We start from the raw sequence: 57,671 nt of genomic DNA, 5'->3' as shown, positions 1-57,671 counted from the left end.
CGGAGGCGTTACAACAGCTGATGATTTAATGAAAATTGCTGAAGTTGCGAAAAAGTACGATGTTCCTCTTGTGAAAATTACAGGTGCAAGCCGAATCGGGTTATATGGTGTTAAGAAGCAAGATTTACCTAACGTATGGGCTGACTTACATATGACTTCGGGATATGCATATTCAAAATCGCTTCGTAATGTAAAATCATGTGTTGGTTCTCGCTTCTGCCGTTTCGGTACGAAAGATTCATTAGGACTTGGTATGTTGCTTGAACAATCATTAGAAATGGTAGATACACCTCATAAAATGAAGATGGGTGTAACGGGCTGTCCGCGTAACTGTGCGGAAGTACTGACGAAAGATTTTGGCGTTGTTTGTGTCGAAAATGGATACCAACTTTATATTGGCGGAAATGGTGGTACGGAAGTACGCGAAGCTGATTTTGTAATGATTGTCCCTACTGAAGATGATGTCCTTCGCATCGCTACAGCTTATATGCAATATTATCGTGAAACTGGTATTTATGGAGAGCGTACTGCCTACTGGACAGAACGTTTAGGCTTCGATCACATAAAAGAAATACTGCAAGATGCAAATATGGTCACTAAGTTAAATGAACGTTTCCAAAAAGCTCGTGGCACATATAAAGAAGCATGGGGACAAGCACTAGAAACGAAATCATTAAAAGCGATGTATGAAGTAGAAACTGTGAAATAAGGAGCTGTGATCTATATGATACAAACGAAAGAAAAAATAAAAGTTATGCGTGCGGAAGACCTTCCTATTCAAATCGGTAAAGAGGTGCAAATGAATGGTATGTCTATCGCCCTATTCCGCCTTTCAAATGGAGATATTCGAGCTGTAGAAAATCGTTGTCCTCATAAAAACGGACCGTTAGCAGAAGGAATTGTATCTGGAGAATTCGTCTTTTGTCCACTGCATGATTGGAAAATTTCATTACTAACAGGTGAAGTGCAAAAACCTGATGACGGCTGTATCCAAACATACGAAGTAGAAGTTATTGATGGTGACATTTATATAAACATGTAATTTACGAAAGGAAGCCTCCTCTGGCTTCCTTTTACATAAAAATAGAAGAGGTGCGATTATGAACGGATATGTATATTTAGTTGGTGCAGGACCAGGTGATGAAGGGCTTATTACAAAGAAAGCGATAGATTGTTTAAAGCGTGCAGATATCGTTTTATATGACCGTTTATTAAACCCTTTCTTTCTTAGTTATACAAAAGAAACATGTGAACTTATGTATTGCGGCAAAATGCCAAAGAATCATATTATGCGACAAGAAATGATTAACGCCCACCTCCTTCAATTCGCACAAGAAGGAAAAATCGTTGTCCGATTAAAGGGCGGAGATCCATCTATTTTTGGCCGCGTTGGTGAAGAAGCAGAAACTTTAGCAGCAGCGAACGTTCCATATGAAATCGTACCAGGTATTACATCTAGCATCGCCGCTAGTAGCTATGCAGGTATCCCCCTCACCCACCGTAACTACAGTAATAGCATCACTTTATTAACTGGGCATGCAAAAGGCCCTTTAACCGATCATGGAAAATATAATTCATCCTATAATAGCGACACGATCGCCTACTACATGGGTATAAAAAACTTACCTACAATTTGTGAAAACTTACTACAAGCAGGAAAGAAAAAAGATACACCAGTAGCCGTCATTGAATGGGGTACAACTGGTAAACAACGTGTAGTCACAGGGACACTGTCCACCATTGTTTCTATCGTCAAAGACGAAAATATTTCTAACCCTTCTATGACAATTGTTGGTGATGTTGTTACTTTACGGAATCAAATTGCTTGGAAAGAACGTAAACCATTGCACGGCAAGAAAGTTTTACTTGCATCTGCAACAAATAAAAAAAGCGCAATAAAGCAAATGTTACAAGAGTCCGGTGCAGAAATATATCAAATTCCAATTTTCCAAAAGAAAGAATACACATTAACCTCTGAACAAATTAATAAGATTTTTAACGTTGATCGTCTTGTATTTTGTTCCGCTGAGAGTGTAGACATCTTAGTGCAATCATGTAGTAAATATCATAAAGATATTCGCTCCTTACAGGCAGAGCTTCAGTATATGAACCTTTCTATTCAAGAAAAGCTTATGCAATATGGATTGTTAAGTAAACCTGCGCAATTTTCTTCGAATTCAACGATTTATTTAGGACGAAACATTAACCGAATTGCTGTTATTCAAGAAAAAATTGGTGCTGGTTCCTATATGATGACTCATGAGTACACAATTGATCATCGCTTCGATGAAATTCATTCCCGTATGCTTTCTGAATTCTCATGGGACAGCATTGTATTTGAAGGTCGTGCTTCTATTGATACGTTTCTAGCAGAAATAAAACGCATAGGCTTTATCAATATTCTTACCCTCCCATTCTCGTATACCGACGTTCCAACTTTACACTATGCGAATAAAGTCGGTTTTCATAATGTAGATGAGCAATTACAAGACATGATTATGAAGAAAGATTTGGTGGTACGATGAAAGGAATTGTATATGTTGGACACGGGAGCCGCTTACAAAAAGGTAACGAACAATTCATTCACTTTATTCAATCTGTTATAAAAGAACGTAACGAACGGATTCAAAAAATAGCTTTCCTAGAACTAACGACACCTACCATTTCGGATGCAGTTACAGAAGCAATACTAGAGGGTGCAACTGCAATAATGATTGTACCTGTTTTATTATTTGCAGCAGCTCACTATAAACGTGATATTCCTTTTGAGATAGAGAAAATACAAAAGCAATATCCACATATAACATTTTCAGTTGTACAACCTTTTAGTACACATCCACATATGGTTGAACTTGTAGTAAAAAGAATACGTGAAACTATGCCAATGCAAGGTAGTAGTGTTTTACTCGTAGGGAGAGGCAGTAGTGATCCACAGCCGTTACATGAATTACAACAAATCGGAGCAGTCGTCGAACGAAAACTCAGTATGCCAGTATCGTGCTCCTTTTTAACGAAAGGAACTCCCTCTTTTACTGCTGAGCTCAAGGCTATAACATCGACTTCATCCCATGTATATGTCATGCCGTACCTTCTCTTTACCGGATTATTACTTCAAAAAATTAAATTGCATGCAAAAAAATACGATCACGTTACAACTTGTAACTGTCTTCAGTTTGATAGATACATGAAGTTAACATTATTAGAACGAATGGAGGAATGCATATATGTATAACATGTACCCTCTTATGTTTAATTTAAATAAAAAAGTGGTCGTTATAGTTGGTGGTGGTAAAATCGCATATCGAAAAGCGTCCGGATTAAAGGATACAGGCGCTTTTGTCACCGTTATCAGCCCAGAAATTTGCGAGGAAATGAAGGAACTTCCTTATATTACTTGGAAGCAAAAAGCTTTTAGTAATAATGATATTAAAGATGCTCATCTTATTTATGCAGCTACAAATCAACATGCTGTAAATATGATGGTCAAACAGGCCGCCCATGATTTCCAGTGGGTTAACGTCGTAAGTGATGGTACAAAATCATCGTTTCACACACCTGGTGTCATCCGACATGATGAATATGTTGTCACTATTTCAACTTCAGGTAAAGATCCATCGTTTACGAAGCATTTGAAGCAGGAACTAACATCTATATTTCCTAAACTTATAAACAAGCTTTCTCGTACTCATAAAATGTAATCTATCACTTAGCTAAAATAGTAATTAACTTTGAACAAACGTTTTTTAGAGGCGTTTGTTCCTTTTGCTTTAGTTTCGCTTTTTAGGATCAGACAAACAATTGGACAAGAATCTGTGAAGAAAAATAGCGGCAACAATTACGGACAAAAAAAGCAGTTGCTTGAGAGCAACTGCTTCAATACAGGTTTTATATTGGATATTCATTCAACCAAATTAGCGCTTGTTCATAATCATCAAAAAATCTCACAGATTCTTTCGTATTAGATTGTTGTAAATAATCCATTATCTCCCCCTCTTCAAGGAGAAATGCAATTGCCTTACTGTTATTCAAAATGATTTCATTGAAGAACTTCTCTTTCCATACTTTTTGAACAGAAAAATGATTTGGCGTGTATCCTTTTCTATCCACCAACAATTTGTATTTCCGCCCTTCAGAAATGAATTGCTGACAAACCTGCTCAAAACCATTAAACCATTCATACACATCATCTGTTTTTATATTTCCAACTAGATGGGTAACAATTATATCTCCTGAAACTGTTGTGCTGATATTCTGTTTACTCAACTTGGAATCCCTCCTTAGTTACAATTTTGCGGAAAAACCGCATAAAATCAATAAAGAAAAAATTCTTACTTGACACTCCCACCCCATCGCTATCAAACTAAGCTCATGTAACGTCAATTATAAGCGAAATTGTGTCTTTTTTCGCAAGTCTATATGTAGATGCTTTAAAGATTTGCATCCGAAATAACCCCTAATGCGTTTCCTTTTTTTGAATTAAACTGCTTGATTATCAGACATGGTACAATTGTAAACGACACCCAATATATCTAAGACTGTTTTCTTCTCATATCGATGGGATTTCCGTCCATCATTTATCGCCTCAAATCTATTCGTTTTTGCACGTATATTCAAAACAAAATATATGACAAATAAATAACGACAGTTACTGTAACAATGCTGAAAAGTGTTGAAAATAAAACGATTTGCGCATGTAGTTCAGGCTCTATTTGATACTCCATAGCAATGGTTGATGTATTTCTTGAAGTAGGAAAAGAACTTGCAATAAATAATGATTGTGCAACAATACCATCAATGTTTAGTAGATAGATCATGGCAAGTGCTAATAATGGTCCTATCAGTAACCTTCCAATTAAAGCCCATGTTATGACTCGATGGAAAAAATTAAGCTTAATGTTAGATAATTGCGCTCCTAGCAATATGATTGCTATTGCAACAAAACTATTCGCAAGCTGATTAAGAGGTAGAAAGATAGAATTAGGTATTTGAATTTTAAAAGATTGAAAGAGAACCCCTAATACAAGCGCATGAAGTACAGGCAGTCTTAGAAATGATTGAATAATACTTCCGATTGTTTTTGTTGCTGATAGTAAGTTATATATCCCATATGAATAAGTTAAAAGATTCTGGAAAATCACAATAAAAATTTGAATGGAAACCCCCACTGGATTGTGACTGAAAATCAATTGACTTACTGGTAATCCATAATTACCGGAATTCATTAACGAAATACTATTTTTTAGAGCTGCACTTTCTCCTTTTTCTAACTTTAATGTTTTTGAAATGAAATGACTTACTATGATCAGACTCAAACTATAAAGCATTAAATAGTATATTATCTGGAGCAACAAACCTGTCTCTATACTAATATCATATATATTCATAAATACAGCCGCTGGCATCAAGCAATAAGTAATAAGTGTAGATAGCTGCTTTAAGTTAAATTGGAACTTCCTTTGTAAAATTGCACCAATTAGCAGCAATATTAATATTGGTAATATTACGTCTAATATAATAAAAATAATCATTTAAAACCTCATTCTACATATATTTTAGTTGGATTAAACGCTCTCTTTTCTTTAACATATCAAATATGACTCATAAATAAAATTATAGATTATTTATACAAATTCATAACTTTATCTTATTGAACTAAACTGTATTCTTTAGTTTAAGTGTACTTTTTTCACAATATCCGTTAGCCTTACCAAAAAATCTTGCCCTAAAAAAATCTGATACTGCAGTTACTATGCGAAGAATACTTACATCAATTCCATACTTGTCGCTTGAGTCACCTAACACACCTGATACTTGTTTATCTTGAGTGGACTTATATTTTTTTCATCTAAACATCCCGATTCAATTAAATATTTGCATTCTAAAAATGAGTTCGATCTTTAGAATAGATTTAAGATTTCCTTAACTAATCTGCCCTTTAATTAAATAACTTTTGACATCTATATTTTAAAATAAAATTCCATCAACCTTCTGTTTTTCATTTTAAAAGCACATTCTTATAGAAAACAAGCGTTTGTTGAGATAGCAATAAAAACATGTTGAAGCCTATTACTAAAAGAACCATCCCAAAATACTTTGGGATGGTTCTTTTTCCTTATTAATGATTCTTTAACATCACTAACAATTTCTCTTGGCTATACATCCATACTGTAATGATTAAACAAGCAAGTGCGACTTCTGATAACGCCATAAATCCAATTGCATAATGACCTGTTAATTGGAATAGTAATGTTAAAATTAGTGGCGGGAAGAATCCTCCTAGTCCGCCTAAAGCTGAAACGAGCCCATTTACAATACCGGCTTGTTCTGAGAAGTACATTGGAACGAGTTTGAAGATTGTACCATTTCCAATCCCTGCACAAAATGCGACTAGTAGGCAACCAAATGTATACACGTTCATACTAGGCATTAATGATAAAATAATACCTGAAAGTGTTAAACCGATAAATACGAAGATTAATATTTTAAATGGATTAAACTTATCACCGAGCCAACCACCAATCGGGCGCATAATTGTTGCGAGTACAATGAATCCGGCTGTCCGCATACCTGCATCTACTTTTTCTAATCCGAAGTGAGATACTAAAAAGTTTGGTAAGTATACTGTAAATGCGACAAATGATCCGAATGTTAAAAAGTAAAAGATACATAAAAACCAAAGTTTTTCATTTTTATATACACCTTTTATTTGTTCCATTAATGGTGTATTCACCTTTTTCTCCTTACGATCACCTAATAAAAAGTTCATAAGTGCAAATGCTGCAAGTAAAACTAAATAACATTGTACTGTCGTTCTCCAACCAACTGAAGTTGCGATAACAGGTGCTAAAAACGAAGTGATTGCTGTTCCGGCGTTACCGACACCGTAAATACCATTTACAAAACCGTGGCTCTCTTTCGGAAAGTATTTTGGTAAAGAAGTTACCCCTACTGAGAATACAGCTCCACCAATTCCTACAAATAATCCACCAATAATTAAATCCATCATAGAATTGGCAACACTAATATAAAAGACAGGAAATAATAATAGAATAAAACTAATAAAGAATAATTTTCTTGCTCCGAAACGATTTGTCCAATAGCCAATTGGAATACGAAGAACAGAACCTAAAATAACCGGTACTGCTGTTACCATAGAAATTTGTCCCGCAGTTAATGGAATATCCGCTTTAATATAAGGCATTAATGATGATAAAATAACCCATACCATAAAACCGATAACTAGATTAGAAGTTTGTAAACTTAATTGAAAATTAGGACCTTTCATCCTGTTCCCTCCTATGTATGCATAGTTATATTCATTCCCTCCAGCCTAATCACGTCCTAACATGATTAGGCTGAAAAGAATCAACCACCACTTACTGGCGGAATCATTGCTATGACATCGCCAGTTTGAATGATATCATCCTCATTTGCATACTCTTCATTTATAGCGACCATTATCTCACTTGAAATTGCTACGTTGTATTTCGTAATAAGGACTTCCTTTAGTTCAGCAACCGTAATATTTTCACAACCTATGTGTAATGCTGACTTACTTACTTCTTCTTGTAAATGTGCAAATAATAGTACTTCAATCATATTCTCATCTCCTTTCCAGGCTCACCATTTGCATACGCTACCTTCTCTAACTGATCACCTATCCATGACTCACCATCTTTCCAAAACTCTTTCTTCCATATTGGAACAATTTGTTTTATACGCTCCATAATATATTCGTTCGCCTCATAGGCAGCTTTCCGGTGTGGTGTAGAAACAGCGACGACAACAGCAAGATCAGAAATTTGTAATGTACCAATGCGATGTGTAATGGCGACATTTGTCCCAGGCCACATCTCTCCTACTTCGGTGCCAATTCTCTTAAGCTGTTTCTCCGCCATTGACTTATATGCTACATACTCTAAATATAGCGTACGACGGCCTTTCGTAAATTCTCTAACAGTACCAATGAAAGTCGCAACTGCGCCACATTCACGACGAATTACTTTGTTTGTAACTTCTTCAATTGAAATAGGTGTATCAATTACTTCATAATACGTATGTGCCATCTTGCACCTCTTATCTTTGTATAAGTTAGCAATCTATTTTTCTATTATTTGTATGATCGAAGTGGTTCTTCCCACGGCCACTCACTTCCGGCGCTTGATTCTAATAACAGTACCGAGACAGTTATTCCTGCTTTAAATCCTCTCGTTCCTCCCGGCAGGACGATACATGCATTCGCCCCTGCAAGTGAAGAAATTGCACTAGATTTGTCTAAACCAACTGGTGTAGCTTGCAATGTTCCATCTACAATTTCCACTTTCCCTCGTACAAAACGAGTAAATGGGTTTGCTTTCAGAAAGTCTTTCTGTAATATTGCCTCTGTACGATATACGTGCGAATCTTTTCTATGCAAATATGTTCCAATGACTGGCCGAACATATAATTCACAACCGACATAACAAGCTGAAGGATTACCAGATAGACCAAATAATAGTTTTCCTTCTAGCTCAGCTACAGTTGTCACACTTCCTGGTCGCATCGCTATTTTGTTGAAAAGCACATTAGCTCGTAATTCCTCATAAATAGCAGGTAAATAGTCATAGTCTCCTACCGAAACGCCACCAGTTGTAATTAAAATATCAACTTCTTTTATCGCTTTTTTCACAGTGTTATAACACGTCTCAAAATCGTCAGCGAATTGTCCATAATACTGTACAACTCCGCCCGCTCGTTCAACTTGAGCAGCTATCATATAGGAGTTACTATTTCGAATCTTCCCTGGCTTTAATTGTTCATGTACTTCAAGCAGTTCGCTTCCTGTCGTTACAATTCCGATAACCGGCTGTTTTACAACGTAAACGGTACTATAACCAAACGTAGAAAGAAGCGCCACTACTTCAGGGTTAATAACAGTCCCTTTTTTCACAAGGATGGTATTTTGTTTTACATCTTCACCTTTAAAAGAAATGTTATCCCCAGCAATAAAGGAGCGTTTCAATTTCATATAAGTCTTTTCACTTTCTTCAAATCCTTCAGTTAGCTCTAACATAACAACTGCATTACATCCGGCTGGAATTGCGGCACCTGTCATAATACGGACAGTTTGAAATGGTTTCACTTCTTCTGGAAAAACAAAACCTGCTCCAATTTCGCCAATCACTTCAAACTGAATGGGGTTACTACTACTCGCTTCTTTTGTATCTTCTGCTCGAATCGCAAACCCGTCGTATGGAGAGCGATCAAAGTGAGGGACATCATGATCTGCAATAACATCTTCTCCAAGAATTCTTCCGTAACTTTCTATAAGAGAAACCTTTTCTATTTCACCTTGATGAGCGTATTTCATTACACGTGCCACTGCTTCTGCCACCGGAATTGGTATACGTTTTTCTAACATTCTTTTTCACCTCGTTTTAATAAGGGGCAACGCTCTTTCTGTTCATCCTATATATTTTGCGTATAATCGTTTTGCTATTTTCACATCATTTGTTCCATGAATAAATGCCCTACCGTCTGTAAATAAAACGAAACGATATTCATCAATTAGAAATGATAGTAAGTAAGGCGTTTTTTGGACATGTACACTTTTTTGTAATCGTTTTTGAATTTCGTTTAAATTAAGATCTCTCTTTATTCCTGAACGGATTTGAACTGTATTCCGTCCGCATAGCACTTCCGTTTTCATCTGCGCTTCAAATGCTAGACTTGGATACGTTCGTGATTTCCCACAAGATGGACATGTACTTTTTTTCTGTCTATTTACTTTTAATGAAAGATATTGATTGTTCCAAATATCAAATGATAACATCGTTCCTCTTAACGACTCATAATCATCCACCAATATTTTCATCGCCTCTGTTACTTGGTGAGCAACGACCATTTGTACAGCTGGCTGAATGATTCCGGCTGTATCGCATGTTGCACCGCCCATAGGATGATCCATTAGACAGCGAAAACATGGTGTTTTCCCAGGAAGAATTGTATACGTTACACCGTAACTTCCAATGCATCCACCATATATCCAAGGTATATTTTCTTTTTGTGAAATGTCATTTATAAGTAGGCGCGTATCGAAATTGTCAGTCGCATCTATGATGAGATCCACTTCTTTTGTTAACTCTTCTATTTCTTGCATTGTGACATCCGTTACAACTGGTACAATTTTTACTTCAGAATTAATCTTCCTTACATGTTCTGCCGCTGCAATTGCTTTCGGTTTGCATTGCTGCGCATCTTCTTCTATGTATAACTGTTGCCGCTGTAAATTACTCCATTCCACGTAGTCACGGTCAGCGATTGTCAATTTCCCAATTCCCATCCTAACGAGTGTTTCTGCATTCGCAGCTCCTAATGCACCTGCACCAATTAGGAGCACATGCTTTTCTCTTATTTTTCTTTGTCCTATTTCACCAATTCCAGAAAACAATATTTGCCTTGCATATCGCTCTTGCATAGGGAATCCTCCTCTCACTATCCGCCAATGTAGGACATTTCAACTTTTGGACGTTGATTTGTACTTTCCGCCGTTCTTTCATCTGAATATCGATCTGTTCTATATCGCCATGTATGTTGTAAAATTTTTAATAGTGATGCATCAGAAATATTTCCTCGAAGAAGCGTTCGCAAATCCGTTCCTTTCGTTCCAAATAGACACGTGAAAAACTTGCCGTCTGCCGAGATACGAGCTCTCGTACAAGAAGAACAAAATGACTCAGATACTGAAGTAATAAACCCAACTTCTGCATCGCTCCCTACATATCGATACAATTTCGCAACTTCTCCAAAGTAACGAGGCTGAGCGGGCTCAACTGGATATACGCGATTAATCTTCTCTATTAATTGTTCCTTCGTAATAACTTGTTCAAAGTTCCAGTCGTTTGTACTGCCCACATCCATAAACTCTATAAAACGGAGCTGAATGTCTTGTTCTTTAAAATAACGAGCCATACGAAGAATTTGACTATCATTCATTCCTTTTTTTACGACCATATTTACCTTTACTTCTAATCCAGCAGCCTTTGCTGCTTCAATTCCTTTCAGTACAGGTTTTGTATTTACATTTCGTCCATTAATTTTTTTGAAGACATAATCCTCTATCGCATCTAAACTAATATTTACACGTTTTAATCCCGCTTCTTTTAACGCCTTTGCTTGTTTTGCTAAATGAATACCGTTTGTTGTGAGTCCAATATCTTTTAAGCCTTCTAGCTTTGCAAGTCTTGCAATTAACATCGGTAAGTCTTTACGCAATAACGGTTCACCGCCAGTAAGCCTAATTTTATTGACTCCCAGACTTATAAATAATCTCGCTAATCTTTCTATTTCATCAAACGTTAATAAAAGCTCTTCCTGTAAAAAAGCGTAATCAGGTCCGAACACTTCAGCAGGCATACAGTATGTACACCTAAAATTACAACGATCAATAACTGAAATACGTAAATCTTGAAGTGGCCGTTCTAAAGAATCTTTCATGTTCTCGTGCATCTATATCCCTTCTTTTCTGCTGTAATCCTTAGTAAGCTTTCATTTTTTTATTTGCCTTCATTATAAAAAAGAAGCTACATATTCAATGTGACTTTTCTCACATTACTTTCCCCATTCAAAAATTCTTCACAAATCCGTTCGAATTTTGTTCACATCTTTAATCTCATCCACTTTGTCTATTGAATTTTTCAAACTAAAAATTGAAAATCACTTCCCCCTTACGGTCATTGAAATTTCAATGTATTTTTAAAATAGCTCTTGCATTTTCATCATACTTACACTCAAAATAGGAAATGTATTGCTTATAAGAAGAAAGGTGATCACTGTGGCAAACAGTATGACATTATCTCAAGATTTAAAAGAATTACTTGCATCTGTTGAATATAAAATGCAAATTAAAAAAGGTAGTTTTATTTTTCAAGAAGGTATGGAGGCAACAGAGCTCTATATCATCCACTCAGGAAAAGTACAAATTAGTAAATTAAGTGCTGACGGGCAAGAATTAACACTCCGTATTTGTTCGGCATACGACATTATTGGAGAATTAACATTATTCACGGACAATGCGAAGTATTTATTAAATTCAAAATGCCTTGAAGATGTTGAAGTAGGGGTTATAAAGCGTGAAACCTTAGAAAAAGCATTGCTCCAAAAACCCGCACTTGTATTTGAATTTATGAAATGGATTAGTGAACATTTAAGAAGAATGCAAACGAAGTTCCGAGATTTAGTATTACACGGCAAAAAAGGTGCCCTGTATTCTACTCTTATACGAATGACAAATAGTTACGGTGTATTAAAAGAAAATGGGATTCTCATCGATTTACCATTAACGAATCAAGAACTTGCTAATTTCTGTGCAACTTCACGTGAAAGTGTAAATCGAATGTTAAATGAATTAAAAAAGCAAGGTACAATTTCTATTCATAAAGGAAAGATTACAATCCACGATTTACAATTTTTAAAATGTGAAATTGCTTGTGAAGATTGCTCTGCCTCTGTTTGTAGCATTGATTAGCATTTTATTTAGATGCTAATCTTTTTTCAATTTAAGCTACTTATTAACGGTTATTCCCTATATAAACAAAAACGAGGCCTTCCATATTAGACCTCGTTTCGTTTTAACCATTAGCTCCTATCCGTTTACAGCAGTATTATTTTTTCAACTCATTAGGAATACGTCTTCTGTAAATTACATAACTACGGCTTACATATTTAATTGGGGCACTAAATACATGTACAAGTCTTGTAAATGGCCATACTGCGAATAAACCCATTCCTGCAAGAATATGAATTTTAAACCATACTGGTACTTCCATCATATATTCAACTTTCGGTTGGAGAATAAAGAGACTTCGGAACCAAGGGCCAATCGTTGTACGATAATCAAATCCTTTTGAATCTATATTTAAAAATGTTGAAGAAAGTCCTGCTAGCATTACGATAAGTAATAAAATAAGCGCAATATAATCTCCCTTTGTACTCGTTGCAATGATACGCTTTACTGTTACACGGCGGTACGTTAATATAATTAAACCGATAATAGAAGCAATACCTGCCGGAAGCCCAAAACTAATTGCTACTACATGATACATATGCTCAGAAATACCTATTGAACGATATACAGCTTCTGGAATTAAAATCCCCATAACATGGCCGCCAATTACGAACATGATCCCAAAGTGGAATAATAGACTTCCGACCCGGAGCATCTTCTTTTCTAATAGTTCACTAGATTTTGATGTCCATCCAAATTGATCATAGTTGTATCTAAAAATATGTCCACCGATAAAGATCGCAAAAATGATATAGGGAAACAATACCCAAAGAAATTGATCCATCATTTTGACAACGCTCCTTTCTAATTTGTCTGTACACCCCATGTTTCGATAGCGAGTAGCACAGACGCAAGAATTGGTTCATACATACTACCCGCTTCTTTTAATTGAACATGTAATGCTTGTATATTTTCCGTGTATTTACTCATAATTGGTTCACTGTCTTGCTCATTTGCATTTGCAAAAAACTCAAGTAAAAGTGGTAAATAGTCAGGTAGTTCTTTATCTGTTACGCTAAAACCTGATTTTTTATAATGTTGTTTTAACTCTAGTAATTCAATACCTCTTTCTCTTTGTTCACCAGTGTTCATATAAGTAAGATACATATTTGTTTTCTTCCCAAAATCGAATGTATATACGTAACTATCAATGAATTGATCATTCGTTTTATCTAGCGCTTGCTTTATAAAGCCTGTAAGTGACGCTTTAACGTCTTCTTGTTCTATTGTTTCAACCTCTTCTTGCAATTCAGTTAAAGCTTCTCTCCACCCTAGTTCAGGATAGGAGAGAAGAAAAGAAGAACAAGAAAAAGCTGTTTGTAAACTTTGTTTCATAATTTTCTGCCCCCTTTATTTAAGAAATTGTCATACAAGAGCCTGGACCACCTGTGAATGATAAACCACAGCTTCCTTGTTCGCTATATAAATCTGCCACTTGTTCACGGTGAGATGTCGGAATAACGAAGCGATCTTTATATTTCGCGATAGCAAGAAGACGATACATATCTTCTACATCCTGTTTCGTTAAACCAAGTTCTTTTAATACAGCTTCATTTGGCTCTTTATTAATTTGAAGTGCTCTCATATGCGTTCGCATAACAGCCATTTTCTTCAATGTAAGACGAATGTGTGATTCATCCCCCGCAGTGAGTAAATTCGCTAAATATTGAATTGGAATACGCATATTATCAATAGCAGGGAAAATCTCTTCTGCTTGCCAGTTACTACCTTTTCCCTCCACCATATTCATAATCGGGCTAAGCGGCGGGATATACCAAACCATTGGCATTGTACGATACTCTGGGTGAAGAGGTAGAGCAATTTTCCAATCGATAATCATTTTATAAATTGGCGATTGTTGCGCCGCTTTAATCCATTCTTCAGGAATTCCTTGTTTTTTCGCTTCAGCTGCCACTTCTGGATCATTTGGATCTAGAAAAACAGTAAGCTGAGATTCATATAAATCTTTTTCGTCTTCAACAGAAGCTGCTTCTTTTACTTTGTCAGCGTCATATAGCATTACCCCAATATACCGAATACGTCCTACACATGTTTCCGAACAAATCGTTGGCATACCCGCTTCAATACGTGGGAAACACATTGTACATTTTTCAGCTTTATTCGTTTGCCAGTTAAAATACACTTTTTTATATGGACAAGATGATACGCAGAATCTCCATGCGCGACATGCATTTTGATCGACAAGAACAATCCCATCTTCTTCACGTTTATACATCGCACCAGATGGACAAGATGATACGCACGAGGGATTCATACAATGTTCGCATATGCGTGGTAAATACATCATAAAGACGTTTTCAAAATCTGTTTTAATTTCTTCTTCCATTTTCTTTACGTTCGGATCTTGCAATCCTGTTATATGTCCGCCTGCTAAATCATCTTCCCAGTTTGGACCCCATTCAATTTTGTCGATAAATTCGCCTGTAATTGCTGATTTCGGACGAGCAACTGGTTGATGCTTACGTTGCGGACTATTTGTTAACGTTTCATAATCATAATTCCAAGGTTCAAAATAATCATCAATTGTTGGTTGATCTGGATTGTGGAAAATGTTCATAAGACGTTTCATTTTCGAACCAGATTTCAGCTGAATTTCACCATTTTTCAATTCCCAACCGCCTTTATATTTCTCCTGATCTTCCCATTGTTTCGGATAACCAATTCCAGGCTTCGTTTCTACGTTATTGAAGTACATATATTCAGCACCTGGACGATTTGTCCAGGTGTTTTTGCACGTTACGCTACAAGTATGGCAGCCGATGCATTTATCTAGATTCATTATCATTCCGACTTGTGCTTTAATCTTCAAGCCAATCTACCTCCTTCAGTTTGCGAATTACAACGTTTAAGTCACGCTGGTTCCCAGTCGGGCCGTAATAGTTAAATCCATAACTTAATTGACCATATCCACCAATCATATGTGTCGGTTTTACGTGAATTCGAGTTGGACTATTATGCGTTCCCCCGCGGTTACTTGTTAATTTCGTACCAGGTACGTTAATGTGACGATCTTGTGCATGGTGCATAAACGCCATTCCTCTCGGTATACGATGCGTTACAACAGCACGGGCTACAACAACACCGTTACGATTAAAGCACTCAATCCAATCATTATCTGCTACACCAGCTTCTTCAGCATCCTCTTTATTCATCCAAACAGTTGGACCACCTCTAAACAGCGTTAACATCGGTAATGAATCGAAATACATACTATGAATGGACCACTTATTATGCGGCGTTAAATAATTTAACGTAATCTCTTTTCCTTCTACTTCAGGTCGTGATTTACGGAACGGTTTATGTTGCAGAATCGGTTTAAACGTTGCCATCGTTTCACCAAATTCTTTCATCATGTCATGATCTAAGTAGAAAGATTGTCGTCCAGTGATTGTTCTCCAAGGGATGAGGCGTTCCACATTTGTTGTAAACGGTGAGTAACGACGTCCACCTTTTTCAGAACCTGTAAAGGCCGGAGAAGTAATTACTGTTTTTGGCTGCGCTGTAATTTGTTCAAATGTGAAGCATTCTTCTTCACGTTCTTCTGCTAAATCACGTAATTTTAAATCCGTTTGTTTTTCAAGTGCTTCCCATGCTTTTACAGCCATATGACCATTTGTTGTAGAAGAAAGTGTTAATACCGCTTCAGCAGCATTGATTGCTTCTTTTATGTCTGGGCAACCTTTTGCAATAGAATCCGTTCGAACAACTCCTAATCGACTCTTTAATTGCTCATACTCTTTTTCTGCGGACCAAGAAATCCCTTTCGTACCAATCGGTTGTTTTCCCGCATTTGGTCCTAACGAAGTCATTTTGTCATAAATTGTTTTATAATCTCTTTCAACAACATGAATTTGTGGCATTGTTTTACCTGGTATTGGCTCACACTCACCTTTGCTCCAATCTTTAATCTTGCCAAGTGGTTGCGCTAATTCTTGCGGTGTATCGTGAAGAAGTGGCGTTGCAACAACTTCTTTCATTGGTTCAAGATCAATTTTCTTCGCTAAATCTGACACAGCTTTAGAAAGTGAAGTGAAAATATCCCAGTCAGAGCGCGCTTCCCACGGTGAACCGATTGCTGGATTAAATGGATGCACAAATGGATGCATATCTGTACTACTTAAATCATGTTTTTCGTACCAAGTTGAAGCAGGTAAGACGATATCAGAATAAAGCGCTGTTCCAGCCATACGGAAATCTAAGTTAATGAGTAAATCTAACTTCCCTTCTGGTGCTTCTTCATGCCATTTAATTTCTTCTGGTCGTAATGAATCACTATCGTCATTCATTAACCCGTTTGTTGTACCTAATAAATGTTTTAAGAAATATTCGTGTCCTTTACCAGAACTTGAAATTAAGTTCGCACGCCATACGAATAAGTTGCGCGGGAAGTTGTTTTTGTTATCTGGATCTTCAATCGCAAATTTTAGTTCTTTTTCTTTTAATCTTTGTGCAACATATTTTCCGATTTCTTCTTGCGTTGTTGCACCAGCAGCAACAGCTTCTTTATATAATTCAATCCCATTTTTCTCGAATGTCGGATACGAAGGTAGCCAGCCAAGTCGTGCCGCTAATACGTTGTAATCACCGTGATGTTGATAACGAGAGTTGCCTTCTACTGGTGATGCTAGATGTCCAACCGGTGTATCTTCATAGCGCCATTGATCTGTTACGAAATAGAAGAAAGATGTACCATTTTGTAATTTCGGTGGCCCTTGCCAATCTTTTGCCATCGCGATTGTTTGCCATCCTTCTGCTGGTCGTAATTTTTCTTGCCCAACATAATGCGCCCATCCCCCGCCGTTTACTCCTTGTGCTCCAACTAGAAGAACAAGATTTAAAACTGCGCGATAAATCGTATCAGAATTAAACCAATGGTTAATACCAGCTCCAACAATAATCATCGAGCGACCATTTGTATCAACGGCATTTTGTGCGAACTCACGAGCGATTTGAATAATTAGTTCTCGTTTCACTCCTGTCATTTTCTCTTGCCATGCAGGTGTAAACGGTACATCATCATTGAAGTCTTTCGGCTCTTGTCCGCCAAGCCCTCGGTTCACGCCGTAATTTGCTAACGTTAAGTCGTATACAGTTGTAACGAACACTTCGCCTTCTTCTGTCATAACCTTTTTCACTGGAATTGTACGTTCTAATACTTTGTTTCCATCATCAGAGAAGTACGGAATTTGTACAGTTCCAATCGATTCTTCCATTCCAAGTAAAGAAAGACGTGGGTCAATCTTTTCACCTGTTTCTTCATCTTCTAAACGCAAGTTCCATTTCTTTTCGTTATCCCAACGTGAGCCCATTGTGCCTTGAGGTGTTGCAAAATCATTCGTATTCTCGTTCCAAAGAACAGGCTTCCATTCTCCTAACTTCGTTTCGCGTCCAATATCAGAAGCGTTTAAGAAACGATCAGCAACGAATTGATCTCCTTTTTGTTTCAATGTGACAAAGAAAGGAAAATCAGTATATTGCTTCGCATACTTTGTGAAATATTCCACTTGATTATCTACGTAAAACTCTTGTAAGATCACATGCCCCATTGCCATCGCAAGTGCACCATCTGTACCTTGTTTTACACTAATCCAATCATCGGCAAACTTTGTAGATTCAGCGAAGTCAGGACTGACAGAAACGACTTTCGTTCCTTTATATCGAACCTCTGCTAAAAAGTGAGCATCTGGTGTTCTCGTCATCGGTACATTTGAACCCCATGTCATAATGTAACCAGAGTTATACCAGTCACTACTTTCTGGTACATCTGTTTGATCGCCCCAAATTTGAGGAGAAGCTGGTGGTAAATCTGCGTACCAATCATAGAAACTAAGCATTGGCCCGCCCATAAGTTGCATAAAACGACTACCAGCAGCATGACTTAACATCGACATAGCTGGAATTGGTGAAAAACCAACATTTCGGTCTGGACCGTATTTCATTACTGTGTAGAGTAATGAAGCAGAAACAAGTTGTAACACTTCATCCCAATTCGCACGAATGAATCCCCCTTTACCACGTGCCTGCTTATACTTGCGTGCTTTTTCAGGGTTTTCCACAATGCTTTTCCAAGCATCTAGTGGTGACTTGTTATTTTGTAATTCCTCTTGCCACATACTCCAAAGAACACCACGTACATACGGATATTTCACACGAAGTGGACTATAAATATACCAAGAAAAACTCGCTCCACGCGGACATCCTCGTGGTTCAAAATCAGGCATATCTGGACCTGTAGTTGGATAGTTAAGCTCCTGTCCTTCCCAAGTTACGATTCCATCTTTCACATATATATTCCAGCTACATGAACCAGTACAGTTCACACCATGTGTAGAACGAATTACTTTATCATGCTGCCAACGCTTTCTGTACACATTCTCCCATTCACGATCTTCATATGTTTCTTGAGTATGATTATCGTTATAACGATCTATTGGTGAAAAATATTTTAAACGTCTCATTAGTGCTGAAGGTTTCTTCTTCATACTGTTCACTCCTTTAATACGTCTCTCTTACATACCCTTACTATAAGAGAGGTTGTAAAATACAGATGTGACATTTCGCACAGTTCAAGAGATTGTCAAAAATTCAGTAGAAAATAAGTTTGTGAGAAAATCTTTTATTCCGTTTTGAAGGGTTATGATTAATCGTGATTATTAGGAGAATGGTATTTTGAGGTATCGACTATTTTGCAAAAGAAAAACGCAGGAGAAATTCCTACGTTTTTCTTTATAAATATATAAAAAAGAGTTTTGATATTATTTCAAAACTGCCATAAGAAAGAGTTTAGAAATTGTATATAAGGAATTTTTTCTTTAACAATACTATTTTATATCCAGACATATTTTACATAAAACTACAAATCATTATTTACTGTATTGCCCTTAGTTACGGAAACAATTATACTAGATGTAATCGAAATAAATATTCTGAATATTCTTAGAATTAATGACAAAATTTTTACTACCTGCAAATATAATTATAAATTTGTCCACTAAATAGATTAGAAAACGATAATAAAATTAGGAGGATTACGATGCCCCAGCTTGATTCATTACATCCCACTGTAGAAAAAATAATCAATAATATTGAAAAAATAATGGTCGGAAAACGAAAAGAAACAATCTTAGCTTTGACAGCTCTCTTAGCTGAAGGTCATGTGCTATTAGAAGATGTTCCTGGTGTCGGCAAAACAATGCTAGTACGTGCTCTTTCTAAATCCATTGATGCGGATTACAAGCGAATTCAATTTACACCTGATTTACTGCCATCAGATGTAACAGGAGTTTCTATTTATAATCCGAAAGAGCTCCAATTTGAGTTCAAGCCTGGACCAATTATGGGGAATTTTGTACTTGCTGATGAAATTAATCGTACATCTCCTAAGACACAATCTGCTTTACTTGAATGTATGGAAGAAGGCAATATTACAATAGATGGCATTACAAGGCCTTTACCAAAGCCGTTCTTTGTCATGGCTACACAAAATCCGGTCGAATATGAAGGAACATATTCTCTACCAGAAGCTCAGCTCGATCGTTTCTTATTGAAACTAAAAATGGGATATCCTACACCAGAAGAAGAATTTGAAATTTTAAACCGGATGGAAAAAACAAATCCACTCTCTCAATTACAGGCCATTACTACAATAGAAGAATTACTTTATTTACAACAAAGCGTACGGGTAGTAAGTATGGACAAAGCAATTAAGCATTACATTGTAAAGCTTGTTAATCAGACTCGTACGTATAGCTCTATACAGCTAGGAGCAAGTCCACGTGGCTCAATTGCTTTAATGAAAGCTTCACAAGCTTATGCATTTATCCATGGCAGAAATTATGTTATTCCAGACGATGTTAAATTTTTAGCTCCTTACGTTTTAGCGCATAGGCTCATTCTAAAAATGGAAGCAAAATTTGAAGGGATAACAGGAGAACAAGTTATCGCAAAAATCGTTGCACGAACTACCGTGCCGACTCAAAGGACGATGAACCCTTGATGAAACAAATGCTGCGAGCGCTATATCACGTTATGAAGTTATTGCTACTCCCTTTATGCCTAGTCTTAACATTTGTGTACGCTATGTTTCAAGGAGGGTTTGTAAGTTGGTTTTTATTTTACAGCACAATTCCCATTGCTCTTTATTCACTACTACTCCCCTTCTACGCTTTACGGGACGCTGAAGTAAAACGAACAACAAACCAAAATGGATATGTAGTAGGAGAACAATTTGTAAGCACGATTACAATAAAAAGAAAATTTCCTTTTCCCTTACTTTATTTAGTTATAGAAGATGAACTGCCACCACAATTTATAAGTTGTAAACAAACAAAGATGAATAAGGTAGTACTCTTCCCAGGATTGAAACGAAATATTTCGTTTCAATATGTTATTGACACAATCCCTAGAGGCGAGCACACTTTTTCAAGCGTTCGTGTCAAAACTGGCGATTTATTCGGCATGATGGAGAAAGAAGTAACTTTTTCAGTTCCAGATACATTTTTAGTCTATCCCCAGTATGTAGATATAGCGTATCGACAATTGGAAAATCATTTCGAACAAGGAGCGCTTTCAGCAAATATAAATTCTGCAAAAGACTCTACAATCTCTGTCGGTGTCAGAGACTATAAACCTGGAGATCGCTTTTCATGGATTGATTGGAAAGCAACTGCACGAACAAACAATATTATGACAAAAGAGTTTGAACAACAGCGCAGCCATAATATCATGATATTCATAGACAGAACCGAGTCTCCTCTATTCGAATCAGTCGTCACATTTACTGCCTCTATCGTAAGGGCTGTCTTGAAACAAAATTCACCAGCATCATTCGTGTCTATCGGAAAAGAACAAACTATTTTCCCTTTAGATAATGGAGATACGCAGTTACAACAAATCCTTTGTCATTTAGCAAAAGTACAAGCAGACAGTGTATTCCCGCTCTCCCAGAGTGTAGAAATAGAACTAAGAAAAATTTATGAGCCCGTCACGGTTATACTCGTGACAAGTAATCTTTCTCCCGATATTCAAAAGGCGGCTGATTGTGCTGCTATAAGAAATAGAAAATGTATGATTTTTGTCGTGAAAGAAAAAGCGAATCAACTTTCACACCGAGAACTCAGTATATTAGAAACTCTAAAAAAACGACAAATATTTGTAAACACGGTTTATGAAAACCGGTATACAAACGTGTTTTTTGAGGTGAGCAAATGATAACATTACAAGCAAAATACAAGTGGGATACGAACAAATTCTTCATGCATGCATGTGTATTTCTTCTTTTACTAGAATGGATAAGACCTCTTATAGGTATTACAAATGTAGGTAGATTAGATATTTTCGTAACATTTATAGGAATTTGCTTCGCTCTCTCTTTTTTTCAAACGAGGTGGCAGATTCCAATAAAAATTGTCACAGTCCTATTTATCATTCATTCCCTATATTATAAAAATGCTTTTATAAATCCATCTTGGCTAACAACACTCTTTTCTGATATGTCTCGAAATTCCTCCCTATTTTTCCAAGGGAATTTACTAGATATTTCTCCAGTTTTTCCGACGGTTTTATTTTTTCTCTCATTTTGGTTTTTGAGTTCTTTCACTTCATTTTGGATTATTCATAAAAAACGTGGGTTTTTATTTCTTGTATTGACTATTATTTATATCGCAACTTTTCATAACTTACATTTATACACTGCAAACTACGCTATTATTCGTACTGTTGTCATCGGCTTTTTTATGCTTAGTCTTCTTCAAGTAGAACGAATAAAAGAGCGCGAACACTTACAAAATTATGCTAGGGAAATCTCAAAATTACTTAGACCACTTACAATATTTATTGTATTATTAGCAACCATCGCATACTTTGCTCCAAAATTTGGCCCTCAATGGCCAAACCCAATGGATTTTTTAAAATTCAACACATCTGAAGCAAGTAAAGAACAAAAAGTTTCTACAATTGGGTATGGTTTAGATGACTCGCGATTAGGTGGTCCTTTTAAGGCGGATCCTACAATTGTTTTCACAGCACGAACGCAAAACAAACAATATTGGCGAGTAGAAACAAAAGATTTTTATACAGGAAAAGGCTGGGAAATTTCTGAAAATCCGAAAAAGGTTTCTTTTAAAAATAAAAACGACGTCGTAAGCTGGTACGAACAAAATACAAAAACGGAAACGACTGAGGCAACAATTACCATGCTAAAAAGTTATCCTCACCTTACCTATCCAGCAGGATTAGTATCAGTTGAGGCTTCTTCTGATGTATCATACAGTGTTAACTCGTTTTCAGAAAAAATTTATACAATGAATGGAGACTCTTCTACTACTTTACATTCGTATAAAGTAACATATGAGATCCCTGAGTTTTCCATAGAAAACTTGAAAGCTGTAAAAACAAATGAAGGTCAAGAAACAAATCCTTATTTTATGACAAAGTACACACAACTTCCCGAGTCATTACCACAGCGCGTAAAAGACTTGGCTGCCAATCTTACAAATGATAAAGACAACCGATATGATAAAGTATTAGCTATTGAAAATTACTTCACAGACAACTCTTTTACATACGAATCAACGAATGTCTTATTTCCTGCCAAAAGCCAAGATTATGTAGATCAATTCCTTTTCGATACAAAAAGCGGCTACTGTAATAATTTTTCGACGTCTATGATTGTACTACTTCGTTCTGCCGGGATTCCTGCTCGCTGGGTAAAAGGCTATACAGAAGGAACTCTTGACAATACACTTGCCTCTGCAGAAGGTGCGGATGTTTATACAATCACGAACGATAACGCACACTCTTGGGTCGAAGTATATTTCCCAGGATACGGATGGATTCCATTCGAACCAACAAAAGGATTTACCAATCCCTATAATTTTATAAATAATACGCCTGCTCCTATTTCACAAAATAGCGAAGCAAATAATTCTAATAACGAGCAAATACACCAACGAAATAATGAAGCAAAACTTAAAAGTTTAATAGAACATACAGAAGAAGCTTCTACTAAAAAGGTCACAAATTCTAAAACTAGTTTTTCTTGGTGGTACGTATTCCTCTCTACGATACTAATTAGTATTATGGGATACATTCTCTTCATCACTAGAATGAAATGGATGACATTTCTTATTATTCATTTCTATAGATACCGAAAAGATGATGCTGTTTATCAAAAAGCTTACGGTGCACTTTTAAAACAATTTGCGAGAATTGGCATACCACGGGGTGAAAGTCAAACATTCCGAGAATACGCTCTCCATATCGATACACTTTACAAATCGGCCGATATGCAACAACTTACTGCCAGTTATGAGAACGCTATGTATCAACAGGGGCAGGCTGCAGCAGAATGGAAGACATCCGTACACTTATGGGAAGTGCTTATGAAAAAAGCAGGTTCTCTACCTAAATCAGATGGCTTTGATACAGTTATTTAATCTTGAAAATGTGAGTTTAAAGAAAACGTCTCAAAGAACTACATTGTTCTTTGAGACGTTTTTTAATAAAGTGAAACTCCTAATTATTCTCCAAGTACCTTCTCAATCTCAACCTCTAAATCTACCGGCTTCGTCTGCGGCGCAAAACGCCCTACTACTTTCCCGTCTTTTCCGATTAAAAACTTCGTAAAATTCCATTTCACTGCTTTCATACCGAGTAAACCTGGTGCTTGTTCTGTCATGTATGTATATAAAGGATGAGCCTTATCACCTTTCACATCAACCTTTGCAAACATTGGGAAGTTTACACCGTAGTTTAATTCACAAAAACTAGTAATGTCCGCTTCTGTACCTGGTTCTTGTCCCCCGAATTGGTTACAAGGAAATCCGAGTATTTCGAGTCCTTGGTCTTTATATTTATCATACACCTCTTGTAATCCTTTATATTGCGGTGTGAAACCACATTTACTAGCTACATTTACAATAAGAAGTGCTTTTCCTTCGTAATCTTTTAACGATTTTTCTTCACCTGTAATTGTTTTAGCTGAAAAATTATAAACTGTCATTGTCTTTGCCCCTCTCTTCACTATCATTCTATGTTTATACTATACTACATTCGTGAATATACAGCTCTTATTACGTACTTATACGCTATAATGATAGCGCTTTATTTCCGTTCGAAAATTCGGCACAAACTACTAGACTTTTATGATGGAAAGTTTTACAATCGAAATGTGAATAAAATGTGACAGTTTATATTCCATTATAAAAGAAAAGGATGGTGTTCATTATGAAAACTGCACAACATGAAACGATTTCAAATCGCGAGTTTTATTTCGTACTATATATGATGTTATTGTATGTTACTGGCTGGGTAATCGATGTAAATGGTTTATTCTTAAGCTCCTACTTTAATTTAGCAGGAGAAATTATGCTTCCATTAGTTGGTGGGATTGTTGGACTGTTCATTATGTCTATTAATAAACAACAAACGAAATAATAGTATTACAAAAGGCAGAAGACGAGCTTTCGTTTTCTGCCTTTTTTCTATTTTAGCGTATAATAGAAACATGTAATATATAAGGAGTGGTAAATATGAAAAAAGTAGAGCAATTATCTTCTCACCTATATCTTATTGATGATTTCGATTTACAGCATAATGAACGAACAGGTACGTACGTTTTATTAGGTGAAGATATTACTTTAATTGAAACTTGTGCAGCCCCTTCTCTTCCGTATATTTTAGACGGCTTACAACAATTACATATTGATTTAAACGAAGTTAAAAACATTATCGTTACACATGTTCATTTAGATCACGCCGGTGCTGCTGGTTTAATGATGGAAAAATGCCCAAATGCTACGTTATATGTGCATTCTCGTGGTGCTCGTCATATGATTGATCCAACAAAACTTATTTTAGGTGCAAAAGCTGTGTACAAAGAAGATTTCGATAAACTCTTTGATCCAATTCTTCCAATTGAAGAAGAACGTGTTCATATTGTACAACATGGTGATACGTTAAAAATTGCAGAAGACCGCATCCTTACATTTTATGATACACCAGGGCATGCGAAGCACCATATTAGCATTCACGATTCATTAACAAACGGGATTTTTACTGGCGATACAATTGGAATTTATTATAGAGAACTCGCAGACGTTGATGTAGAGTTATATCTACCATCAACGTCCCCTTCACAATTCCAACCAGATGCGATGATTGCTTCTAAAAATCACATTCAAAGCATGAATGTAGATACTATTTATTTCGGTCATTACGGCGCATCCTCTCATGTTACAGAAATATATAATCAACTGGAACATTGGCTACCTATTTTCGTTCATACTGGTAAGGAAGTCTTTGAACAGTATAATGATTTCGATGAAGCGACTAAAGCTTTACAAACTTTATTAATGGATAAAATCTCTTCTCATCTTACAAAGTTAAACGTTCCAGCAGATCATTCCGTTTATAACATTTTACATCTAGATATAGAAATTAGTGCGATGGGCATTATTGATTATTTCACGAAGCAAGAAAAAGCAAACTCCACTATTAACTAACAGTAAAAGAAGAGATATACAACAGTAGTTATTGTATATCTCTTCTTTTTTTGAATATATTTTGAGTAAAGGATGGTGGAATATAATGCAAAGAGTAATGCTATACCTCTGCTTCACATTATTTATCGTCTTATTATTATTTGTTGGAGTGAAGATTCAATTTTATTTAGATACAGACGCGCAAGTGAACTTTAACGTTTATCCAAGATTATTCTACTTTACACTCTTTCCTCTTTTGGTCGGCATTTTATTACGATTCCTTCAATCCATTAATCACGAAACAAGTAAACAAAACTGGCGTTTTCAACCGGATAAGTTTATCGCTATTACAGTGCCTACAATATTAATTTCCTTTTCTCCAGCACTACTTTTCTCACCACTTGGCGAATACCTACCTTATTTAGCTAATGTTATTCTTATAAATACAACTTTTGTTACGATAATTAGTTTAATAGCTGGTTATTCACTATTAGATTGTTTTATACAAAAGGACAATGCAACGATGAAAAAATATAATTGAATGCTCTATTTAATCGTGCAAGTCAAGGATTGTACCTCCTTGGCTTGTTTTTAGAATAATTATATTCCTGTATAATACAGTTATCGAATAAAATTCGGAGGAATGATACAATGTTTTTTCAATTTTTTCTACTAGCAATCATTATGTCTTTTATTAGTGGTCGACTAATTGGTACAAAACTAAATCTTTTCAAACAAGCAAGTGCAGCAACTTTAGGTGTTTCACTTACGTCAGCTCTGTATTGGTTTTTATATTTACGCTATCAAGATGAATCGGTTGTCGGTGTTGATAGATATTTTTGGCTAGGAAGCTCATTAATTGTATCCATGCTTTGTTACCTAGTTTTTGAATTATTTGATCCTATTAGACGAGGCGAAATGGATGACGTAGTAACGGAAAGCCGAAATCCTATTTCAAAATTCTTCGCAAAGGTTGGTAGACAAAAAAGATATATGCGTGTCTCTTCTATTGCAATAAAACACGGAATGGGTAAATATTTAGCTTTAAAGCGCTCGCCAGAAGCAGATCGTAAGCTCGCCACTTCACTTCGAAATACACTAGAAGAATGCGGCGGTGTATTTATTAAATTCGGACAAGTTTTATCAACTCGCTCTGATTTATTACCACCTGCTTTTATTCACGAGTTATCAAACCTTCAGGAAAATGTAACGCGTTTATCACAAAAACAAGTTGAAGAAATATTAAAAAAGGAACTACATATACCAAAAGATGAAATTTTCAGCTCCTTTGAAATGGAACCGTTAGCTGCCGCCTCTATTGGCCAAGTACATAAAGCGAAGTTGAAAGAAAACGACCAGGATGTCGTCGTTAAACTACTACGTCCTAATATTTCTGAGACAATTAAACGTGACTTAGATATTTTAATTCATTTTTCTTTATGGATTTCCAACAAATCAACTTGGGCTAAAAATATCGGATTTCTTGATTTAGCACATGGCTTCTCCATCGCAATGAAAGAAGAAATTGATTTCAAAATTGAGGCTCGTAACTTCGAACAAGTGTCTGATTCACTAAAAAATAGCGAAACGAAAGTAAAAATACCGAAAGTATATAAAGAATACAGTAATTCAAAAATACTTGTGCTTGAATTTTTAGATGGAGTAAGTGTTAAAAGTGGGTCAGCATTATTAAATGAATTACAAATTGATACGAAAAAAGTACAACGACAACTCTTTGATTGTATTTTAGAGCAAATTTTCTTTAAAGGTATTTTCCATGCAGACCCTCATCCAGGTAATGTGTATGTTCTTCGTGATGGCACACCTGCATTACTTGATTTCGGTTCCGTCGGGCGATTAGGAACACTACAACAAGATGCATTCAAGCGACTACTTATCGGCTTTGAGCGCAAAAATTCTTATGTCTTGCTTGATGGACTGCTTCAATTAGTTGAAAAGAAGCCAAATGTTGATAAAGAGGAATTAGAACAATCTATCAGTCAATTATTAATCCAAAGTACGTATGGTTCTACAAATGGTTCTGAAGAATTCATTCAGGGGCTATTTCAAATAATCGCTGAGTTTGAATTAGCATTTTATCCAATGGTTGCAGGGGCTTTCCGTTCTCTAATTACGCTAGAAGGAACGATGCTGCAACTAAATCCCGAATTCAATTTAATGGACGAAGCGAAACGCTTTGCGAAAGATCATGCAGCTAGTTTCATGTCAGTTAACAATTATTCTAGTTTAAAAGAAGCTGCAACAAACGAATTACTCGCTATGTTACCTGCCATGCGACGCATTCCTAGAAAACTAGATGATTTAAGTTCAAAACTAGAAAACGGAGAACTATCCGTTAAGGTTGGCTTTTTCTCTGACGAAACAAATGCATCGTTTATTACTACATTTATCTCACAATTCCTCATTGCATTTATTGGAACTGCATTTGGTGGGATTTCGGTAGGCGTATTGCATTTAGCAAACAGTGCGACAGAGCCAAATGATCAATTTTTAAGTGTCGTTGGTTACGGTGGTTTATTTATAAGTGCGATATTACTTGTAAGAGTCGCTATTCATGCGGTAAGGAAATTTAAGTAATAATAAAATGAGTATACAATCACGTAGATTGTATACTCATTTTTTATTGTTTACATATTCAATATGTAATAGTTAAACGAAAGAAAGCTTTGAGCTTTTTTACTTATCTCACCTTTTCATCTACATACTCCATAAACTGCTCCGCTTTAATAAATCTTTCTTTGTACGCCTCAGGTACTTCTTCTACTGTTATCCCGCCACTCGATTTCGTTTTTACTAACACAGTTTGATATGACATTAATGCCTCCATATATTGTTCATACTCTTCAGGAGTTAGTACTTCTTTACTAGATTTATGGCCATTTAATTTATCAAAATACGGATGAAGCTCCATTACTACCTTTTTCAATTCCTCTTTTTTAGCTGGTGATAATTGATCGTAATCTATATTACCGTTCGAATCTCCGTACGCAAGCTTTGCACTAGTTAATTTTTTCATTTCTTTTGTAAACTCTTCATATTCCTTCGTACCCATTTCATCTTTCGCTTCTGATAATTTTGCATTAAAACGCATATACGTTTCTAATGTCATTGCTCCGGCATGTTTTTTTAAATTCTCAAAAGATCCGTATATACCATCCGCCATAATAGATTGATACGCAAAACCAGTCGTCGGGATTAAAAGAGCTGCTGCAAGCACTCCTGCAATAAGATGTTTCTTTCTCTTACGCCCTCCTTGATTCATTTTAATTTGAACGATTACTTTTTCTTTTAACTCCGGCGGGGCAACAATCCCCTTCGCTTCTTCTCGTATAGATTCTCTAACTCTACAATCTAAACTCATTTCACATTCCCTACCTCTCCTAAAAAGATTTCTTCTACTTGCTCTTTTTGACGTAGTTTCTTTAATGCCGAATGAATTCTAGATTTCACAGTACCAATTGGAATATGTAATATTTGTGCTACTTCTTCTTGTGAATAATCGTGTAAGTATCTTAAGATAATAACTTGTTTCAATTTATACGGTAATTTATGAATGAGTTCAATTAGTTTTTTGTTTGATATTTTACTTACAACATCGTTAGAAAAATCAATTTGTACTGGTTTTCTTTGCTCTTCTGCTTTTTTTATAATGCGTAGTCGCATCCACCTCTTTCTTCTATAAGAGTGAATTTGTTTAATCGCAAGTCCAATTAGCCAAGGACGAAATGGCTTCTCACTATCATACTTACGAAGCGATTCATATAGTTGTATGTATATTTCTTGAACGACATCATCTACATCTGTTTTATCTTCAATTAAAAAATGTGCTGTTTTATATACTTCTTGAATCGTTTTATCATACAATTCGCTATACGCTTCTTTATTTCCTGATAAAGTCAATTGGATTAAATTTGTATACACTGTTTCATCCTTCACATACCATCCCTCCTTTGTCCTACACTATATATTGGCAAGTAATTACTATTTCGTTCGATTTTTCAAATTTTTTATATAAATTAATATAATGATTCAATCAGTTCATAAGCTTCACTTATAATCACACATAACTATTATATAATTTTCCAATTTCTAATGACGATTTAAAATGATTTATATAGTCAAATTTAGGAGGACATATAATGAAAGCTATCGTTGTAACGTCGTTCGGTGGTCCTGAAGTGATGAAATATACAGATGTGGATATACCCGCTATTTCAGAAGATCAAGTTTTAATTCGTGTTGTTGCTACTAGTGTGAATTTCGCCGATATTAAATCCCGTTATGGTAAAAAAGGAAATAAAGCACTACCTTTTATACCAGGGATAGATGCCGCTGGTATTGTAGAACGTGTCGGTTCTCAAGTGAAAAATATTCATCCTGGACAACGTGTCATTGCTTTTCCTCAAAATGGATCTTACGCAGAATACGTTGTCGCAAACGAAAACCTTACTTTCGTTTTACCTGATGAAGTCGATTTTCAAACTGCAGCTGCTTGTCCGATTGTATCTTTTACAAGCTATAATTTACTCGCAAATGTTGCAAGGCTTCAACAAGGCGAGTCTGTACTCATTCATGCTGCGGCTGGCGGAATTGGTACAACAGCTATTCAACTTGCAAAACGATTAGGGGCTGGAACCGTTATTGGTACTGTCGGAAGTGAAGTAAAAAGAAAAATAGCTTTAAATGCTGGAGCTGATTATGTTATTTGTCACCAAGATGAGGATTTTGTAAAGAAAGTCAACGAACTGACAAACGGTGAAGGGGTTGATGTAATTTTAGACTCTATTTCTGGAACGGTTTCAGAAAAAAGTTTAAATTGTCTCGCTTATTATGGTCGCCTCATTCATTTCGGTAATGCTAGCGGTGAAATTGGTAATTTCCAAACGAAAGATTTACACGCAAGTTGTCGCTCTATACTCGGTTTTAGCTTTGGCACTACACGAAAAAAACGTCCTGAACTACTCCAAGAAACTGCAAATGAAGTTTTCCGTTATTTACGTGATGGCAGTCTAAAAGTAAAAGCAACGAAATCTTTTCCGCTTCAAGATGCAGGGAAAGCACATGAATGGGTCGAAAGTAGAAAAAGTACAGGGAAAGTAATACTAACTGTTCAGTCCTCTTCCTGAAATGAATACTTGAAACCGAGGTGTCATTCATGGGATCACGAATTATGCATGCTATTATCGCTATCAAGATTGCCGAAAAACTATATATCCAAGATAAAACTTCTTTCATACTTGGAGGTGTAGCCCCTGATGCGGTTCATTCAGCAGAAGAAAAAGGAACTTCACACTTTTACGCTGGTACAACGAAAAACTATACGAGAAGGATAGATTTCAATTCTTTTTTTCAAAAATATAAAGCTCATATGGATTCCCCTTTTCTCTTAGGCTATTACACCCATCTCATTGCCGATGACAATTGGCTAAGCGGCTTTTTTCTACCTTGGCTAAAAAATAGAATCGAAAATGACGAAACGATCGCACCCCTGTACTATAACGATTTTAAATTATTAAATGCAAAGTTGCTTCATCATTACGATACAGAACAGCAACTCTTCTCTCTTCTCAACCAAGAGGCTCACATCATGGATATTGAAGAAGTTTCTAAAGAAAACGTTTTTTCTTTTCGAAAGTATCTTTTTGAAGATATGTTGTATCCGGAGCAAAATTTGCATGAAGACTTACAAGTGTTTACGTTTGACCAAATCGTTGGTTATATTGAGACAGCCATTGAAAAAGGCGTATTTTATATTAATCAATTCTCTAATGAAAAATCCACTTCAAACATGTAATCCCCCTCAATATATTTGAGGGGGATTTTCACATAGTAATATTACTATTTGTTCTTTTCCATAACCGCAAAATAATTCCCTTCGCTATCAGCAAAGTTAAATACTTTACCAGAAGGCATAGTTACCATTTCTCCAACAGTAACATTTTTATTTTTTAAATCTGCATATAATTGATCCAGATTTTCTGAGAAGAACATTAAGGACGGTGTACCAAGATTTAATTCTGGGCTCATTTTCGAAATAACTTCTTTATTATGTAGTATAATGCTCGTTTCAGCACCATTAGTCGGAGCGATTTCAATCCATCTCATTCCTTGCTTGTTATCTTCCTCTGCTACTACATGAAACCCTACCTTTTCCGTCCAAAAATTTACTGCCTCATCTTGATTATTTACATACAGCATAATTTGTCCAACTTTATGGATCATTTCATTTCCCCCTAATGGTTTTTTATATTCTATGTAGGTTTCCACAGGTGCTATCGTTATTCCTTTTGAGTTGGTATGTACTTCTTTGCAAAATTTATCGACTGACTCATCCCATCCAGTTCGTCAAAATAATCATTTCTTTCAATCATGTTATATCCGTCGAATCCAATTTCATCTAATACTTTGAAAAATATATCGAAATCCACTTCACCATTTCCTACTGCTACTTCTATATACTTACTTGAACGATCGCTTTTCACTTCTTTACAATCTTTAATATGAGTTTGTACTATATAATCTTTTAATAGTAATAAACTTTCTTCCGGATTTTCATTTACATCACTTATTAAATTTGCTGGGTCAAAGTTAACAGCTAGTCCTTTCGAGTTTACAGTTTCTAAAAATTGTTTTAATACTATTGTTTTTTCAGATCCCGTCTCAATAGCAAAGACTCCCCCAAGTTTGAATGCTAATTCCCCTATCTCATAACAAACCCGTATCATTTTATCATAGTACTCACTTTTTTCATCATCTGGAACTTTCCCAATATGAGCTGTTATTATCTTTGCTCCCAGATCCAAACCTCTGTCAGTAATATATTTAATCTGATCTATTGCACTGTCAACTTCTGTTCCTGTAATTCCATTTTCTCCAAAACTAATTGCTAATGATGGAATCTTTATTCCATTAAAAGATAAGCTTTTCTTTAAAGCAGTCCATTCTACCACTGGAATATTAGCTAAGTTGAAGTTTTTATTCATAGCATATAATTGAATATATTCTAAATCCCATTCCCTTGCTTTTTGTATTCCTTCGTTTACTTCAATATGTTTCGTATTCAAAAACATTCCTAATTTCCTATCCATATATGTACCTTCTTTTTATTATTTCGCATCAATTTAATATTCGACTTTTTTTATATTACTTCCTTTTACATATGTTGATTTAAAAAATGATGATAGATACATTTTAATAACCATTAATAAACCTCCTTGTATTATTCAATTGCAAATAAAAAAAGACGTAACTACAAATAGTTACGCCTTCCCCATTATTTATCTAGGCTTTTTCTTCCCAGTAAATGCTGGTTTCTTTTTCTTTGGTGCTTTCGGTTTCGTTTCTACGAATGATCCGTTGAACATTTCTTGCTTCGTAAATACGATGCCTAGTTTTTTCGCAAATTGCAGTAATTTACGTTCTTCTTGTTCTGTTACAAGAGAAACTACTGTTCCTTCTTTACCCATACGTCCAGTACGTCCTGAGCGGTGAATGTATTGGTCTACTGTGTCTGGTAACTCTAAGTGAATTACATGTGTTAAATCATCAATATCGATACCGCGTGCTGCAATATCAGTAGCAAGGAGAATCTCTAGTTTCCCACCACGGAATGCACGCATCGTCGCTTCACGCTCTTGCTTACTTGCTTCTGAATGAAGAGCTGCTGCTTTCATTTTACGGAATTGCAATTTCTGAGTAATTTCATCTAAACGGAATGGGTCATTTAAGAAAGCAACTGCTTTTACATCGCCCATATGCATAATTCTTCTTACGTAATCATTTTTTTCGCGTCGCTCACAAATGATATACGTATGTTCAACTAAGCTTTTTGACTCTGCACGTGTTATACGCACTAATTGTGGTTCAACTGCTAAATCGCGTGCAGCATCTTCTGCCGCTTTTGTAATTGTCGCCGAGAAGAATACTAATTGACGATCTCGCATTGTAGATTTAATTACATCTTGTACTGCGCCCATCATCTTTTGTTTTACAATTTGATCAAACTCATCAAATACAATCGTTTTTACTTCATGCATCTTTAACTTTTTCATTCGAATTAATTCTAAAATACGTCCTGGTGAACCGACAATTACTCTCGGGTGTTTCTTTAATTTTTCAACTTGGCGCTTAATATCTGCACCACCAATTAAAGATGCCCCTGAAATTTCAGTTCCTGCTGTAAACTTTTGAACCTCTTCATGAATTTGCATGACAAGTTCACGTGTTGGCGCTAAAACAACAACTTGTGGCTGTTTTACTTCAGGATTAATTTTATGTAAAAGGGGTAATAAGTACGCTAATGTTTTTCCTGTTCCAGTTGGAGATTCAGCTATAACGTCTTGTCCTTCTAAAATAGTTGGAATCGCTTGTTTTTGAATTTCAGTTAATTCTTTAAAACCAGCCTTCTCCCAAGCTTCTTGTAAAAATGGTTGCATATCTTTTATCATTTGTTTTTCTCCTTTATCTCTATTTTTGAAGAAAATGCTGTATTGTTCGCACCGTTTCTATCATGTGTGAAATAACAGCTATTAAATCATCAACATGGTCTTCTGTAATCGCTTTTTGAAATAGAACCTCTACCTTATTATGATATGAAATCGCTTGCTTATTATATTCGTATGAAACTTTCTGCATAATCATTCTTTCTTTTCCCCATATAGAACGCATTAAAGTTTCAATTTCTTCGCATCCTACTTCTGGTTGTTCTAACGGGAATGAAAATGCTAGCTTCATTTCACAACCTGGTGTAAACTGAGGCACTTCTAGTATTTCACCAGACAAGTTCTTTGCATCCACAGATAATGAAAATGTTGCTTCTACTAATGGTTCAAACGGTTCTGTTAATTGAAATGAGATATGATATATACGACTTAATGAAGCAAGGTTCATCATATCTTTTCGATCTGTTACAAGAATATCTCCATGTAGATCAAAATCATACACAGCACCTTCTACGATTACTTTTAAATTGTCAAAAGCAGTTGGATCAAACATAATTTCCTCCAAAAAACAGGCGCCTTTCGATGGAAAGGCGCCACTTGATGTATATATAGTTTACAGATAAACGAGATGAATTACAACCTTTTAGAATAAACCTACTGCTTTTCCATCTTCATTTACATCCATTTGAAGTGCTGCTGGTTGTTTTGGAAGACCTGGCATTGTTAACATTGTACCTGTTAACGCAACGATAAAGCCTGCACCGATAGATGGTTTTAACTCACGAATTGTAACGATAAAGTCAGATGGACGACCTAATTTTGTTGCATCGTCAGAAAGAGAGTATTGAGTTTTCGCCATACAAACTGGTAGGTTACTCCAACCTTCTCCTTCATATTGAGCTAATTGCTTACGTGCTTTCGGAGCAAATTCAATATCTTTTGCGCCATATACTTTTTGAGCAATTGTACGAATTTTTTCTTCTAAGGGTAATTCTAATTCATAAAGTGGTGCGTAGTTGTTTTCACCTTTTTCGATTTCTTTTAGTACTTTTTCAGCAAGATCAACTCCGCCTTGGCCGCCTTTCTCCCAAACTTCTGTTAAGGATACTGCATAGCCACGCTCATTACACCACTCTTGTAAGTATGTAACTTCTGCATCTGTATCTGTAATGAATTTATTAATTGCAATTACGAAAGGCACACCGAAGCTTTGAATTGTTTCAACATGCTTCTGTAAGTTTTCCATACCTTTTGCTAATGCATCTACATTTTCTTCTTTTAATTGATCTTTTGCAACGCCGCCATGCATTTTAAGCGCACGAATAGTCGCAACAATAACAACTGCTTCTGGTTTAATACCAGCTGCACGGGCTTTAATATCTAAAAACTTTTCAGCGCCTAAATCAGCACCGAATCCAGCTTCTGTAATAACATAATCACCTAATTTTGCTGCCATTGTCGTAGCGATAACACTGTTACAACCGTGAGCAATATTCGCAAATGGTCCACCATGAATAATAGCTGGTGTATTTTCTAACGTTTGTACTAAGTTTGGCTTTAATGCGTCTTTTAATAATAGCGTTAACGCACCTTCTACACCTAAATCTTTAACCGTTACAGGTTGATTTGCAAAGTTATAAGCAACTACGATGCGAGATAGACGTGCTTTTAAGTCTTGAATATCTGTTGCAAGGCAGAACACGGCCATAATTTCAGATGCTACTGTAATGTCAAAACCGTCTTCACGTGGTACACCTTGTACAGGTCCACCAAGACCAATTACTATATTACGAAGGGCACGATCATTTAAGTCAACACAGCGTTTCCAAACGATTTTACGCGTATCAATTCCAAGTGTGTTTCCTTGTTGGATATGATTATCAATAAACGCTGCTAATGCGTTATTGGCAGTTGTGATCGCATGGATATCTCCAGTAAAGTGAAGGTTAATGTCTTCCATTGGTACGACTTGTGAAAAACCGCCACCTGCTGCTCCACCTTTTAATCCCATCGTTGGTCCAAGAGATGGTTCACGAAGTGCAATTACTGTTTTCTTACCAATTTTATTAAAAGCTTGACCTAAACCAACTGTTACTGTTGATTTACCTTCTCCAGCTGGAGTTGGGTTAATCGCTGTTACTAAAACAACTTTACCGTCTTTCTCATCTTGTAAGCGCTTAAAAATATCAAGAGATAACTTACCTTTATAATGCCCGTATGGCTCTAATTCATCTTCTAAAATATTTAAATCAGCTGCAATTTCTTGAATCTTCTTCATACTCGCTTCTTGTGCGATTTCAATATCGGATTTCACTGTTGTAGTAGTTGTCATATACCCTAGTCCCCCTTTAATTGGTTCTGATGATATTGTATCAGTTTTTTGTATTTTCTGCACTTATTTACCTCCTAAAAATTCTTTCATTTCTTTATACGTTTTTTAACATAAATACCCATAAGAATGTTAACGATTGTTGTAACTCTGTAGGTAGTTGACCTAGCATCTTCTCATTTACTCCGCGCTTATATACGCCGATGCCATCTACAACTTCAAAACCTTGTTCTTTCGCTAACTGTTCAAATTCCCAAGGCATCATCGTATTACAAACAACGTCTTTTCCATACAAGCGAGGATAACTGTTCTCTCGTGGCTTTGCTGTCGGTCCTAAAATTGCAATACATGCATATCCATCTTTCTTTAACACACGCTTTATTTCATTTAACGCTCGTAATGGCTCTTCCGTCCATTCTAAAGAATTAATTGCCATAATTGATTCAAATTGCTCATTTTCAAATGGTAATGCAGAAAGATCTCCTTTTATAAAAGATAAATTTGGTCCTTCTCCGCGCTCCTTACCTTTTTGAATCATCACTTCCGATAAATCTACTCCCACTGCTTTATAGCCTGCGCGACTTAATTTATATGTACCGTACCCATCACCACAACCAACATCGAGCACTTGTGCTTCTTTCTTCACGTATTGTTCAAAAAACGGAATAATTGTGCTCCTACTCCCGCTATCCCACATTTCCTGACTATTTTGATTCCAAAACTCCGCACTACTATCCCATTTCTTCTCTGCTGATTCATGCCAATTAAATGTTGTCATACATTCCCCTACCTTCACGTATTATCATTCATTTCATTCTACATCATTTTCCAAAATTCCTGTTTTATCCCGCTTGCAGTAAGACACCTACCCCAAAATTCAATGGATGCGGACCAGTTAATGGGAGAGAATTGCTCATAAAAATCCAATTGTCGCTGGCTGATAATCAGTCCTAGTGGAAAAAATTCCACACTTTATCTTCAATAGGAGATGGATATGTTAACGATGGAATGCGTATTCTCCAATTTTTGCTTTACTTGGGTTTAACTCATACTCATGCTCTTCTCATTTTGAAAGATACTATAGATACACCCAATTGAAAGAGAGGGATGTACATGCGAAGAAAGAGAAATCATCATTTTAAAAGTGGTGAAAAAAACGAAGAGTATGCTGCTGAAATATCACCAGCTGGCATTCCAATTAGACATAAGCGTAAAGAAATTGCAAATGAGATAGAAGGTACAAATACCGGCACAATGGTAGGCTATGTCGCCTTATTTCTTTCGTTATTCTCCATTGCTTTTTATCCCGTTACGCTCGGCTCCCTAGCAATTTTAGTTGGCCTATTAGCTGTCAATTTCGGAGCAAGAACACTTGGATATACAGCAATTGGCTTTGGTAGTTTTTCTGTTTTATTTACTTTACTTTATCCGCTTGCTTTGTCAGCGTTTTAAAAAAACACACCAAGTTATACTTGGTGTGTTCATTCATGATACAACATAATATGACCGCATCCACAACAATGTTTCGCTGTAATTTCTTGAAACACTGGATAATTTTCTTCATCTCGATGCTCAATAAATACTTTTTCAAATCGATACATGTTTGGTGCATATGCCCAATCTTGTTTCGTACGTGCATATAACGTTGAGGAAAAAAACTCCTCACCACCGCAAACGATACATGCGTTCTTCATCGCTATCCCTCCTATGCTTGTCTTACTTCATCTATATGAACATAAGCATAAAAAAAAGACCTTCTATTACTAGAAAGTCTTCTCTGAAACAAAAAGAAATGTACCAAACATTCCTACTCCGCTATATTCTTTTGAAACACCAGCTTCTGTTTTAAATGTTTGCTTTACAGTCATAAAGAATACACCATTTCGTGCATCTGTACTTTCAAATTGTAGTTTTTCTTTTTTACCATCTACATTTTGCGTGCATTCAAAACTACTCTCATTACAATTCAACGCATACTTATCCTCTACATACACTTTAAAATCTGATTCTTTCGGACAAGTTATAAGTAATATTGCCACGAGAATAATACTTATAATACCCACAATTGTATAATATTTCTTCATTTGTACTCCTTTCAAATGACAAGAAAACTTGACTTCATACGCCAAGTTTTCTTAGTCAACAACCCATTGCCACTCTTGTTCTTTCTTATCAAAAATGAGCCAACCTGTTTCTGTTGCTTCCTCTTTCAATTCATCGATATTATCTAACACCTCATCCGTACTTTCATACGAACCAACTACATATACCGGAATTTCAAGACCTCTTCTTGACTCAATCTTCCCTGCTAGATCTATGTAAAGACCATCTTCCATTAGTGGAATCAGCCCCATGATCAATTCTTTTGAAATTGCTGGGAAAATTTTTGATTTTTGGAAGAAAGAAAAACGTTTCTTACCGAAAGCACCGAGTTTATACGGAATGACTTTACTTAACATTCCTACAAAATCAGCAATTCTACGATAATACACTTTGTTGTACCATCCGTCATCATGTGAAAAATAAACAAATCGATTTTTCAACAGCGGAAAGAATGTTCTTGCAAGTGGTTCTTTTTTGTGAGCCAAATATAATAATTCTGCAATTTCTTTCGGCTCTAATTCATCTAAATCGCTTGCATCATCAAAATCTACCCAACAAAATTCATCAAATTCATCAATCTCTGCTTGAATTAACTTATGTATATTTTCTTCCTCAACATATTCAAATAAAGTATGATAATGAAAATCCGTCCATTCAAAGTTGTGCTTCAAAAGCAACACTTGATGAAGCGGTGAAGGGATGTTACTCGCAAACTCTTTAAACGTAATTCCTGATGTAATAAAACAATGACCTCGACGATTACCATTAATATATATCATATTCTTTACTTGGTCAGATCCTCCAGACAAAGCACCTAGCCACCTTCGTTTTATATGTTTCAATTCTATAGCATATTTTAACATGAAAAATTTTAGAAACATAGAAAAAACTTCAAAAACTATTTACAATTTCATGTGTTTTATTACATAGTGATTACAAGAAAAAACGCCTGCTCATAAGCAGGCGTTTTTAAAGGATTTCATCAGGGTTTTGAGGATGATGATTTCCCTCTTTCTTTTCTTCTTTTTGGAACATCGATTGAATTTTATCAATTGTTTGCGGAGCTAATTCAATCATTTTTTCTGCTAAATGTGTCGCATTTTGTAAATGAAGAATATTTACTCCATCTTTATTCACCACAAGAAATGCTACTGGTGTAATCGAAACACCACCCGCGCTACCGCCACCAAATGCAGCGTTACCGTTCGCTCTTTGTCCATCATTCGTTTGGAAATCAGAACCTCCTGCTCCAAAACCGAACGCTACTTTAGAAACCGTTAACACCACACCACCGTCAGCCGTTTGAACAGGCTCTCCAACAATCGTATTTACATCAACCATTTCTTTTAAATTTTCCATTGCTGCTTTCATTAACCCTTGAATTGGATGATCCACCGTTCATAACCTCCTTTGTCATATCTTTCCTAGTTTTTCCGAAAGTTTGTGAACTAAACATAAAATTTTATATTGATTTCAAAAAACTTAAGTTGTAATATTTAGAAAAATAAAAAAGAGGTCGATTCGTTATGATGCGAAAATTAACAAAGAAAGATCATGAACAAGTATTCGCTTATCTAAAAGAAGAAGCAGCCCTTAACTTGTTTATTATTGGAGATATTGAAGCTTTCGGTTATGACACAGATTTTCAAGAATTATGGGGAGTATTTAAAGAGAATGGAACATTAAAATCAATTCTACTCCGATTCCACGATTCATTTATACCCTATAGTAAAGAAGAATTTATTACCACTGATTATGAGGCACTTCTTTCCGCATATAAGCCACTTAAACTCTCTGGTAAGTCGACTATCGTAGAACAATTTGAAACTGCTTCAAATATACAACTAGGTACTAAAAATGAAATGTATTTTTGCGAATGTCTAAATGACAACAACTTACCTAGCACACCAATTCATGAAACAATTAAACTTGCCTCACTCGATGATATAGAACGAATTATGAAATTACGAAGTGACATCGCTGAATTTCCGACTACCAATGAATCAGAGAAAATATTAAGTCAGACTATCGAAACAAATACAGGACGCACATACTATATTGAAAAAGATGGCGTGATCATCGCATCCGCCTCTACTTCCGCTGAAAATTCATTATCCGCTATGGTAGTTGGTGTATGTACACACCCGAATTATCGCGGAAATGGCTACGCTTCACTCATATTACAAAAAATGATCCAAGACTTTACGAAAGAAGGCCGAACACTTTGTTTATTTTATAACAATCCAGCTGCTGGACGAATTTATAAACGACTAGGATTTAAAGACATTGAAATGTGGACGATGTATCGATAATAAGAAGTACTCTATAAGAGGAAATAGTTGTAACTTAGCAATAAAAGCCGATTACACAAAAACTTCACACCGTTATTATGAAGAAACTACTTGAGGAGCGAGGACTCTAACTAAAAAATGGTATGCATTCAAACTAAATTTAGACAGATAAAGTGAAACTTTAATCAGTGGGGGGGTTTCTCCATCCCCCACTGATTATTAGTTGAACCAATCGGACTTTTATGGGCAGTTGATCCCCCACCTAACTTCTTTGCTTTCGCTGCATTTTGAGGTGGGGGTCTTACTGCCCATTAAAGCGGGATAAACGCCCCAGTTGCATCTACTCCAGCAATTGGGGCGTTTATCCTCAAATTCTTTCCACTATATTTATGAAACACTTATCACACTTATATCGCTATTATCTTTCCGTACAAATGCCCTTCTAAATATTACTGCGTCTCATTATACTTTGCTTTAAAATCAATATATTCCTGTTTCGCATCTTTGTTATTACCTTGGTGACTATCAAAATATGTATGTATTTGTGATATGTGTTCTACTAACTTTCCTTCTTCATTTCTCTTATTATAATTCATTACAATACTTACTTCCAATATCTGCTCTGAACCCTTTGTAAACTCAATATGCAGTGCGATCGATCCACCACCATATTCATCATATTGTATTTTCAACTTATCATTAATAATACTTTGAAACTCTGATTCAGTTAGTTTATATCCAACAGTACTAGGCTGACCAAACTTTTTTATATCATCTCCTGGCTTCATCTTTAGTTTCCCAATCCCTTTTAAACGATCTACAATTAAGTTCACGTATGAAACATCCAGACTTGAATCCGTACTTTGTACCTGTCCATTCTCATAACTAATATTTGTACTATAATTAACTTCTTCTCTATAATTTTTATTATCTACTTTCGAGGTAATTTCTTGTGTTGTATTTCCATATAAACTTTTATCTTTCGTATTATATATACCTTTCGAAGTTTGATAAATTGTTTTACTGTGCTCTCCATCTTCCTTTTGCTCATATGTACTATATATACCTCTTTGTTTCACATACGCATATCCATCATCACTCGCAGACATAACCTTTTTCATGTCACCTTCATCCAAAGCTTTGACAAACGGCTCATAATCTATCTTTTTTTCAAAAAAACTACATGCTTGTAATAGGCTGATTGCTATTATGATAGTAATCATTTTAGAAACCCTTTTTTTGTTCATTTCATCATCACACTACCCACTCTATATTTTCAATTAGATAACCTACTAATCACTTTTATCACCTTACATAAGTAAATTTTCTTTTCGTAGTTCAAATACTCTCCTATAAATTATTACTTTTTCATCATCAAAACTTACAATACACACTTTCTTTATGCCTTACGTTTCGATTTACTTTTTTTATTTTTCTTTCGATATCTTGGAGTCTCTCTTTTATGTTGCTCCCACGTTTTATTAAATGATGGAAATTTAAATCTGCAATATGCTAATAGTTGAAATTCAGCTGCTCCTATGGCTATCGTATACATTAAAACAGTTCCTATTACATATCCAATAAAAGTATCAAACGCATAATCATTATGAAAATAAATCAAAATAAGAATGATTAATGCGTATATTGAAGCAACTTTCATCATAGTTCCTTTTGTTTTACTAAAAAAGGATACGGATCTTTCATCCATACTAAACGCACCTTCACTTGCCAATTTAAATGTATCTATTGTTGTTACAATATGAAAAATTACTGCTCCTAAATATAGCAAACATTCATAATTCAACGTAATACGATCCATTGAATTATTAGCTATTTCAGAAACAACTAAAACTGTAAGTAATATAGTAGCCATTTGAAGTGCGTATAATAATACGACAAGTGTTTGTAGCTTTTGAAATTTAAATTGAGCTTTTGGAAATAAATATAAAATGAAAAAAATTACTTGCAGAGCATATAACAACACTTCCAGCTTAACAATTCCTATATTAAGGAGAACCATACAGTAATCCCAATCACCTGATACAATAATAGAAAAGACGGCTATTGAACTATAAAGTATTCCTCCAAACATAAATCCTGTAGCACCCTCAGGACTTAAACGATCATTACATGTCATCCTAAACTTATCTAAATCTTCTTCTTTTATATTCCACATCCTGACTTTTCACCTTCTATACAGTTTAAATAATTTTCATTCACTAAAATCCCATTACATTCCTAACTTTTTAAGTACATTCATCTTTGTGTAACTATATTCAGATAATATTATCTCTATATTAATTACCGTACATAATCAGAATACTTTTGATAGTTCAAATAGCCTTCTTTCTCCTCAAAAGCTCTAAATATTCTTCTCTCTTTCACTTAACCATATCCCTCATACTCTATTTTTGTTTCTCTGAAATTGCACTCACTTAGTAAAAACGTTACTGTCATCACAATTGTATCGAGATAATATAGCTTTAATTTTATCTTCAGAAAGGTGATAACCTCCCATCAACAATATGCTAGGAGGTTATTACAGTTATTTAAAATTTGTTTTTTATTTTAATGGATTCGATTTTTGCAAATAATAATGTTATTTAATTTGAGCAGCGAATATTAAAAACATACTGCTTAATAACTCGTAATTAAGTCTTCCCCCTCATATCTAGGGTCTTTCTCAACTTTACCATCTTTTGTTTTGATGACTTTTAGTCTACCTAACCACTCTGCTCCGTTATATGTCTCTTCACTTACCCATACATTATGCTTTTTACCATCTACCTCAACTACTAATGTGGGGTGTGTAAACATGAATTCCTTCTCTACATGCCTACCTACAATTTCTGCATGTAATGATGTACCTTCTTCAACTAATTTACTATTTTGATACCCTTCGATAATAGGTAATCCAATAAATACAAAGAGTATCAGTCCAAATACGATTACTTTCTTCTTTGTACTCCATTTATTCTTTTCTTTCAATTCCTTCTGTCTCGCTTCTCTTTCTTCGCGTTCATCCAAACTCTCATTTAAAGCATCTTCCCATGCCTTAATTTCCGCTTCGATTTCTGCTTCAGCTCTTGCTAGTTGTTCTAGTTGTTCATCGGTTGCTACCATCTCATATGAGTTGTCTCCAACCAAACGAATTTCAGCACCATTTTCTTTTACTTTTCGCAAGTCTTTTTCTGTACAATTAAACTCTCGAATGATTTCCCCTTGTGTGTTTACCAGTCTAACGTAAATGTTTTTTTTCTCCTTCTTCTTAAACATCTGAACTCCCCCTTATTTGTTTCCTATCATAGATAACCCTATTGCAATAAGATAAAGAAAACGATAATAAGGAAAGTCTTCCCTTTGCTTACTTGTGTTGTAGAACCTTCCAAGACAGCCCATATAAAAATTTGGAAAAGAAGAATACCTAGGAGAATATCAATTAACTTGTTGCTACTCTTCTTTAGTGGTTTTTCTTCTACTATCGGTTTTATCTGAACAGCTTCTTTTCTTATTTGTTTCGGTTTCTTTTTCTTACGTCTATGATTCACCCAACATACTCCTTTTAGAATAACTTTTTCCTAACTATAAAAATACCGAAATATCCCCATTTTCCATTTTATAAACCTGTCCAGGTATTACAAAATCTGTGGCTTTAATGGCGCCATCCAAAGGACCATATTCATTTATAAGACTGCGGCAATTCTTCATATTGGTCCCGTATACGTACTTAACCACATCCTTATTTAAAACAGGCGCAGGATTTAAAGCTAATACGTTTATATTATCTTCTTGATGTCTTAATGCAACTGTATTCGCTGCTCCGCCACCTAAAGAGTGCACTAGTAAAGTTATCTTCTTTCCTTTATTACCCGCCTTGACTTTTTCATAAAATTTTTCTGCTTGACTATACTGAAATTCCGCTAATGACCCCAATATAGGTGAATTAGTTAAATTATGCAGCCAAATTGCTCCATCGGTTGCTAAATAGCCTATTTGGCTCGGTTGGTTTCCAACGTATACAATGAAAATTTCATGCGTGTTTCTATCCTCTAAAGCATATGCCCCAAATCCAGTTACTGAATGAATATCATCAGAAACTATAAGATTAGCATTAAAGTTGTCTTGTAATTTCTATTTATTTATTCATTTATTTATTATTGGATCAGAATTATTATATTTTTTCTTGTGCATTATAATCATAAATATCTCTTGCCGATAATCTTAATTTTCCTACATCACTACTTAATTTATAATCTTCCTCGTTCGCCATATTCTCCCCCTTATATATATTAATGGCTTTCTTTAAATTTCTTTTCATATTGTAAATAATCTTTTTTTGATTTCCGATTATTTTCTTCTTTATTACGTAAATATGTTGTTATTTCTTGATCATGCCTAATCATATTATTTTCTTCATTTCTTTGTTTATAGCCTATCGAAATTGTTATCTCTGTTATTTCCATCGGATTTTCCTTTGTATCCTTAGCAGAATTAAATTCAATTAGTAGTGTTGCATAACTAAACTTCTCATACTTTAATTCTAAATTCCCATTAAATATCTCTTTAAATTGAATTTCTGATAAATTATAGCTTATCGTAGCTGGTTGGCTGAAGCTTTTTTTATTCACATTTGGTTTCAATTCTTTTATTCCTTGCACTCTATTAAGCATTAATTTTATATTAGACATATCTTTCCCTCGATTTGAAGCTTCTAGCTGTCCATTTTCGTATCTTATATCTGACTTGAATACAACTTCTTCTTTATATTGTGGGTTGTCACTATGTTTTTCATCCTCAACTGGAGTATTGACTTTCTTTTGTGCCTCACCAAAAAGAATATTATCTTTAATACTATAAATACCTTGCGTTGTTTGATAAACTACTCCTATTTGCTTATTATTATCCTCAATAAAAGTGCTATCCCTAACCTCTTCTTTCACATACACATACCCTTCATCACTCGCAGACATAACCGTCTTCATATCACCTTCATCCAATGCCTTTACTAATCTCTCATACTCTATCTTCGTCTCCCCAAAACCACATCCACTTAATAAATTTGCTACTATTGACAGAACTATTATCATCTTAGCTTTCTTCTTTAACTTCATACTGACACCCTTATTCAATCAAAATAAGCTTTCCTCTTTCCATTTTTGGAAGAGGAAAGCTTATTTCCTTTTAAATTTCTTTTTTTCCCTTTATTTCTAACTCTTGTGCTTGTTGTTGCTTTTTATTTTTTTCAATTACTTTTTCAACAAACTCATTTCGCCACATTTTAAACTTAGCTGCGAATTGACCTTCAATTTTATTTCGATACCCTTCAAATTTAACCTCTGCAATATCCGTGTGGTTAAATAATTTATACGTTTCTTCGGTTAAACCCACTGGATGCAACACTCCACCATAATCATAGAATGTGTTTTCATCAAGTAATAAACCTCTCGTAGTGATTACATACTCCACATCTTCCTCTTCTTTAAGACCCAATCTTACAACACTGCCTAAAGGTAATACTTTATCCATATAGTCTTTCATATTAATTCACTGTCCCTTTTAGTACGCTAATTTTCTCTTCTATTTTTTGTCTTTTTTTCTCTAATTGACGGATACGATCAATAAATGCCTCACGTGTTTTTCCTTGTAATGTGCTATCAATACTACTCTCTAACCTTCTAATATCCCCCGTTAAAGATGCAGCTGCTTTTTCCAATTGCACTACAACGTTTATAATTTGTTCTCGTCCACCACTAGCTGGAAATGTACTATGAACTCTTGACATTATTGTATGTAAATCCACCTTCATTCCCCTCTCTTTTAAATTTATAAACTTGGAGTTTTAATAATATGAAACTGCTCCTAATTCTTCGTCTTTTGCAAACATAGAAAATACCGCTTCTGAAACATCGTCGTTTAATTGCTTTAAATCTTTTGATAACTCCTTCACATCTTTAGCAATTTCACCTAATAAAGAACGGTTTATCCCCCTGCTGTTGTCATTCATAAAAAGATTTAACAATGAGTGACGATGACTTAATATATGTTCAGATACAATTGCAGCTACATTTGTATCAACTACAAAATCTCCTTTAAACAAATCTAGTAAATCTTGCACGTAAGAAGCTGCAACTTCTTTTGCAATTTCTAAAATTTCACTTGTAGCTAAATATACTACAACACTTCCAGCTAAAAAATTTATAGCAGTATTAAATACAGACTCTAATACTTCTAAAACTTTTTCCTTACATTTCGCTAAAGTTGTTTCAATCCATTCTACAGCGATATCTATCGCTCCTTTTATTTCAACTGTAGCCATTATACTAAATTGGATTGCTTCTGCTGTAATTTGAGATTTTAGCCCTTCATACTTTGTATTTAATCTTGAAAAACCTTCTTGAACTTTATCTTTTAGCTTTTCAAGCTCCTTGCTACCTTGTACAATGTCCGAGTAACCTAATATTCCGTTTATAATAGTAGAAATTGGCGTTGCACTTAATATCAAATTAAGTGTAACTCCAGCTATCTTTTCTTCATGTATAGAAACTTTTCTATGAAATACATCATGTATAGTTCCTGTGTAAATAGCCCCAGCAGATTGAGCAAATTCCAGAAACCCCGGGATAGCATCCCACCCCGTGTCATTATCACTTGTTAGTTTATCAATCCATATTAGATGTCCATTCTCATCATAATCCTTCTCTGTAAAAGCATATGAGTGTCCTGCTTGATTCGGAATTTTATACATTCTTCCTGGAAGTGTGAAGTCTGCTGCCTTTATCCCAATATGTAGAGGATCATTCTGATTAATGATATTCCGAACATTTTTCATATCAAACCCATTACCGAATTTATCTACATCTCGATTTAAAACTGGAGCTGGATTTAGTGTTAAAACATCAATATCGTCTTTTTGATGCCTTAATGCTACTGTATTTGCAATACCTCCGCCCAAAGAATGTCCTGTTATACTAATAGTTTTACCATTAGCATATTGTTTCATTTTTTCATAAAATGCCTCTCCTTGGTCATATTGTTTTACTTTTAATTCATGTTCCCAATTACTAAATGCTAATTTATTTGCATTTGTTAAATTGTGAACACCTATCTCTGCATCTACTACTACATCACTATTGTTGTCTTTTCCAGGTTCCGTCCCAACATATGAAATAATAACTTCTCCTGTTTTATTATCTTTAAATGCGTAAGCAGCAAATCCGGTGTCTTTATCTTCTGCTGAATCTATTAGTCTTGCATTAAATTTTTTTTCTAAGAGATCTTCGTTTTTCTCTTCGGCATCCTCCCCAATATTATTATACGGTTCTTTGCCATCTCTAAAATTATATATATCTTGCCCAGCGAGCTCTAACTTTCCCATATCAGAGTTTATTCTTAAATCCTCTTTTTTTTCCACACCTTTCTTCAAAAAAATCAGCTCCCTTAGAATGATTTATTATTTTGAAAAGACTTTTCATAATTCACATAATCTTGCTTGGCTTCCTGATCATTATCCTTTTTACTACTAAAATTCACAGATATTTGCTGAGTATGTGTTAATAATTTTCCCTCACTATTTTTCTTTTCATATACAATTGAAATTATTAATTGTATTATTTGCATTGGATGCTGTTTCGTATCTTTAGAATCATTAAAATTAAATACAATTGATGCTGTTTCAAAACTATCATATTGCAAATTCAATTTATCGTTAATTATTTCTTGAAATTGTGATTCCGTTAACGTAAAACCAACTGTATTTGGTTCATTAAATTTCTTTTTATTTCCATCTACTTTCAGTTGTAAACTCCCAACACCTTGCAATCTATTAAAAATTAGTTTTACATGTGAAACATCCAAGCTCGAATCAGTACTGTAACCCTTTCTATCTTTATACATGAACCTAGTGCTATATTTTTCTTCTTCTTTATATTTATTATCCTTATGTCTATCTTTTATGTTCTTAATATCACTTGTTATTTTTTGAGTGGTCTCTCCATACAATAAATTTTCTTTCAAATTATATATACCTTCAGTAGTTTGATATAGTGTATTATGAATTCTGTCATCACCATTTTTTTCTGTCGTAAAATCAATAACCCGTTCCTTCACATACGCATACCCATCATCACTCGCAGACATAACCTTTCTCATGTCACCTTCATCCAAAGCTTTGACAAATGGCTTATAATCTATTTGCTTTTCCCCAAAACCACATCCACTTAATAAACTTGCCACTATTGACACGACTATCATCACCTTAACTTTCTTCTTTAATTTCATACTGTCACCTCGTTAGTTACTCTAGGCATTTTTAGTTTCATTATGTTCCCTTTTTGATAGTAATACACTTCATCTTTACCTAATGGCGCTTCGTTGCTTATATATTTTATGTTGAAGATACTTTGATCATTTAATGGCATTGCGATAATTGCTGCTGTTAGCTTACTTCTCATTTTCATAGGTAGAGCTTCACGATTTCGGTCCATGTAGTCGTGGTGACCTGCTAATACAAAGTAAATACCTACTGTACGAGATAAATCAATTAAAGTCGCTGCATCCTCCATTTCTAAATAAACAAATTTACTAAACTCTTCAACATTTGTCATGATAATGAGTTGTTTTGTGAATGCAGGAATTTCTCTACCTTCTTGTCTTGCTTGTGCTAATTCAAAAGCTCGTTCACGAATTACTTCCATCCAATACTTCGCATGCATATTGATTTCATTTTCGTCTACAATGTAGTGCGTCACATCGTCTTTATATTGAACGAAACTATACTCTGCTGTATCCACCAACGTCACACTTTCAAAATAATCTTTATTCAATTGAGATAGGATGCTAGATACAATTTGTTTTCTCATACTATCATCTACACTATAAATCATTAAATGATCATTCACTGCAATATCATGAGCTACAACTTCTACGTTTGCAAAATCAAGCCCCATTGGAATTCTTGCTGCTTGTAGAGCTTTTGTAACGTCTTTATTTTTACGATAAGTAGCAATATCAATAATTTCTGGCATCATTGGAATTGCCTTCGGACGTTCTCCATCCCATTCTCGGTCCATATCATTTGCTTCTTGTTGTAATAATTGAATTTGCTGTAATTCATCTTCTGCTTTCGTAGGTAATGCAACCTGGAATAATGTGGGAGATTCTAGTTTTATTAACGCTCTTCCTGCTGTTTCTTCCACTTTTATATCAGATCTCCCTACAATACTAGCTACTTCACTTTGATCAATCATATATAGGCAAGTTTGGATTTTAATATTATTGTACAATTGAATTCTAAGTGCATTTTGTCGCCCTGCACTAATTAAGGTATGAATTCCTAAACTTGCACCATCTCGGACAATTTGCATAATTAGCATTTCAAAGCTTTCATAGAACTTCGCTTCTTTTACTGCATCATAATTGTCGATTGCAATAATAATATGTGGTATTTCTTTCCCACTTGCCTTTTCATACATTTCAATATTTGCAACGTCATATTCACTTAATAATCGTTTACGATTTTTCATTTCCTGAGTTAATCTTTCAACAAACTTTAAACATTTTTCAGATTCGTCAATCGTAATCGTATCCGCTACATGAGGTAATCCTTTTAAAGGTAGAAGACCATTTGTTCCAAGGTCCACTAAATACACATGCAAATGCTCCGGACTATGCTGACGAGCTACATCCATAATGACTGATTGTAAGAATGTTGATTTTCCGTAGCCTGGGCTTGAGAAGACCGCTACGTGTCCGTCTTTACTAATATCTAATGTTAATGGTGTTTGTGATTGTAATTCAGGCTGATCTAGTAGACCAACTGTTGCTTGTAATGGTTTCTTTTCTTTCGTCCATGCTTCTTTGAACTGAATTGCATGTAAGTCTTGTAAATATACGCTTTCTGGAAGTGGTGGTAACCACGGTCTAGCTAACGCTTCAATTTCATTTATTTCTGCGTAATCGTGAATGTAGTCAATAACAGCATCCAGTTCAGATGGTACGCTTATTACTTCTTTACTGCTACCAAGTCCACTTAAATCTTCACTTAATATTTCATATTGTCCTAGATCATTTATTGCATAGATTGTTGCGTCTAAATGTTCTTTATCCTCTTTGTTTTCTACATAGTCTGCTCCGCTCCAAGCTGATTGGAATAATTCATAAATTTCATTATTCCCAACTTGTAAGTAAGCACGTCCTGGTAATGTAATTTCAGCAGCATCCGGTGTTTTTAAAATTTCATTACTATCTGACGTATTTTGAACTTTTAGTGCTAGTTTGAATTTCGAGTTACTCCAAATTTGATCATCTACAACACCACTCGGTTTTTGCGTAGCTAATATTAAATGGATTCCGAGTGAACGACCGATACGCGCTGTTGAAACTAACTCTTTCATAAATTCTGGTTGTTCTGACTTCAGTTCCGCGAATTCATCACTAATTAAAAATAGATGTGGCATCGGTTCACTTACTAAGCCTTCTTTATACAGTTTTTGATACTGATTAATATGGTTTACATCATTTTCCCCAAATAATCGTTGTCTTTTTTGTAATTCAGCTTTAATTGATGCGAGCGCTCTCATACTTTGTGCTCCATCTAAGTTCGTAATTGTTCCTAATAAATGCGGTAAGTTTTTGAATAAATTCGCCATACCGCCGCCTTTATAGTCAATTAGTAAAAAGGCTACTTCGTACGGATGGAAATTAACTGCTAGAGATAAAATGTACGATTGTATAATTTCTGATTTACCTGAACCGGTTGTACCTGCTATTAATCCGTGTGGTCCGTGTGCTTTTTCGTGTAAGTTTAAGTTTACGATATCTTCTTTACCACGTAGCCCAAGTGGTACAGCTAAAGATTTATGCGCTGCATTTTTCTCCCAACGACTTGTGATATTCAGTTCTTTTACTTTTTCAACGCCGTACATTTCTAAAAATGTTACGCTTTCTGGAATACTATTTTTTAAGTTTTGCAAATGATTTAATGGTGCTAATGCCCGTGAAATATCTTCTAAATTGAACCCTTTTGGCACATGATTTAGTTTAAATTGACGGTTAACAAGCTCTCCTTGCTCTAAGATGATGTTCCCTTGTTTTGCATCTCTTATATCTATTACCGTTTTCACATGCTCCGGTAAACTTTGCATAACATCTTGTACAAATACAAGTGATACACCTAATTGACTCGGATCATCATTAAAGAATTCCATAACAACATGGTCTAATATTAGTTTTTCATCTGTAATGAGAACGACATAGTGCGGTGCAAAGTACATTTTTTCATTAGTAGAACTTTTTTCATCTAGTTTTAATTTTCGTTCTTTCAATATTTGATACAAACTATTTAACACTTGATCACGGCTACGATCATGGTATACAAATCCACGTACATTTATATCGCGAACACTCCCATGAGGTAACCAGCGCATCCAATCCCATTTTTCTTTTTCTTCTTCCGGAAAAATAGTAATAAACTGCAAGTCATAATAACTATGGAATAAAGCCGTTTGTGCAACTAATAATTGTAATTGCTCTAACACTAAAGAGCGTTGACCAATATAACCGACTGGTCCATTCATTAAATCTGTTACAACTGGTACATCTTCCAATGATAGATAACGCTGTCTTAGTTCACGTGCTATATCAATTAATTCATCTTTCGTTTGACTAAATTCTTCTTCATTAAATTGAATTTCAAAACTCGTATTAGCTTGTCCTGTTCCAACGCTAAATGTTAAGAAATCATGATGTAACATTGTTTTTTCATAAATTCGAGGATTTACTTGAACTGCCATATTACGTATTACTTCTACATTTGGATTGTGATAATGTAATGCGTGACGCTGTTTTTCACTTTCTGCATGTAAATCTTTCGTTTTTTGTTTTATATACTCTCTATAGCTTTTATCTCGTTCAACAATGTCGACTTTATATTGCTTCAAATTTTTAATATACGATGTGACAGAAACAATGATTGTTACTAATGTCATCGCAATCGATGCGATAATAAACATTCCATATTTCATGAAAATAGCAAGTAATACAGTTACGACAATCATGACAAGTGAAGGTGCAATGATTCTTGCTAAATGCTCCGTTGGTTTTGATGGCATACTTGAAGGCTTTGCAATTGTCATTTTCTCTTCTGGTTCACGGTAAATAATACGTGGTGAACGATGATAGTCTGGATAACCACTTTGATAATTCGTTTCTGATTCTACTAAAATAGGTAACGCAGATTTCACTTTATCTTCTGAAGAAAGTACTTGAATGTCTTCACTACCAATCTCCAATAAAATACCATCAAAATATAATACGTCTCCTGATTCCAACATAACGCTATCTTTTAACTTCGTATAATTATGAAATACATCCCCGCCATACACGTTCACTTTAAAAGAATCGTACAACGTTTCGCGAGATAGCATTAAATCTACACTAGTCCCGGTAATAGAAATATCATCGTAATCGTTTCGACTCACTGTAAGAGAAAGTTTCGTTCCGATATCAAACACTTTAGTTGTGCCAATAATAGATATAAAGATTTTCAAGCTCACATCTCTTGTTTTTCCAATCTCAACTTCCTTATTGAATTCTATTAATTGATCCTGTACCATCCAAGCATTTACTTCATTATTCCACTTTAACTCTATTTCTTGTTCTAAACTTGGATTCGTAATATCATTTGTCCACTCTTTTCCAATCGACACTATTGATTGCTCATTTGGATGTAATGTGCACTTATATATTTTGTCTCCATAAGTCAATACTAATAGTTGCTCCATCCGTGTTCACTGCTCCTTTTCAACTGTCTCATCAAGTGCTTACTCTTTTTTCTCTGTGTCCGACAAATTTTTATCGCTTGATGAATTGCCATATTTCTTTTTATATTCATCTAATTGTTGCTCATATGTTTTTAACTTTTGATCACGTTCTTCTCCTGATAAATCCGGATTATTTTTCAGTGATTCAATTTGTTTAACAAGGCCGTACATAATAAGCTGAGGATCATCAAGTGTCTTAGCTAAATCTAATGATTTATCAAAATTACCTTTTCCGTTATACATCCAATACAGCAAATACTTTTCATCACTTTTCAAACTAATGTTTTTCATAATCGATTTCTTTTGAGCTTCACCTAGTTTTTCAGCTGTAATGTATGCAAATGCTAACTCATATTTAGATGCAATCGGTAATGATTCAAATTCCTCTTCATTTAATTGCGTAATGACTTTGTCATAATCAGTTGCTATGAAACTTGCATTTGCTTCTAACAATTTATTTTGATAAGGAAATTTTATAAAAGTGAAATATATTAAAGGAGCAGCTAAAATAACTGTCGCCGCTATGAAGGAAAAAGCTAAGTATTTAAACGATTTATAGCTTTTTTTAGGTACTAACTGCATATTTTTCTCTGTTTTTGTTTGTTCCTTCTCAAAGCTGTCATCAAGAAACTGCAGTAATGCATCTAAGCTTTCCATTTGAGCAACGGTCTGTTCAAATGTTGTTTCTTTTGCATCTTTTAGTAACCCAGCATACAAATCATCAAAGTTATGTTTTTGGGAGAATAAAGCAATAATTAGACACTTATATTGTGTTAAAAATTGTTCTTCTGATAACGGGGTTGGTGGAACAATATCTCGAATTCCTCTATGTATAATACTTGGTATTAAATTAGCATTAAAAACTATATTGTCTGGATGTAAAAAGAACGTGATTCGTTTATTCAAATATTTACGAAACTGCGCAACATTCCGAAGTAGTCTTAATTTCTCATTTCTTCCAAAACGGCTAAGATTGTCCCACTTATATAATTTTTTATCTACTTGATATAGAAACGTAAACATATCATCCGCTTCTTCTATTGTTAATGGTACAAATTCAGATGATACGCCCGTAATTATATCGAATTGACGGAAGTCTTTTATACGTGTTTGAGATTTGGTCATCTCCAATTTCCAATTTTCTTTTTCTATTTGAAATTGATAGTTCATTGCATCAATTTGAATTATTTTTTCCGTCATGTTTATCCTCTTCTCCTTTTCTTTATAACCCGTAATAACTTATTTTCAAATAACTAAAAGTAAAAAATATTCTTTATAAAACTTGCAAAATATCTCCATCTGTTATTTGGTGATCAATTAAACGATCATTATCTGTTAAAACAATTGACTTATTTTTCACTTTAATTACAAAATGTGAACCTTCATGATTATCAATCTTTAGCGTATCTAATAAGTTTTTCAATAAATATTTAATAGATTGGTGATTCGGAATACGCAAATCGTATGTATTTCCATTCCATTTATTAAAATCTACTGTGACATTAATATGTGTTTGTATTGCCATCGCTTTACCTCCAACTTTTACGAAGAACCGTATAAATACCGATGCAAATAAGTAGAATGCCGCCGCCAAATAATAATATTATTGTTATACTAATTGGCTCTTCATTCATTGTTTCATTACTCGCTACTTCATCTGCACTTTTTCTGACAATGTATTCACTGCTAAACAAACTATTTTTCGTATCTTTAACACTATTATTCTCTTTTTGTTTTATAAAAAGAGAATCTCGCAGAGCTTCCATATCTTTTTGTTCTTTCTTTTTCTTTTTCTCAATTTCTTCTTCTATATCTTGGTTAAATAACTCAATTGATGCTTTATCTAATTCTGTTTCCTTATGTTCCTTTTTATTTTTTTCTTGGTCGCTTTCTTCAAGTCGATCCACTTTAAACTTAATCTTCCCATCATCACCAAGATAACTGTCAGCCGCGCTCCTTATCGGTAGCGCGACAAACAGTAAAAGGATAGAGAGAAATGATAACTTAGCCACTATGCTCCATTGTTTGATCATTTACTTCTTTTTCCTCCCATTTCTTATGCCATACAAATAGATTACTAACCAATCCAATAATGGCAATTACAAACAATACGACAAAAATAACTTTCCCAGTATCTTTACCACTAATAAAATCATTTAGAAAACTTTCTATATACTGAAGCGGTGAGAATTGACGTATCTTTCCGACAGAAGACATTTGATCTACTTTACTTCCAACTGCCTCAGTTAAAAATAGGTACATGCTTAAAAATACTAATAGTATAAACATTCCTACCATTTTTATTTGTCGTAATAAGTAGGTTGAGACCAATACAAACGCCATCATAATAAATGTGATGAACGCAATCCATAGTAAACTTTGATCCTGACCGAACTTTAAAAGACGCCCAGAAATGATACCTATACTAATTCCTTCCACAATTGATATACCGAAAGCTACTACTGTAGTTGGTACATTCATATCAATTAATGAGAATTTCTCTTCAAAATGATCCGATTGCATTCGTTTCTTTTCTTGATTCGCAATTGCGTATGCTGTAAATAATGCAACAATGAAACAAGTTAATACAATTAAGTACGGTGTAAAAGCATTACCTGCTACAATTACTCCATCATTTTGCTTTTGAACTGGACTAGCTAAAAAGTCATATAGCATTTCATTTTGACGATCTCCAATACGACTATTCGCTAAAATTTTCGTAAAGTTTTTGGAGAATGATTTATCATCTTCCATTTTCTTTGTAAAGTCATTTAATAATAAATCAGCTTTTGAAACAATTGTCGTTCCGCTGTCTTGAATTTCTTTTGCTTGTCCATTAATTTGATCAAATGTTTTATATACATCGTCTGAAGTTGCTAAACTATGCTTCGAACTTTCGACCAATGACTGACTTTGCATCATTAATGATTTAATACCAGAATCTAACGATAAAACAGCCGTTTGCTCACCAGCATGATTTGTTGTTACTACTTGCTGCTCTTCAACTAGCTTTAAGCTATTCTCACGCCATTTCGCTAAACCTTTTACATACTCTCCTAAATTTTCATTCATACTAGTTGCTTGTTGCGTCGTTCCATTTAATTTCTCCGCTAGTAGCATAGAATTTTGATCCGCACTAGTAATAGATTGTTGATAAGAGTTTATTTTTTGTTTTAAACCTGACATATCTTGCTTTATTTCTGTAGTAATACTTGATGAAACAAGATTTGAAATTAAATCGATTAAGCTTTGTTTATTTAATACGTAGTACAAAGATTGATCCGTCGCAATTGCATCTAAACTTCCCTCTTCTAACTTAGGACCTACATCTTTCGTTCTTAAATCAATCCCATAATACATTTCGTAAAGGCTCATTAAACCTTGATAACTTTCGACTGTATCTACTGCTTCTTTTATTAATACACTAGAAGTAATATCTGGTATTTTTTCTGTTTTTTGATGTATCACTTGATTCGTTGTACTTTCAATAACTTTACCGTTATCTGTTCCCGTTTCGCCTCCTGGATTTCCTCCAGTTCCGTTATCTGTTCCCGTTCCGCCTCCTGGGTTTCCTCCAGTTCCGTTATCTGTTCCCGTTCCGCCTCCTGGGTTTCCTCCAGTT

53 protein-coding genes and 5 pseudogenes (1 of these 58 running past the window's edge) are annotated in these 57,671 nt (G+C 35.0%); 17 read left to right on the top strand and 41 right to left on the bottom strand.

What is annotated here, in order from left to right; genetic code table 11:
- The 5 genes in view from nirB to ACLBXA_RS25860 are tightly spaced (at most 58 nt apart) and all read left to right on the top strand, a layout consistent with a single transcriptional unit that may run on beyond the window.
- Positions 1 to 709: the end of an NADPH-nitrite reductase large subunit gene (gene nirB / locus ACLBXA_RS25880; protein WP_000746933.1), read on the top strand. 1,697 nt of this gene lie to the left of the window's left edge; 709 of the gene's 2,406 nt are visible here — the last part of the coding sequence; its start codon lies off the left edge, out of view; its stop codon occupies positions 707 to 709.
- Positions 710 to 724: 15 nt separating this feature from the next.
- Complete coding sequence (nirD, locus tag ACLBXA_RS25875; RefSeq protein ID WP_000616697.1) at positions 725 to 1,042, top strand: nitrite reductase small subunit NirD; 318 nt, start codon at positions 725 to 727, stop codon at positions 1,040 to 1,042.
- Between the two features lie 58 nt (positions 1,043 to 1,100).
- Positions 1,101 to 2,525, top strand: coding sequence for a uroporphyrin-III C-methyltransferase (locus tag ACLBXA_RS25870; protein WP_447617585.1), 1,425 nt, complete (start codon positions 1,101 to 1,103; stop codon positions 2,523 to 2,525).
- Positions 2,522 to 3,232 carry a sirohydrochlorin chelatase gene (locus tag ACLBXA_RS25865; protein ID WP_000676489.1) on the top strand — a complete coding sequence of 237 codons (711 nt, stop codon included), beginning with the start codon at positions 2,522 to 2,524 and terminating at the stop codon, positions 3,230 to 3,232. The genes ACLBXA_RS25870 and ACLBXA_RS25865 overlap by 4 nt, the downstream gene beginning before the upstream one ends.
- The gene (locus ACLBXA_RS25860; protein WP_000282583.1) at positions 3,225 to 3,698 is read left to right on the top strand and encodes a precorrin-2 dehydrogenase; all 474 of its coding nucleotides are present in this window, start codon (positions 3,225 to 3,227) and stop codon (positions 3,696 to 3,698) included. Before ACLBXA_RS25865 ends, ACLBXA_RS25860 begins: the two co-directional genes overlap by 8 nt.
- 187 nt (positions 3,699 to 3,885) lie before the next feature.
- Here ACLBXA_RS25860 and ACLBXA_RS25855 read toward each other — a convergent pair whose 3' ends face one another.
- The 8 genes from ACLBXA_RS25855 to moaA all read right to left on the bottom strand — a co-directional run bounded on the left by ACLBXA_RS25855 (position 3,886) and on the right by moaA (position 11,487).
- Positions 3,886 to 4,263 carry a hypothetical protein gene (locus tag ACLBXA_RS25855; protein WP_000043368.1) on the bottom strand — a complete coding sequence of 126 codons (378 nt, stop codon included), beginning with the start codon at positions 4,261 to 4,263 and terminating at the stop codon, positions 3,886 to 3,888.
- A 347-nt stretch (positions 4,264 to 4,610) separates the two neighbouring features.
- Positions 4,611 to 5,528, bottom strand: a complete 918-nt coding sequence (locus tag ACLBXA_RS25850) for an AEC family transporter (protein ID WP_000583193.1) — start codon at positions 5,526 to 5,528, stop codon at positions 4,611 to 4,613.
- A gap of 587 nt (positions 5,529 to 6,115) precedes the next feature.
- Positions 6,116 to 7,285, bottom strand: coding sequence for a nitrate transporter NarK (gene narK, locus ACLBXA_RS25845; RefSeq protein WP_447617584.1), 1,170 nt, complete (start codon positions 7,283 to 7,285; stop codon positions 6,116 to 6,118).
- 80 nt (positions 7,286 to 7,365) lie between these two features.
- Positions 7,366 to 7,599, bottom strand: a complete 234-nt coding sequence (gene moaD / locus ACLBXA_RS25840) for a molybdopterin converting factor subunit 1 (RefSeq protein WP_000573687.1) — start codon at positions 7,597 to 7,599, stop codon at positions 7,366 to 7,368.
- Positions 7,596 to 8,066 (bottom strand): molybdenum cofactor biosynthesis protein MoaE, encoded by a 471-nt coding sequence (locus ACLBXA_RS25835; protein WP_000951544.1) that lies wholly within the window; start codon positions 8,064 to 8,066, stop codon positions 7,596 to 7,598. Before ACLBXA_RS25835 ends, moaD begins: the two co-directional genes overlap by 4 nt.
- A gap of 44 nt (positions 8,067 to 8,110) precedes the next feature.
- Positions 8,111 to 9,400, bottom strand: a complete 1,290-nt coding sequence (locus ACLBXA_RS25830; RefSeq protein WP_098832542.1) for a molybdopterin molybdotransferase MoeA — start codon at positions 9,398 to 9,400, stop codon at positions 8,111 to 8,113.
- A gap of 42 nt (positions 9,401 to 9,442) precedes the next feature.
- Positions 9,443 to 10,456: a molybdopterin-synthase adenylyltransferase MoeB gene (locus tag ACLBXA_RS25825; protein ID WP_001158062.1), complete on the bottom strand. Its 1,014-nt coding sequence runs from the start codon at positions 10,454 to 10,456 to the stop codon at positions 9,443 to 9,445.
- Between the two features lie 17 nt (positions 10,457 to 10,473).
- Positions 10,474 to 11,487 carry a GTP 3',8-cyclase MoaA gene (gene moaA, locus ACLBXA_RS25820; protein WP_000545009.1) on the bottom strand — a complete coding sequence of 338 codons (1,014 nt, stop codon included), beginning with the start codon at positions 11,485 to 11,487 and terminating at the stop codon, positions 10,474 to 10,476.
- A 325-nt stretch (positions 11,488 to 11,812) separates the two neighbouring features.
- On the opposite strand from moaA, the gene ACLBXA_RS25815 reads away from it, so the two are divergent.
- Positions 11,813 to 12,505: a Crp/Fnr family transcriptional regulator gene (locus ACLBXA_RS25815; RefSeq protein ID WP_000013863.1), complete on the top strand. Its 693-nt coding sequence runs from the start codon at positions 11,813 to 11,815 to the stop codon at positions 12,503 to 12,505.
- Positions 12,506 to 12,641: 136 nt separating this feature from the next.
- Here ACLBXA_RS25815 and narI read toward each other — a convergent pair whose 3' ends face one another.
- From narI to ACLBXA_RS25795, 4 genes are read right to left on the bottom strand one after another with little or no spacing between them, the layout of a single operon-like run.
- Positions 12,642 to 13,331, bottom strand: coding sequence for a respiratory nitrate reductase subunit gamma (narI, locus tag ACLBXA_RS25810; RefSeq protein ID WP_000969224.1), 690 nt, complete (start codon positions 13,329 to 13,331; stop codon positions 12,642 to 12,644).
- Positions 13,332 to 13,348: 17 nt separating this feature from the next.
- A complete protein-coding gene (gene narJ, locus ACLBXA_RS25805; protein ID WP_000814226.1) occupies positions 13,349 to 13,879 on the bottom strand; it encodes a nitrate reductase molybdenum cofactor assembly chaperone in 531 nt (176 codons plus the stop codon).
- 19 nt (positions 13,880 to 13,898) lie between these two features.
- Entirely contained in the window at positions 13,899 to 15,374 is a 1,476-nt protein-coding gene (gene narH, locus ACLBXA_RS25800) for a nitrate reductase subunit beta (protein ID WP_000692656.1), read from the bottom strand.
- Complete coding sequence (locus ACLBXA_RS25795) at positions 15,364 to 19,047, bottom strand: nitrate reductase subunit alpha (RefSeq protein WP_000729100.1); 3,684 nt, start codon at positions 19,045 to 19,047, stop codon at positions 15,364 to 15,366. The genes narH and ACLBXA_RS25795 overlap by 11 nt, the downstream gene beginning before the upstream one ends.
- Before the next feature lie 551 nt (positions 19,048 to 19,598).
- On the opposite strand from ACLBXA_RS25795, the gene ACLBXA_RS25790 reads away from it, so the two are divergent.
- Genes ACLBXA_RS25790 through ACLBXA_RS25780 form a run of 3 tightly spaced genes read left to right on the top strand, consistent with a single transcriptional unit; the run spans position 19,599 to position 24,000 of the window.
- Complete coding sequence (locus tag ACLBXA_RS25790) at positions 19,599 to 20,561, top strand: AAA family ATPase (protein WP_001135803.1); 963 nt, start codon at positions 19,599 to 19,601, stop codon at positions 20,559 to 20,561.
- Positions 20,561 to 21,775: a DUF58 domain-containing protein gene (locus tag ACLBXA_RS25785; protein ID WP_000812152.1), complete on the top strand. Its 1,215-nt coding sequence runs from the start codon at positions 20,561 to 20,563 to the stop codon at positions 21,773 to 21,775. The genes ACLBXA_RS25790 and ACLBXA_RS25785 overlap by 1 nt, the downstream gene beginning before the upstream one ends.
- Complete coding sequence (locus ACLBXA_RS25780; protein ID WP_000631747.1) at positions 21,772 to 24,000, top strand: transglutaminase TgpA family protein; 2,229 nt, start codon at positions 21,772 to 21,774, stop codon at positions 23,998 to 24,000. The genes ACLBXA_RS25785 and ACLBXA_RS25780 overlap by 4 nt, the downstream gene beginning before the upstream one ends.
- An 83-nt stretch (positions 24,001 to 24,083) precedes the next feature.
- Here the strand turns inward: ACLBXA_RS25780 and bsaA are convergent, their stop codons facing one another.
- Positions 24,084 to 24,566: a glutathione peroxidase gene (bsaA, locus tag ACLBXA_RS25775; protein ID WP_000219526.1), complete on the bottom strand. Its 483-nt coding sequence runs from the start codon at positions 24,564 to 24,566 to the stop codon at positions 24,084 to 24,086.
- 224 nt (positions 24,567 to 24,790) lie between these two features.
- Here bsaA and ACLBXA_RS25770 point away from each other — a divergent pair, with 224 nt between their 5' ends.
- The 4 genes from ACLBXA_RS25770 (at position 24,791) to ACLBXA_RS25755 (ending at position 28,644) form a co-directional block, all read left to right on the top strand.
- Positions 24,791 to 25,000, top strand: coding sequence for a DUF3925 domain-containing protein (locus ACLBXA_RS25770; protein ID WP_000844984.1), 210 nt, complete (start codon positions 24,791 to 24,793; stop codon positions 24,998 to 25,000).
- A 95-nt stretch (positions 25,001 to 25,095) separates the two neighbouring features.
- Positions 25,096 to 26,067, top strand: coding sequence for an MBL fold metallo-hydrolase (locus tag ACLBXA_RS25765; RefSeq protein WP_000755005.1), 972 nt, complete (start codon positions 25,096 to 25,098; stop codon positions 26,065 to 26,067).
- An 85-nt stretch (positions 26,068 to 26,152) separates the two neighbouring features.
- Positions 26,153 to 26,587 carry a hypothetical protein gene (locus ACLBXA_RS25760; protein ID WP_001190001.1) on the top strand — a complete coding sequence of 145 codons (435 nt, stop codon included), beginning with the start codon at positions 26,153 to 26,155 and terminating at the stop codon, positions 26,585 to 26,587.
- Positions 26,588 to 26,697: 110 nt separating this feature from the next.
- Positions 26,698 to 28,644, top strand: coding sequence for an ABC1 kinase family protein (locus ACLBXA_RS25755; RefSeq protein WP_000466000.1), 1,947 nt, complete (start codon positions 26,698 to 26,700; stop codon positions 28,642 to 28,644).
- Between the two features lie 103 nt (positions 28,645 to 28,747).
- Here ACLBXA_RS25755 and ACLBXA_RS25750 read toward each other — a convergent pair whose 3' ends face one another.
- Positions 28,748 to 29,428, bottom strand: coding sequence for a DUF3600 domain-containing protein (locus ACLBXA_RS25750; RefSeq protein ID WP_000050700.1), 681 nt, complete (start codon positions 29,426 to 29,428; stop codon positions 28,748 to 28,750).
- On the bottom strand, positions 29,425 to 30,003 hold the full coding sequence (locus ACLBXA_RS25745) for a sigma-70 family RNA polymerase sigma factor (protein WP_000651123.1): 579 nt from the start codon (positions 30,001 to 30,003) through the stop codon (positions 29,425 to 29,427). The genes ACLBXA_RS25750 and ACLBXA_RS25745 overlap by 4 nt, the downstream gene beginning before the upstream one ends.
- 203 nt (positions 30,004 to 30,206) lie before the next feature.
- Here ACLBXA_RS25745 and ACLBXA_RS25740 point away from each other — a divergent pair, with 203 nt between their 5' ends.
- Both ACLBXA_RS25740 and ACLBXA_RS25735 read left to right on the top strand, forming a co-directional pair.
- Positions 30,207 to 31,193, top strand: a complete 987-nt coding sequence (locus ACLBXA_RS25740) for a quinone oxidoreductase family protein (protein WP_000644643.1) — start codon at positions 30,207 to 30,209, stop codon at positions 31,191 to 31,193.
- A 29-nt stretch (positions 31,194 to 31,222) separates the two neighbouring features.
- Positions 31,223 to 31,861 (top strand): zinc dependent phospholipase C family protein, encoded by a 639-nt coding sequence (locus ACLBXA_RS25735; RefSeq protein ID WP_000535582.1) that lies wholly within the window; start codon positions 31,223 to 31,225, stop codon positions 31,859 to 31,861.
- A 44-nt stretch (positions 31,862 to 31,905) separates the two neighbouring features.
- On the opposite strand, the gene ACLBXA_RS25730 is transcribed toward ACLBXA_RS25735, so the two are convergent.
- From ACLBXA_RS25730 to ACLBXA_RS25705, 6 genes are all read right to left on the bottom strand, one after another.
- Positions 31,906 to 32,289, bottom strand: a complete 384-nt coding sequence (locus ACLBXA_RS25730) for a VOC family protein (RefSeq protein WP_000581472.1) — start codon at positions 32,287 to 32,289, stop codon at positions 31,906 to 31,908.
- Between the two features lie 56 nt (positions 32,290 to 32,345).
- Positions 32,346 to 33,155 (bottom strand): sugar phosphate isomerase/epimerase family protein, encoded by an 810-nt coding sequence (locus ACLBXA_RS25725; protein ID WP_242297267.1) that lies wholly within the window; start codon positions 33,153 to 33,155, stop codon positions 32,346 to 32,348.
- A gap of 189 nt (positions 33,156 to 33,344) precedes the next feature.
- Positions 33,345 to 34,514, bottom strand: a complete 1,170-nt coding sequence (locus tag ACLBXA_RS25720; RefSeq protein WP_000588600.1) for a DEAD/DEAH box helicase — start codon at positions 34,512 to 34,514, stop codon at positions 33,345 to 33,347.
- Between the two features lie 19 nt (positions 34,515 to 34,533).
- Positions 34,534 to 35,061 carry a hypothetical protein gene (locus ACLBXA_RS25715; RefSeq protein WP_000460231.1) on the bottom strand — a complete coding sequence of 176 codons (528 nt, stop codon included), beginning with the start codon at positions 35,059 to 35,061 and terminating at the stop codon, positions 34,534 to 34,536.
- A 90-nt stretch (positions 35,062 to 35,151) separates the two neighbouring features.
- Entirely contained in the window at positions 35,152 to 36,840 is a 1,689-nt protein-coding gene (locus ACLBXA_RS25710) for a formate--tetrahydrofolate ligase (protein ID WP_447617589.1), read from the bottom strand.
- A 94-nt stretch (positions 36,841 to 36,934) separates the two neighbouring features.
- Positions 36,935 to 37,615: a class I SAM-dependent methyltransferase gene (locus ACLBXA_RS25705; protein WP_000206579.1), complete on the bottom strand. Its 681-nt coding sequence runs from the start codon at positions 37,613 to 37,615 to the stop codon at positions 36,935 to 36,937.
- Between the two features lie 335 nt (positions 37,616 to 37,950).
- Between ACLBXA_RS25705 and ACLBXA_RS25700 the strand changes: the two genes are divergently transcribed.
- Positions 37,951 to 38,289 carry a hypothetical protein gene (locus tag ACLBXA_RS25700; RefSeq protein WP_001253202.1) on the top strand — a complete coding sequence of 113 codons (339 nt, stop codon included), beginning with the start codon at positions 37,951 to 37,953 and terminating at the stop codon, positions 38,287 to 38,289.
- A gap of 29 nt (positions 38,290 to 38,318) precedes the next feature.
- Here ACLBXA_RS25700 and ACLBXA_RS25695 read toward each other — a convergent pair whose 3' ends face one another.
- From ACLBXA_RS25695 to ytfJ, 4 genes are all read right to left on the bottom strand, one after another.
- On the bottom strand, positions 38,319 to 38,531 hold the full coding sequence (locus ACLBXA_RS25695) for a hypothetical protein (RefSeq protein ID WP_000785011.1): 213 nt from the start codon (positions 38,529 to 38,531) through the stop codon (positions 38,319 to 38,321).
- A gap of 69 nt (positions 38,532 to 38,600) precedes the next feature.
- Entirely contained in the window at positions 38,601 to 38,921 is a 321-nt protein-coding gene (locus tag ACLBXA_RS25690; protein ID WP_000761171.1) for a hypothetical protein, read from the bottom strand.
- Positions 38,922 to 38,972: 51 nt separating this feature from the next.
- Complete coding sequence (locus ACLBXA_RS25685) at positions 38,973 to 39,749, bottom strand: oxalate:formate antiporter (protein WP_000014087.1); 777 nt, start codon at positions 39,747 to 39,749, stop codon at positions 38,973 to 38,975.
- A gap of 160 nt (positions 39,750 to 39,909) precedes the next feature.
- The gene (gene ytfJ, locus ACLBXA_RS25680; protein ID WP_000349986.1) at positions 39,910 to 40,335 is read right to left on the bottom strand and encodes a GerW family sporulation protein; all 426 of its coding nucleotides are present in this window, start codon (positions 40,333 to 40,335) and stop codon (positions 39,910 to 39,912) included.
- Positions 40,336 to 40,466: 131 nt separating this feature from the next.
- Here ytfJ and ACLBXA_RS25675 point away from each other — a divergent pair, with 131 nt between their 5' ends.
- Positions 40,467 to 41,252: a GNAT family N-acetyltransferase gene (locus tag ACLBXA_RS25675; RefSeq protein ID WP_242297271.1), complete on the top strand. Its 786-nt coding sequence runs from the start codon at positions 40,467 to 40,469 to the stop codon at positions 41,250 to 41,252.
- A gap of 428 nt (positions 41,253 to 41,680) precedes the next feature.
- On the opposite strand, the gene ACLBXA_RS25670 is transcribed toward ACLBXA_RS25675, so the two are convergent.
- From ACLBXA_RS25670 to ACLBXA_RS25595, 16 genes and pseudogenes are all read right to left on the bottom strand, one after another.
- Positions 41,681 to 42,454: a DUF3952 domain-containing protein gene (locus tag ACLBXA_RS25670; protein ID WP_000628346.1), complete on the bottom strand. Its 774-nt coding sequence runs from the start codon at positions 42,452 to 42,454 to the stop codon at positions 41,681 to 41,683.
- A gap of 176 nt (positions 42,455 to 42,630) precedes the next feature.
- Complete coding sequence (locus ACLBXA_RS25665) at positions 42,631 to 43,407, bottom strand: hypothetical protein (protein WP_242297273.1); 777 nt, start codon at positions 43,405 to 43,407, stop codon at positions 42,631 to 42,633.
- A gap of 461 nt (positions 43,408 to 43,868) precedes the next feature.
- On the bottom strand, positions 43,869 to 44,507 hold the full coding sequence (locus tag ACLBXA_RS25660) for a hypothetical protein (RefSeq protein ID WP_000473563.1): 639 nt from the start codon (positions 44,505 to 44,507) through the stop codon (positions 43,869 to 43,871).
- 12 nt (positions 44,508 to 44,519) lie between these two features.
- A pseudogene (locus tag ACLBXA_RS25655) lies at positions 44,520 to 44,779 on the bottom strand (hypothetical protein).
- A gap of 37 nt (positions 44,780 to 44,816) precedes the next feature.
- A pseudogene (locus ACLBXA_RS25650) lies at positions 44,817 to 45,501 on the bottom strand (lipase); the annotation flags it as partial.
- Positions 45,502 to 45,520: 19 nt separating this feature from the next.
- Positions 45,521 to 46,342 carry a DUF3952 domain-containing protein gene (locus ACLBXA_RS25645; RefSeq protein WP_118961975.1) on the bottom strand — a complete coding sequence of 274 codons (822 nt, stop codon included), beginning with the start codon at positions 46,340 to 46,342 and terminating at the stop codon, positions 45,521 to 45,523.
- Between the two features lie 70 nt (positions 46,343 to 46,412).
- Entirely contained in the window at positions 46,413 to 46,769 is a 357-nt protein-coding gene (locus ACLBXA_RS25640) for a DUF4176 domain-containing protein (protein WP_000656384.1), read from the bottom strand.
- Position 46,770: 1 nt separating this feature from the next.
- On the bottom strand, positions 46,771 to 47,031 hold the full coding sequence (locus tag ACLBXA_RS25635) for a hypothetical protein (protein WP_000363098.1): 261 nt from the start codon (positions 47,029 to 47,031) through the stop codon (positions 46,771 to 46,773).
- Between the two features lie 39 nt (positions 47,032 to 47,070).
- Positions 47,071 to 48,654, bottom strand: coding sequence for a lipase family protein (locus ACLBXA_RS25630; RefSeq protein ID WP_000715953.1), 1,584 nt, complete (start codon positions 48,652 to 48,654; stop codon positions 47,071 to 47,073).
- Positions 48,655 to 48,668: 14 nt separating this feature from the next.
- Positions 48,669 to 49,508 (bottom strand): DUF3952 domain-containing protein, encoded by an 840-nt coding sequence (locus tag ACLBXA_RS25625; RefSeq protein WP_000768496.1) that lies wholly within the window; start codon positions 49,506 to 49,508, stop codon positions 48,669 to 48,671.
- Positions 49,505 to 53,734 (bottom strand): annotated as a pseudogene (gene essC, locus ACLBXA_RS25620) (type VII secretion protein EssC); the annotation flags it as partial. The gene ACLBXA_RS25625 and the pseudogene essC, both read right to left, overlap by 4 nt.
- Positions 53,729 to 54,010 (bottom strand): annotated as a pseudogene (locus tag ACLBXA_RS25615) (FtsK/SpoIIIE N-terminal domain-containing protein); the annotation flags it as partial. The pseudogenes essC and ACLBXA_RS25615, both read right to left, overlap by 6 nt.
- 39 nt (positions 54,011 to 54,049) lie before the next feature.
- A complete protein-coding gene (gene essB / locus ACLBXA_RS25610) occupies positions 54,050 to 55,249 on the bottom strand; it encodes a type VII secretion protein EssB (RefSeq protein WP_000136616.1) in 1,200 nt (399 codons plus the stop codon).
- A 73-nt stretch (positions 55,250 to 55,322) separates the two neighbouring features.
- Positions 55,323 to 55,574: an EsaB/YukD family protein gene (locus ACLBXA_RS25605; RefSeq protein ID WP_001007566.1), complete on the bottom strand. Its 252-nt coding sequence runs from the start codon at positions 55,572 to 55,574 to the stop codon at positions 55,323 to 55,325.
- A 4-nt stretch (positions 55,575 to 55,578) separates the two neighbouring features.
- On the bottom strand, positions 55,579 to 56,082 hold the full coding sequence (gene essA, locus ACLBXA_RS25600; protein WP_000595661.1) for a type VII secretion protein EssA: 504 nt from the start codon (positions 56,080 to 56,082) through the stop codon (positions 55,579 to 55,581).
- Positions 56,054 to 57,671 (bottom strand): annotated as a pseudogene (locus tag ACLBXA_RS25595) (type VII secretion protein EsaA); the annotation flags it as partial. The gene essA and the pseudogene ACLBXA_RS25595, both read right to left, overlap by 29 nt.

Source organism: Bacillus sp. D48C, from assembly GCF_053345735.1.
The sequence above is the reverse complement of the archived record's forward strand: the minus strand, read 5'-3'. Positions and strand labels throughout refer to the sequence as shown.

Excerpts from the sequence above, each read along its gene's own strand:
- ACLBXA_RS25795 (WP_000729100.1), bottom strand. The coding sequence starts at position 19,047 with ATGAAGAAGAAACCTTCAGCACTAATGAGACGTTTAAAATATTTTTCA.
- ACLBXA_RS25755 (WP_000466000.1), top strand. The coding sequence starts at position 26,698 with ATGTTTTTTCAATTTTTTCTACTAGCAATCATTATGTCTTTTATTAGT.
- ACLBXA_RS25720 (WP_000588600.1), bottom strand. The coding sequence starts at position 34,514 with ATGATAAAAGATATGCAACCATTTTTACAAGAAGCTTGGGAGAAGGCT.
- ACLBXA_RS25640 (WP_000656384.1), bottom strand. The coding sequence starts at position 46,769 with ATGAAAGACTATATGGATAAAGTATTACCTTTAGGCAGTGTTGTAAGA.
- ACLBXA_RS25765 (WP_000755005.1), top strand. The coding sequence starts at position 25,096 with ATGAAAAAAGTAGAGCAATTATCTTCTCACCTATATCTTATTGATGAT.
- ACLBXA_RS25780 (WP_000631747.1), top strand. The coding sequence starts at position 21,772 with ATGATAACATTACAAGCAAAATACAAGTGGGATACGAACAAATTCTTC.
- ACLBXA_RS25835 (WP_000951544.1), bottom strand. The coding sequence starts at position 8,066 with ATGGCACATACGTATTATGAAGTAATTGATACACCTATTTCAATTGAA.
- ACLBXA_RS25725 (WP_242297267.1), bottom strand. The coding sequence starts at position 33,155 with ATGGATAGGAAATTAGGAATGTTTTTGAATACGAAACATATTGAAGTA.
- ACLBXA_RS25870 (WP_447617585.1), top strand. The coding sequence starts at position 1,101 with ATGAACGGATATGTATATTTAGTTGGTGCAGGACCAGGTGATGAAGGG.
- ACLBXA_RS25790 (WP_001135803.1), top strand. The coding sequence starts at position 19,599 with ATGCCCCAGCTTGATTCATTACATCCCACTGTAGAAAAAATAATCAAT.
- ACLBXA_RS25705 (WP_000206579.1), bottom strand. The coding sequence starts at position 37,615 with ATGACAACATTTAATTGGCATGAATCAGCAGAGAAGAAATGGGATAGT.
- ACLBXA_RS25860 (WP_000282583.1), top strand. The coding sequence starts at position 3,225 with ATGTATAACATGTACCCTCTTATGTTTAATTTAAATAAAAAAGTGGTC.
- narJ (WP_000814226.1), bottom strand. The coding sequence starts at position 13,879 with ATGAAACAAAGTTTACAAACAGCTTTTTCTTGTTCTTCTTTTCTTCTC.
- ACLBXA_RS25665 (WP_242297273.1), bottom strand. The coding sequence starts at position 43,407 with ATGTGGAATATAAAAGAAGAAGATTTAGATAAGTTTAGGATGACATGT.
- ACLBXA_RS25760 (WP_001190001.1), top strand. The coding sequence starts at position 26,153 with ATGCAAAGAGTAATGCTATACCTCTGCTTCACATTATTTATCGTCTTA.
- ACLBXA_RS25750 (WP_000050700.1), bottom strand. The coding sequence starts at position 29,428 with ATGAGTTTAGATTGTAGAGTTAGAGAATCTATACGAGAAGAAGCGAAG.
- narK (WP_447617584.1), bottom strand. The coding sequence starts at position 7,285 with ATGAAAGGTCCTAATTTTCAATTAAGTTTACAAACTTCTAATCTAGTT.
- ACLBXA_RS25740 (WP_000644643.1), top strand. The coding sequence starts at position 30,207 with ATGAAAGCTATCGTTGTAACGTCGTTCGGTGGTCCTGAAGTGATGAAA.
- moaD (WP_000573687.1), bottom strand. The coding sequence starts at position 7,599 with ATGATTGAAGTACTATTATTTGCACATTTACAAGAAGAAGTAAGTAAG.
- ACLBXA_RS25710 (WP_447617589.1), bottom strand. The coding sequence starts at position 36,840 with ATGACAACTACTACAACAGTGAAATCCGATATTGAAATCGCACAAGAA.
- bsaA (WP_000219526.1), bottom strand. The coding sequence starts at position 24,566 with ATGACAGTTTATAATTTTTCAGCTAAAACAATTACAGGTGAAGAAAAA.
- ACLBXA_RS25695 (WP_000785011.1), bottom strand. The coding sequence starts at position 38,531 with ATGAAGAACGCATGTATCGTTTGCGGTGGTGAGGAGTTTTTTTCCTCA.
- ACLBXA_RS25865 (WP_000676489.1), top strand. The coding sequence starts at position 2,522 with ATGAAAGGAATTGTATATGTTGGACACGGGAGCCGCTTACAAAAAGGT.
- ACLBXA_RS25770 (WP_000844984.1), top strand. The coding sequence starts at position 24,791 with ATGAAAACTGCACAACATGAAACGATTTCAAATCGCGAGTTTTATTTC.
- ACLBXA_RS25645 (WP_118961975.1), bottom strand. The coding sequence starts at position 46,342 with ATGAAGTTAAAGAAGAAAGCTAAGATGATAATAGTTCTGTCAATAGTA.
- ACLBXA_RS25690 (WP_000761171.1), bottom strand. The coding sequence starts at position 38,921 with ATGAAGAAATATTATACAATTGTGGGTATTATAAGTATTATTCTCGTG.
- ACLBXA_RS25675 (WP_242297271.1), top strand. The coding sequence starts at position 40,467 with ATGATGCGAAAATTAACAAAGAAAGATCATGAACAAGTATTCGCTTAT.
- ACLBXA_RS25850 (WP_000583193.1), bottom strand. The coding sequence starts at position 5,528 with ATGATTATTTTTATTATATTAGACGTAATATTACCAATATTAATATTG.
- ACLBXA_RS25625 (WP_000768496.1), bottom strand. The coding sequence starts at position 49,508 with ATGAAATTAAAGAAGAAAGTTAAGGTGATGATAGTCGTGTCAATAGTG.
- ACLBXA_RS25830 (WP_098832542.1), bottom strand. The coding sequence starts at position 9,400 with ATGTTAGAAAAACGTATACCAATTCCGGTGGCAGAAGCAGTGGCACGT.
- narI (WP_000969224.1), bottom strand. The coding sequence starts at position 13,331 with ATGATGGATCAATTTCTTTGGGTATTGTTTCCCTATATCATTTTTGCG.
- nirD (WP_000616697.1), top strand. The coding sequence starts at position 725 with ATGATACAAACGAAAGAAAAAATAAAAGTTATGCGTGCGGAAGACCTT.
- moaA (WP_000545009.1), bottom strand. The coding sequence starts at position 11,487 with ATGCACGAGAACATGAAAGATTCTTTAGAACGGCCACTTCAAGATTTA.
- essA (WP_000595661.1), bottom strand. The coding sequence starts at position 56,082 with ATGATCAAACAATGGAGCATAGTGGCTAAGTTATCATTTCTCTCTATC.
- ACLBXA_RS25605 (WP_001007566.1), bottom strand. The coding sequence starts at position 55,574 with ATGGCAATACAAACACATATTAATGTCACAGTAGATTTTAATAAATGG.
- ACLBXA_RS25700 (WP_001253202.1), top strand. The coding sequence starts at position 37,951 with ATGCGAAGAAAGAGAAATCATCATTTTAAAAGTGGTGAAAAAAACGAA.
- essB (WP_000136616.1), bottom strand. The coding sequence starts at position 55,249 with ATGACGGAAAAAATAATTCAAATTGATGCAATGAACTATCAATTTCAA.
- ACLBXA_RS25825 (WP_001158062.1), bottom strand. The coding sequence starts at position 10,456 with ATGCAAGAGCGATATGCAAGGCAAATATTGTTTTCTGGAATTGGTGAA.
- ACLBXA_RS25735 (WP_000535582.1), top strand. The coding sequence starts at position 31,223 with ATGGGATCACGAATTATGCATGCTATTATCGCTATCAAGATTGCCGAA.
- ACLBXA_RS25670 (WP_000628346.1), bottom strand. The coding sequence starts at position 42,454 with ATGATTACTATCATAATAGCAATCAGCCTATTACAAGCATGTAGTTTT.
- ACLBXA_RS25785 (WP_000812152.1), top strand. The coding sequence starts at position 20,561 with ATGAAACAAATGCTGCGAGCGCTATATCACGTTATGAAGTTATTGCTA.
- ACLBXA_RS25730 (WP_000581472.1), bottom strand. The coding sequence starts at position 32,289 with ATGATCCATAAAGTTGGACAAATTATGCTGTATGTAAATAATCAAGAT.
- ACLBXA_RS25715 (WP_000460231.1), bottom strand. The coding sequence starts at position 35,061 with ATGTTTGATCCAACTGCTTTTGACAATTTAAAAGTAATCGTAGAAGGT.
- ACLBXA_RS25660 (WP_000473563.1), bottom strand. The coding sequence starts at position 44,507 with ATGTTTAAGAAGAAGGAGAAAAAAAACATTTACGTTAGACTGGTAAAC.